This window comes from Azospirillum tabaci, assembly GCF_014596085.1.
In the GTDB taxonomy this organism is placed as follows: domain Bacteria; phylum Pseudomonadota; class Alphaproteobacteria; order Azospirillales; family Azospirillaceae; genus Azospirillum; species Azospirillum tabaci.
This window is the reverse complement of sequence record NZ_JACCJY010000007.1, coordinates 170,775-227,992: the sequence shown is the minus strand read 5'-3', so window position 1 is coordinate 227,992 and position 57,218 is coordinate 170,775. Positions and strand designations below refer to the sequence as shown.

Sequence of the window (57,218 nt, the reverse complement as noted above, 5' to 3'; positions counted from 1 at the left end):
ACGCCCAGGCCGAGCATCATGAAGTTGTAGACCCGCAGCATGTGCTTGCGCAGGCCCTCGTCGAACGCCGCGCCGTAGGCCGGCGCGGCGGTGCCGAATTGGTTGCCGTAGAAGGGTCCGCTCATTGTCTCACCATGTCCTTCGGATGCTTGTCGTTCGGATGCTTATTGTTCGGCGCGCTTGGCTTAGAACCACGCCATGCGGGCGTCGCGGGCGTGGGCCAGGATTTCCTTTTCCGGCTGCTCGCCGCACAGCGCGTAGACCGTCGTCCCGACCTGCCAGTAGGCGACCGAGACGTTGCCGATCCGCTCCGCCTGGGGTTCGGTGACGGCGAAGCGGTCGACCTCGCTGGCGAACAGCGTGATCAGCTCCGACCCGCCGTGGCGGTAGGCCGCCTGCACCGCGACTCCGCCGTCCCAGGCCACCGTGCGCAGCCCGTCCGGCGCCTGTCCGATGTCGAGCTGCGGGATCGGCACCGCGACCTCCGGATTGGCGGAGGCGAGCCGGTTCACCAGCGAATGAGCGGCGTCGGCGAAGGGTTTGAAGTCGATCCCGCTGTGCAGCGCCTGCTGGTGGGTCTGGGCCGCGATGGTGATGTAGTGGGTGGCCGCGTGGGCCGTGGCGACGGGGTTGACCGAGAGCGACGAGACCGCGCTGTGCGCCGTCCAGCCGAGCCCGACGAGGCACAGCGCCGCCACGGCGCGCCGTCCGCGGCCCGACCCCTTGGCGGCGCGCGCCCGCGCCCGGTTCATCAGTTCCGCCGCCGGGCGGCGCCACAGGGCGCCCCACTGCTTGCGCCGCGGCAGCGGCGCGCTGGCGCTGACCGCCGGCTGCATCGGCGCCGTGACCGGTTCGGACGCGGCCATCTCCGGCTCCGCCTTCTCCACGGCCGGGCCAGCCATGAACAGCCGGATCTCGTCGCGCACCCGCATGTCGTGCATGACGCGGGCGGCCTCCTCCGGATTGGCCTCCAGGTAGGCTTCCACCTCGATGCGGCGCTGCGCGTCGAGTTCGCCGTCCACATAGGCGTTCAGGTCGATGTCGCTGATCGGTTCGTTCATCGTCATTTCACCACGCGCAACGGGGGGCGCTGGACCGGGTCTGATGGGGTGCGGTCGGATTGGTCTGACGCCGGCTGGCGCCCGCCGCCCGTCTTGGCCCGCAGCGCGTCGCGCGCACGGCCCAGGCGGGACATCAGGGTGCCCACGGGGATGCCCAGGCATTCGGCGGCGTCCCGGTAGGACATGCCGTCGAGAGCCACAAGCACCAAGGCCTCCCGCTGTTCGACCGGCAGGGTCATCAGGGCCGCGATGGTCTGGCCCAGATGGACGTGGCTCAACTGCGCGGGCGGGGAGCCTTCCTCCGCCATCGAGATGAGTTCCCCGGTCGCCTGGCGTTCGGCCTGCTGGCGCCGCCAGCGGTCCACGAAGGTGTTGTGGACGATGGCGAGCAGCCACTTGCGCAGGTCGCGTCCGTCCGTGAAGGACGACGCCCCTTCGATGGCCTTGACGAGCGCCTCCTGGACAAGGTCCTCCGCCTGATCGGGGTCGCGCATCAGGACCAGGGCATAGCGCCTCAGAACGTCCAAATGCTGTCCCAACTCGTCCTTCATCACCGTCCCGGATTGCTTTTTCACACTCGGCATACGGATCATGCCTCAGCTTAATCCGCGCCGGAGGAAAAAATCGCCACGGGATTGGCTTGCGCGCAGACGCGGGGCGGAGTAGGTCAGAAGCGCCTAGAGCCCCGGAAGATGCTGGGGTTCCGCCATGAACAAGGGGAGTAGGGAATGACGAAGGCCGATCTCATCGACGCGATCGCCGGCAAGCTGGGCGGCACCAAGGCCGACGCCGGCAAGGCGCTGGATGCGGTTCTGGAAAGCCTGCAGGACGCGCTGGTCAAGGGGGAGACGGTCAAGCTGCCGGGCTTCGGCCAGTTCGAGATCGCCGAGCGCGGCGAGCGCACGGGCCGCAACCCGCAGACCGGTGCGGAGATCAAGATCGCCGCCTCCAAGGCGCCGAAGTTCTCCGCCGGCAAGGCTCTCAAGGACGCCGTCAACGGCAAGGCCGAATAAGCCTTCCGCAAGGATAGTCCTTGTATTGGATGGAGGGGCGGCGGCAACGCCGCCCCTTTCGTCTTTCCAAATTTCTTGGTGACGTCATGAGCAGCAACAGCGTTTACCGCTGGATCAAGGTCGAAGGACGGTGGGAGCCGGCGCAGCAACTGGCCGATGGCTCCTACATGCCGATCGGAGACATCGTTCCGTTGTCCGCCCGCAGCGTGAAGGTCGGCCCGGTGATCGAGCCGCCGCCCCGCAACGCCGCCCCCAAGGACGACGAGTAAACCCCGACTCTACTCGGAGGGCCGGGTGGGGGCGAGCATGGCGCGGACGGCGCCGATCGCCGCCTGGAAGCTGAAGGGTTTGTGCAGGACTCGCAGCCGGTCCGATTCCGGATGCCAGAGAGCGCCGCTGTCGGCGGTCATGACGATCACCGGTAGGGTGGGCCGCCGCGCCCGAGTCCGGCGAATCAGCTCGTTGCCGTCCATCACCGGCATCCGCAGGTCAGTCATCAGCAGAGACGCCGGGCCGTGCTCCAGCGCGGCGATGGCTTCCAACCCGTTGTGGGTCAGCGTGACGCGCAGCCCCTGGCCTTCCAGCGTGTCGGCAAGGGCCAGGGCTTCGAGGCGTTCATCCTCGGCGACGAGGATGTGCGGAACGGACTCCATGGTTCGGCCTGACAATGCAACGCAAAGGGAGTAAGGGGTACGTTGCGGCCGGCCGAATGGATTTCCCAAGTTTGCAGAGGGTGATCGGAACGCTCGGGATCAGGCGCAGTGGTTCAAGCGCAGTGGTTCAAGCGCAGTCGGCGAGGTCGGCCAGGGCGTCGGCGTCCAGCAGCTCGACCCGGCCGCCGTCCAGGATGCGGATCAGGCGCGAGGTCTTCAGCTTGGTGAAGCCGCGGGACACGGTCTCCGTGGTCAGGCCCAGATGGTCGGCGATGTCGCAGCGGCTCATCGGCAGGGCGATGGCCCGGCCCGCACCGGCCCGGCGGCTCAGCGCCAGCAGGAAGCTGGCCAGCTTCTCCAGCGCCGATTTGCGACCCAGCAGCAGCATCTGGTCCTGCGCCGCCACCAGCTCGGAGGTGGTGACCGACAGCAGCCGGCGGGCCAGGGCGGGCTGGGAGTCCAGCAGGGCGTCGAGCTGGCAGCGCGGGATGCGCTGGACGGTGGAGGCGGTGATCGCCTCGGCGGAGTAGAGGTAGCGGTCGGCGAAGGCCAGACCGACCATGTCGCCGGCCTGGAGGAAGCCGATGATCTGACGGCGCCCGTCCGGCAGCAGCTTGTAGAGGCGGATCATGCCATCCACCACTCGGAAGACGGCGTCGGCGGCCTCGCCCTCGGCGAAGATGGACTGCTCGCGATCGAACACCCGGAACTGGGCGATGGCGGCCAGCGGGTCGGTGTCGTTGGCGGCGAAGCCGGCGGCGGGACGGGACGGGGCGACACGCGGCATCGCCATCGCGGCGGCCTGATGGCCGGGCAGAACGCGCGTCGGCTGGGCGGCGATGGCGGTGTGAGCGTGCATGTCAGGCCCCTCGGCGTTCGTGGAAGCGGCCCGCCCCCGTGGGGCAACCGCTCGATGAGCCGAAGTTATGCGCTGCGAGGTACCCTGTGCAGTTCGGTCTTGTACCTAAGGGGCTTTGCGTACGTAAGACTACCTAGGGGGCATTGCGGACCCTGGGCAGACGCGTGGGGGCAGACGCGTGGGGGCGGAGGGGAGCAAGGACGCTCACCCTCCGTGCACCAGCCGTTCGAACAGATCCTCCGATCCCATCTGCCCGCCCTTGAGCATCAGCTCGACGCCGTCGGTGGGCGGGTGCGCGCTGTGGGTCAGGCTGACCGTCACGCCGGCGCTGAGCGCCGTCCGGTAGGACAGGCCCCACAGGCCCAGCGCCTTCACCGCCTTGCTGGAGGTGTCGCCCCCGGCGATGCCCATGCGGCGCAGCGGCACCGCGCGGGCGACCAAGGCGACGAAGTCCGCGGTGGCGTCGGCAATGGCGGCGGACTGGGCGGTGTCGGGCGCCTCGCCTTCCGCCGGGGCGGTCCACACCAGCACGTTCCGGCCTTGGCCCAGGAGGCCCGCGATTTCGCTTCGCAGCCGCTCGCGATAGGCGGGATCGTGGCATAGGGCGCCCGCGTCCGCCGGCATCCGGTGGAAGGAGGCGGCCGCGGCGATCTGCTTGCGCGTAACCGGCGACAGGCTGCCGGCCAGCACGAAGACCGGCCCCTCCGCCGGGGCCAGGGGGGCGTCGCCGACGCTGTCGTCGCGCTCCCATTGGGTGGCCAGCGCCTGGACCACGCCGCTCGGCCCGACCGCCAGAAGGGGCGAACGCCGCGCCCGCTCCCAGATCAGCCGTCCGACGGGCGCCAGATCTGCCGGCTGCGTGATGTCCAGCAGGACGGCTGACGCGCCGCCCGCCACCATCCGATCCAGCTTTTCCTCCAGCGCCCCGGCGTTCAGCCCATAATCCGGGTAGTGCAGGGCACCCATCCCCTCCAGCCCCTGCGCGCCGAGGTGGAGGCGCAGGTCGGCCTCGGTCATCGGCGTCACCGGATGGGCCTTCATCGTCGGGTGGCGGTCGATGCGGTGGACCGTCCCGCCGGTGCCCGCCGCGGCGAACAGCGTGCTGAACAGGCAATAGCGCCCGATGTTCGGCTGGCCGCCAACCACCGGCAGGAATCGGTTGGGGAAGAAGGGCCGCAGGGCCGCCGCCGCCGCCCCGATGCTGCCGACCTGCGGCGCGCTGTCGAAGGTCGAGCAGCACTTGTAATGCATCACCGGGACGCCGAGCCCGGCGAAGAAGCGTCCCACCGGCTCCAGCTCCGCCCGCAGGGCCGCCGGGTCCATGGTGCGCGACGCCCCGGCGATCCCCAGCGCGTCCAGCGGGCCGAGCCCGGCCAGCCGCTCCGCGTCGGGGATCTCCAGCAGCAGCAGCGCCCGCTGACCGGCCTTCGCCAGCGTGGCCAGCGTGTCGGTGGCCCCGGTGAAGTCGTCCCCGTACCAGCCCAGCCGGGGGCCGAGCCGGGGCGGCGGGTGCGCCACGGTCATTTGGGCGCTCCGAAGAACTCCAGGGCGCGCTTCAGCTCCGGCCGGGTCGCGGCGGCTTCGGACAGGGTGACGCCCTCGCGCACCGCGGCCCAGGCTTGACGAATGCTCGTCACGCCGGCGGCGGGGCCGTCCGGGTGGGCCATGATGCCGCCGCCGGACATGAACAGCAGGTCGTCCGTCTCCACCGCGTCCCAAGTGACGGGCACGGTCCCCGCCCACTGGCCGGAGGAGAAGGCCGGCATCACCACGTCGTCGCAGCCCTCGGCCAGCGGGGCGAGGCAGGACTTGGCGCCGTCGATGACCTCCGCGTCGGGCTGGGCGAACTTGCCCTGGAGGCCGTGGACGTGCATGTGGTCCACCCCGGCGAGACGCCACAGCGTCTGGTAGGCGTCGAATCCGATGCCCAGGCTGGGGTGGCGCGACAGGGCGCCGAAGCCGTTGCGATGCCCGTGCAGCACCAGCCCGCTGTGGCGGCGCAGCGTCTGCACGGCGGAGAAGCCGCACCAGTTCAGGCTGACCATCACGCAGCTTCCGCCCTCGCGCTCCACCAGATCGGCGTGGCGGCGCATGGCGTCCGTCTCGTCGCTGATGTTGAAGGCGACCATGACGTGCTTGCCGGTGCGGTCCTGGTGGCGGCGCACCCGGTCCATCACCGCCGGCACGCGCTGGGCGAGCGGAGCATGCACCGGATCGGCGCAGATCTCGTCGTCCTTGATGAAGTCCAGCCCGGCGGCGAGGAGCGTGCCGACCAACTCGCCGGTCTCCTCCGCCGACAGGCCGAGGTTCGGCTTGATGATGGAGCCGACCAACGCCCCGCGCTCCACCCCGGTCAGCCGCCGCGTGCCGGCCACGCCGTGCCGCGGCGCGTCGAAGCGATTGCGGTACGCGGCGGGCAGGCGGACGGAGTCGAGCCGCAGGCCGGTCACCTCGCCCAGGTCGAACAGGTTGCCGGCCACCGTGGCGGCCAGAGTCGGCAGGTTGGCGCCGACGTTGCCGGTGGGGAAGCTGATGGCGACGCGGGCGCGCCGCCACGGTCCGGGCCGCTTCTGCCGCTCCAGCCACGTGTTCGGCAGGCTGGGGGTTGCGGCGGGCTCCAGCTCCTCCACCCGCTCCACCACGGCGCGGGCGCGGGCGCGCAGGTCGTCCGTCTCGCCGTGGACGCGGGTGAAGGTGCCGCAGGACTGCTCCCCCGCCATGACCTCCGCCACCTTGGCGGGGTCCAGCGGGGTCTCGATCAGGTAGGTCGCCTCGAAGCGGTCGGAGCGCATGGCGAGACTCACAGCCGGCTGAGGTCGGGGAAGGGCCGGACCGGATCGCGGCCGTCCCAGTCGAGGGAGGCGTTGCGGATCAGGTCGAACATCTTGCCCTTCGGCCCGGCGACCTCCGACAACTCGATCACCGTGCCGGGGTGGTACTCGGTGTCGAAATAGACGAAGCGGCCCTTCTCGCCGACCTCGCCGCTCATCACCGGCTTGAATCCCTGGCCGGTCAGCCGCTCCAGGTCGGCGTCGTAGTTCTCGGTCCAGTAAGCGACGTGCTGGAGGCCGGTGCGCCCGGCCTTCAGGAAGTCGCGGTACATCGACGGCGCGTCGTTGCGGGTCTGGATCAGCTCCATCTGGAGCGGGCCGGAGTTGGCGAGCGCCACCGAGTTGTGAACCTCGTGCCGCTCCCCGCGGTAGGTGTAGTTCTTGATCGGAACCCGCTCGTTGTAGAACCACGGGCCGATGCCCAGGGTGCGGCTCCAGTAGTCCATGGCGGCCTCGATGTCGTCGACGACGTAGCCAGCCTGCCGGATCTGGCCGAAGAATCGGCTCATGAAGGAACTCCTGATTTTATCGTTATGGGGGACCGGCGGGGCTTCAATAGGGAAGGAAGCCGGTGGAAATCCACGGAATGGCGGCGACCACGATCAGGCCCACGAGAAGGGCGGCGACGTAGCCCCAGATGTGTTTCAGGCCTTCGTCCGGGCTGACCTTGCTGATGGCGCAGGCGCCGTAGTAGCCGACGCCGAAGGGCGGGGCGAACAGGCCGATGCCCATGGCGAAGATCACGACCATCGCGTAATGCACCTCGTGCACCCCGGCGTCGCGGGCGATGGGGAACAGCAGCGGGCCGAACAGGACGATGGCGGGGATGCCCTCCAGAACGCTGCCCAGGATGATGAAGGCGACGATGGAGATGGCGAGGAAGCCGTAGCCGCCGCCGGGGATGTCGGCCATCCACAGGGCCAGCGCGCGGGAGAAGCCGGACTGCGTCAGGCCCCAGGCCATGGCGGTGGCGCAGCCGACGATGAAGATGATCGCCCCGGTCAGCGACGCCGTCTCGATCAGCATCGGCTTCAGCCGCGCCCAGTCGAACTGGCGGTAGACCAGCAGGCCCATGAGGGTGGAGTAGGCGATGCCGATGGTCGACACCTCGGTCGCCGTCGCGACACCTTCCACCACCGCGGCGCGGATGACGAAGGGCAGCAGGATAGCCGGCAGGGCGGCCACGGCCAGACGGGCGATCTCGGACGCCGGTGGGCGGCGGATGTGGCTCAGATCCTCATGGCGGTAGCGCCACCAGACGACGGCGCAGAGCGCGGCACCCAGCACCACCGCCGGCAGCAGGCCGCCCGCGAACAGCGCCGCGATCGACACGCCGGTGACCGAGCCGATGGTGATGAGGACGATGGAGGGTGGGATGGTCTCGGTCTGCGCGCCGGTCGCCGACAGAAGGGCGACGAGGTCGCCCGGAGGGGCGCCGCGCTTCTTCATCTCCGGGAACAGCACCGGCGCGATGGCCGCCATGTCGGCGATCTTCGACCCGGAGATGCCCGACACCAGATACATCGCCCCGATCAGCACGTAGGAGAGGCCGCCGCGCACATGGCCGAGCAGGCTGGCGAGGAACTGGATCATGGCGCGAGCCATGCCGGTCATCTCGATCAGCAGGCCGAGGAAGACGAACAGCGGCACCGCCAGCAGGATCAGGTGCGACATGCCCTCGTCCAGCCGTCCGACCATGACGAGCAGCGGCGTCGAGGTGGTCAGCGCCAGATAGCCGAAGGTGGCCAGCGCGAAGGAGAAGGCGATGGGAACGCCGCCGAACACGCAGGCGGCGACCACGCCGACGAAGAAGATGACGAGGTTGGCCTGCCCCAGCGGCTTGAGCACCGGACCGGCCAGCCAGAAGGCCACGGTCACCGCCGCGGTCAGGGCGATCGCCGCCAGGGTGATCCGGAGGTTGCGCATCCGCATCAGCCGGATCAGCGCCACCACGGCCATCAGCCCCAGCCCGGTCGGCAGGGCCGCCGCGCGCCAGGCGTTGCTGATCTCCAGCGCCGGGGTGACGATGAACTGCTCCTCCATGGCGTAGTCCAGGGCGGGGTGCAGGATCATCGCCAGGAAGGCGATGGGTGCGGCGATCGCCAGCGTCTCGAGCAGGGCGCGCGCCGTCGGGCCGACGCGGCTGACCAGACCGGTCATCCGCATGTGCTCGCCGCGGCGCAGCGCCACCACGGCGCCCAGCATGGACAGCCACAGGAAGAGGATGGAGGCCAGCTCGTCCGACCACACCAGCGGCGCGTGGAAGACGTAGCGCGCCGTCACCCCGGCCAGCAGGATGACGATCTCGGCCAGAACGATGAGGGCGGCGGCACCCTCCACCGTCGCGGCGAGGCCGCGGTCCAGCCGATCGGTCCAGGAACCGCCGGACGCGGCCCCTGGCATGGCGCCGCCCTCGTCGAGCGCCGTCGCGTGGTGAGACAAAGCCGCACCCTCCCTTCCCGTGTTGTCCACAGCCGTTCTTCAGGCTGGCGTCAGGCGAGCTTGCCGACGGCGCCTTCGAGCAGCGCCCAGGCCTCGTCGCCGAAGCGGCCCTTCCATTCGCCGTAGAAGCCGCTGTCGCGGAGCTTGGCGCGGAAGCTGTCGGGGGAGGGCTGGTTGAAGGCCAAGCCCTTGGACTGGAGGTCGGCCTGCACCGACTGGTTCAGCGCCTTGATGTCCTCGCGCTGCTGGACGCCGGCGTCGTTGATCGCGGTGGAGACGATCTTCTGCAGGTCGGGCGGCAGGCCGCGCCACGCGCGCCCGTTGGCGATGAACCAGAAGCCGTCCCAGATGTGGTTGGACAGGGCGCAGTACTTCTGCACCTCGTACAGCTTGGCGACCTGGATGATCGGCAGCGGGTTCTCCTGCGCGTCGACGATGCGCGTCTGCAGCGAGGAGTAGACCTCCGAGAACTGGAGGCTGGCCGGGGCGGCGGACAGCGACTTGAACATGGCGATGCTGAGCGGGCTGACCGGCACGCGGATCTTCAGCCCGTCCATGTCGGCGGCGGTCTGGATCGGCTTGGCCCCGCTGGTCATCTGGCGGAAGCCGTTGTCCCACATCTTCTCGAAGGCATGCAGGCCGACCTTGGCAATGGCGCCGCGCACATGCTCGCCCAGCTTGCCGTCCATGGCGGACCAGACCTGCCCGTAGTCGGCGAAGGCGAAGCCCACGGCGTTGATGGCGGCCACCGGGACCAGCGTGGCGATGACCAGCGCCGAGGGCGTGAAGAAGGTGATGCCGCCGCTGCGCACCTGCGACAGCATGTCGGTGTCGCCGCCGAGCTGGTTGTTCGGGAAGATCTGGATGTCGACGCGGCCGTTCGTTTCGCGGCGGATGCGCTCCGCCGCCTCGTGCGAGCGGACGTTCAGCGGATGGGTCAGCGGCAGGTTGTTGCCGTACTTGAAGTCGAACTCGGCGGCGCGGGCGATGCGCGGCGCGCCGATCAGTGTGGCGGTGCCGGCCCCCGCGGCCAACCCAACCGCCGGAGTGGCGGCCAACGCCTTGAGCATAGTGCGGCGCGAGAGCGGGTTCATGCTTTCCTCCCAGGAAACGTTGATGTAGTTTGATGTTCGACGGTGATTGTTGGTTGGACGGTATGTGCGCGAATGGCTGGTGTCAAACGCGAATGATGATGTGATTTGATGGGATCGGAGGGTTTTGAGCCGTGATGCAGGATGATGCGGACGCCGTCGCCGCGCCCTTCGAGACGAGGCCCGAAAGCACCCGCGGACTGCCGCGGATCGCCGACATCGCGCGGCTGTCCGGCGTCTCCACGGCCACCGTGGACCGTGTGCTGAACCATCGCCCCGGCGTGCGCCCCGCGACCGTGCAGCGCGTGATGAAGGCCGCGGCGGAACTGGATTACATCCCGGAATCGGACCTCGGCGCGGCGCTGGGACCGAAGCCGGTGCGGCTGGCCTTCCTGCTGCCGGACGGGACGAACCGTTATCTGACGCGGCTTGGCCAGCTCATCCGCCAGTCGGAGGCGGCGCTGGCCCCGCTGGGCATCCGCGCGCAGGTGGAGTTCATCAAGAGCTTCAACCCCGACCTGCTGGCGCGCAGCCTGCTCCAGCACTGGCGCAAGGTCGACGGGGTCGCCTTCATGGCGCTGGAGCATCCGGCGGTGCGCGAGGCGGTGAACGAGCTGGCGGCGCGCAACGTGCCGACCGTGACGCTGATTTCCGACGTGCAGAACTGCCGGCGGGCCGCCTATGTCGGGCTCGACAACCGGGCGGCGGGGCGGACGGCGGGCTATCTGTTCGCGCGCTTCCTCGGTGGGCGGGCGGGGAAGGTCGCGATGATCGCCGGCAGCCTCAGCTACCGCGCGCACGAGGACCGCGAACTGGGATTCCTGAACGTTCTGAAGGAGATGGCCCCGGCCATCGAGGTGGTCGGCCTGCGCGAGGCCCACGACGACGAGGCCAAGAGCTACCGGCAGACGCGGACGCTGCTCAGCCACCACCCCGACCTCGCCGGGATCTACACCATCGGCGGCGGGGCGGAGGGCGTGGCCCGCGCGCTGAAAGAGGCGCGGCGGGAGCGCGAGGTCGTCTTCATCGGCCACGGCTTCACGCCGGAGACGCGCGCGCTGCTGATCGACGGCACGATGGAGGCGGTGATCACTCAGGACCCGCGCAGCGCCCTGATGAGCTGCGCCGCCGTTTTCGCCAACCTGCGCGCGGGCCGGGAGGCGATGCACGGCGTGGAGCCGCCGCGCATCGAGGTCATCTTCAGGGAGAACCTGCCCCCCGCGGCTCCGCCGTGACCGGCGCCGGGGTGGGCACGGGCCGCTTGTCGCGCACCATGACGACCAGCAGGACGGCGCAGAGGATCAGCGCCAGCGCGGCGTAGGTGCGCAGCGGCGGCGTCTCGCCCAGCACGACGATGGCGCCGGTCACGCCGATCACCGGCACGATCAGCGAACTGACCGAGGCCTGCGCGACGCTCAGCCGCCGCACGATGGCGAACCACAGCAGATAGCCGCCGACCATCGCCACCAGGATATGGAACACCAGCGCCACCACCACCTGCGGCTCCAGGGTCAGCGGCGGGGCAGGGTCCAGCGCCAGCGCGAAGGGCAGCACCACGGGCAGGGAGATGGCGAACTGCCAGCCGGTGATGGCGTTCGGCCCCATGGTCCAGGCCGTCCGCTTGATCAGGACGTTGCCCAGCGCCCAGCTCACCGCACCGGTCAGCATGAAGGCGGGGCCGAGCGGCAGGGCGCCGAGCCGCAGCAGATCGGGGCCGAGCAGGATGGCCAGCCCGGCCAGCCCGCAACCCAGCCCCATCCACTGGCGCGGTCCCGGACGTTCGCCCAGAATCGGAATCGCCAGCAGCATCGCCCAGGCCGGCATGGTGTAGGCGATGATGGCGGCGCCCGAGGTCGCCATGTTCATCTGCCCGAAGGCGGAGCAGATGTTGAAGCCCGCCATGTTCAGCAGGGCCACGGCGAAGAGCGGCCAGCGCTGCCCGCGCGGCACGGCCAGCGATTCCCCGCGGGACCGTGCGTAGGCGAACAGCACCGCCGCCCCGACGGCGAAGCCCAGGCTGCGCAGCGTCCAGGGCTGGATCTGGGTGAGGATGATCTTGACGGCGGGCCAGTTCAGGCCCCAGCAGACGCTGATGAGGCCTACCAGCGACAGATCCAGCGCCCGAGCGCGGCTTATCATGGCATGGGATTCCGGGTGTGGGGTGGATGCACTTCATTTCCCCTTTCCCCTCCGGGGAGAGGGAGGGGGCCCGCCGCGGCAGCGGTGGGAAGGGTGAGGGGGCCGGTGCGCCAACGGCGTGCCGCCAAGGGGCATGCTGCCTCTTGGCAATCCCCTGGCGTGGGCTCGTGGCCCACGCTGCCCCCTCACCCTAACCCTCTCCCCAGAGGGGAGAGGGGATTTCATATGTCCTAGAACGTCACCGCGTCGCCACCCTTCAACGACAGCATGGCGCGGGCCTCGTCCGGCGTGGCGACCTCCAGGGCCAGCCCCTCGATCAGCTTGCGGACCATGGCGACCTGCTCGGCGTTGGAGGTGGCGAGACGGCCCGGACCGGCCCATAGATTGTCCTCCAGCCCGACGCGCACGTTGCCGCCCAGGGCTAGCGACTGCGTGGCGATGGGCATCTGGTTGCGCCCGGCGCCCAGCACCGACCACACATACTGATCGCCGAACAGCCGGTCGGCGGTGCGCTTCATGTGCATCACGTCTTCCGGGTGCGGGCCGATGCCGCCCAGGATGCCGAACACCGACTGCACGAACAGCGGCGGCGTCACCAGCTTGCGGTCGAGGAAATGGGCCAGCGTGTAGAGGTGGGAGATGTCGTAGCACTCGAACTCGAAGCGCGTCCCGTTGCCGGAGCAGGTCTTCAGGATGTGCTCAATGTCCTTGAAGGTGTTCTTGAAGACGAGGTCGCGGCTGTTCTCCAGATAGGTGCGCTCCCAATCGTGCTGGAACTCGGTGAAGCGGTTCAGCATGGGGAACAGGCCGAAATTCATCGAGCCCATGTTGAGCGACGCGACTTCCGGCTGGAACTGCGCGGCGGGGCGCAGCCGCTCCTCCACCGTCATGGCGGCGCTGCCGCCGGTGGTGATGTTCACCACGGCCTTCGTCGCCTGCTTGATGCGCGGCAGGAAGCGCTGGAACAGATCCGGATCCTGGGTGGGACGGCCGGTCTCCGGGTCGCGGGCGTGGAGATGGACGATGGCCGCGCCGGCCTCCACCGCGGCAATGGCCTCCGCCGCGATCTGGTCCGGAGTCACCGGCAGGTGCGGCGACATGCTGGGCGTGTGGATGGAGCCGGTGACCGCGCAGGTGATGATGACTTTCCGCGCGCTCTTCTTGGGCGTTGTCATGCTGTCCTCCCGTTTTTTCTTCCTCTGCCCGATTCCCTCTCCCGTCCCGGGAGAGGGTGCCCGCGTCAGCGGGCGGGTGAGGGTCAATCCAAGTATCAGTGCCGTCTTCGTGCCGGACCCTCACCCTCCCCATGGCTGCGCCATGGGGCCCCTCCCTCTCCCGGGGCGGGAGAGGGCCTGTTCAGATCACCGCTTCGATCAGGAAAGGGCCTTTGCGGGCGAAGGCGGCCGTCAGCAGGCGGTTGAAGCTTTCCGCGTCCGTGGCCTGTCCGCCCTCCACCCCCATGCCGCGGGCGAGCGCCACCCAGTCGAGGTCCGGGCGGCCCAGCTCCGTGCAGTTGCGGGCGTTGGGCCCCATGTCCCGGAAGCCGAGGTTGCCCAGCTCCCATTGCAGGATGCCGTAGCGGCGGTTGGCGAAGATGATGGTCACCACGTCGGCCTGCTCGCGCGCCTGGCTCCACAGGGCCTGGAGCGTGTACATGCCGCTGCCGTCCGCCTGGACGGTCACCACCTTGCGGTCGGGGCAGGCGATGGCGGCACCCAGCGCCAGCGGCATGCCGATGCCGATGGCCCCGCCGGTGATGGTCAGCCAGTCGTGCGGGCGCGCCCCGGCGCAGGCCGTGTAGACCATCGGGCTGGAGGAGATTCCCTCGTCCACCACGATGGCGCCCTCCGGCAGCAGGGCCGCCAGGGACTGCCCGACGCTGTCGGCGGTGAGAGCGCCGGTCGCCGGTTCGGGCGGGGCGAGCGGCTGCGCCGGAACCGGCGTCGCGGCGGCGCCCACCGCCTCGACCAGCCAGCGCAGGGCGGCCAGGGCGTCGCTGCCCGGCGGGGCGACGGTGTGGATGCGGCAATCCTCCGGGGCCAGACGGCTGGGCTTGTCGGGGTAGCCGAAGAAGCCGACCGGCTCGCCTGAGCCGATCAGGACGACGTGCTTCGCCCCGGCCAGCGCGGCAATGCCGAGGTCGATGGGGTAGGGGAAACGCTCCACCGTCACGCGGCCCGCCCCGCGCTCGATGCGGGTGGCACCGGTGTGGGCGTAGAGTTTGGCGCCGGTCGCGGCGGCGATCCGCCCGGCCAGGGCCAGCCCCTCCGTCCGCGTGGCGCGGCCGTTGAGCAGGATGACCACCCGCTCGCCGCTCCGCAGGGCGGCGGCGGCGGTGCGCAGGGCCTCGGCGTCCGGGGCGGCGGGGGCGGGTGGCTCCACGATGATCGGGTCAGCCGCCGCCGTGTCGTCCCAGGAGGAGTCCGACGGCAGGATCAGCGTCGAGACGCCGCCCGGCGGGGTTAGGGCGGCGCGGATGGCCTCCGCCGTGTCCGCGGCGACCGAGGCCGCGTTCGGCACCGTGCGCACCCAGGCCGACATCGGCTTCGCCAACCCCTCCACGTCGGAGGTCAGCGGCGCGTCGACGCCGCGGTGCCACGTCGCGTGGTCGCCGACGATGTTGACCATCGGCACGCGGGCGCGCCGGGCATTGTGCAGGTTGGCCAGCCCGTTCGCCAATCCCGGCCCGAGATGCAGCAGCGTCGCCGCCGGACGGTCGGTCATGCGGGCGTAGCCGTCCGCCGCGCCCGTCGCCACCCCTTCGAACAGCGTCGGGACGCAGCGCGCGCCGGGCATGGAGTCGAAGGCGGCCAGCGCGTGCAGCTCCGACGTGCCGGGGTTGGCGAAGCAGGTGTCGACGCCGTTCGCCACCAGCGTCCGGACCAGAATTTCCGCGCCCGGGATTTTCGCACCAGTCATCGTGCCGCCTCCGTGAGCCCGCCCTCGAAACCGTCCAGGAAGCTGGCGAGATTCACCGCCAGCGCATCGCAATCGTAACCGCCCTCCTGCACAACCACGGTCGGCAGGCCGGCGCCGGCGATCTTGTGGCCCAGCGCGGCGAAGCCCGGCGTCGTCACCTTGAAGAAGGCCAGCGGGTCGCCGACGTAGGTGTCGAAGCCCAGCGACAGCACCAGCGCCTCCGGCCCGAAGGCGGCGATGTGGCTCAGCGCCCCGTCCACCGCGTCGAGGAAGGTGGACTCCTCGGTGCCCATGGGCAGGGGGATGTTCAGGTTGCTGCCGAGGCCGCGGCCCTTGCCGCGCTCGTGCGCGTAGCCGGCGAACCAGGGGTAGAAGTTGTTGGGATCGCCGTGGATCGACACGACCAGCACGTCGTCGCGCTCATAGAAGATCGCCTGCGTGCCGTTGCCGTGATGGACGTCCACGTCGAAGACGGCGACGCGCGGCGCGCGGCCCTGCTGGGCCAGCACCGGCAGCATCGCCTGGGCGGCGACGGCGGCGTTGTTGATGTAGCAGAAGCCCCCGGCCATGTCGCGGGACGCGTGGTGCCCCGGCGGGCGGCACAGGGCGTAGGCCGCGCGCTCCCGACCGCTCGCCACCATCAGCGCCGCGTGGACCGCCGTGTCGGCGCCGCCGCAGACGGCCTCCCAGGTTCCGGCGCCGATCGGGCAGGCGGTGTCCGCCATGTGCCAGCCCGCCTGACCGACGATGCCCGTGGGATATTCGGCCATGTCGGTGTTGCGGTGGACGTTGGGGACGATGACCTCCGACGCGTCGGGCAGGGCCGACCAGCGGGCGTGGGCGGTTTCCAGGAAGCGCAGGTAATCGGCGGAATGGACCGCCGCGCGCGGGCCGGCGCCGTAGGACGGCGGCTCCTCCACCGTCACGCCGCGCGCCCGCAGGGAGCCGACGAGCGCCTCCGCCCGTTCCGCCTTCTCCGGCGAGGGCTTCGGCTGGCCGCGCACCAGGAAGGTCGGCGGACGATGGCGCAACTGGGCCTCGGCAAAGACGTAGCGCATGGACAGGCTCCCGGAGTGAATTGATCCCCTCTCCCGCCTCGGGAGAGGGTGGTGCCGCGAGGCGCCGGGTGAGGGTCGTCCAAGGATCAAGGCGCTGATTCTCGGCGGTACCCTCACCCGCCCGCTGGCGCGGGCACCCTCTCCCGGGACGGGAGAGGGAGAGATGGATGTTACCCAGCCGCAGCCAGAACCGCGTCGGCCAGGACCGCGCAGCCGGACGCGGCGTGCTCGGGCTTGATGTTCTCCGCCTCGTTGTGGCTGAGGCCGTTCTCGCAGGGGATGAAGATCATCGCCGTCGGCACCTTGCGCGCGACGTAGACCGCGTCATGGCCCGCCCCGGACACGATGTCGCGATGGCTGAGGCCGCGCCGCTCCACCGAGCGGCGGACGTGGCCGACCAACTCCGGCGCGAAGGGCGTGGTCGGGAAGGCCCAGAAGTCGGTCAGCTCCAGCGTCAGGCCGCGCTTGTCCGCGATGGCGGCCAGCCGCTCGCGCAGCATCGCGTCCATACGGACCAGCGCGTCGGGGTCGGGGTTGCGCAGGTCGATGGTGAACCAGACGCGGCCGGGAATGACGTTGCGGGAGTCCGGGTGGACCTGGACGCGCCCGATGGTCGAGCAGGCGTCGCCGCCGACCTCCAGCGCGATGGCCTCCACCGCCTCCATCATCACCGCGGCGCCAGCCAGCGCGTCGCGGCGCAGGCGCATAGGCGTCGGCCCGGCGTGGGATTCGCGGCCGGTCACCGTCGCCTCGTACCAGCGCTGACCCTGCGCGCCGGTCACCACGCCGATCTCGACATCCTCGGCCTCCAGCACCGGACCCTGCTCGATGTGCGCCTCGAAATAGGCGCCCATGGCGTGGCCGGTGACCGGGACGTCGCCCTTGTAACCGATGCGCGCCAGCTCGTCGCCCAGGCGGACGCCGTCGGTGTCGCGGATGTCCAGCACATGGTCGAGCGTGAAGACGCCCATCGCCACGCCGGAGCCCAGCATCGGCGGGGAGAAGCGCGCGCCCTCCTCGTTGGTCCAGACGATCAGGTCGATGGGGGCGTCCGTCTCGATGCCCTGGTCGTTGAAGCTGCGGATGACCTCCAGCCCGGCCAGCACGCCGTAGATGCCGTCGAAGCGGCCGCCGGTCGGCTGGGTGTCCAAATGGCTGCCCATGCAGACCGCGGGGCGGTCCGCGTTGCGGCCCGGACGGCGGGCGAAGATGTTGCCCACCTCATCCACCGTCACGGTGCAGCCGGCCTCCTCGCACCAGCGCACGAAGAGGTCGCGCCCCTCCTTGTCGAGGTCGGTCAGCGCCAGCCGGCACAGGCCGCCCTTCGGCGTCGCGCCGATCTTTGCGAGGTCCATCAGGGTCCGCCACAGGCGGTCGCCGTCGATGCGCAGGTCAGACATGGTCCCTATCCCGATCCCAATTCCGAATTATTGTTGAGATTCAGTGCGGACCGCGGTCAGCAGTCCGGTCACCGCGGGCAGGCTCAGGCCCGCCCGTTCCGCCAGTTCCAGCGGCGCGTCCAGCACCGCCTCGATCTCCGCCCGCCGGCCCGCCGCCACGTCGGCGCGCAGCGCCGGGCGGATGCGGCCCGGGTGCTGGGCCATGGTCCACACGTCCTCGACCTTCGCCGCCGCCGGGTGGCCGAGCGCCGCCGACAGGCCCAGGAGTTCCTCCACCACCGCCGCGAAGGTCGGCTGCAGCGCGTCGTCGTGGGCGATCTCCTGCGCCGTTTTCCCGGTGGCGAGGCCGAGTAGGCCGAAGGCGAAGGGCGCCAGCAGCGCCGTCCACACCTCCGCCCGGATGTCCGGCACGGCCAGCGCGTTGAAGCCACCAGCCCCGAACAGAGCCGCCAGATCCCTGGCACCTTCGCCCCCCGCCACCGGGCCGAGAGCGAGCCGCAGCCCGCCGAGATGCCGCAGATAGCCGGGGGATCGCCGCTCCACCGCCACGCGGGCAACGGCGCCGACGATGCGGTCCGCCGGGATGGCGTCCGACAGCAGCCCCTTCGGATCGACCGCCGCCAGAGGGGCCGCTGCCAGAGGCCCACCAGTGCTTTCATCCGCCGGGTACCACCAGGGAATGCCGCCGACCACCGGCACCAGCCGCGTCTTCGGCCCCAGCAGGGGAAGAAGCAGGTCCAGCACATCGGTCAGCAGGGGGGAGGGCACCGCCAGCACGACCACGTCCTGCGGGCCGAGGGCCAGCGTGTCGTCGGTCACCTGAGGCCGCACCGTCACCGGACGGCCCGAGGGGCCTTCGACCGTCAGCCCGTCGCGCCGCAGCGTGTCGAGCGTCCGCCGCCGGGCGACCAGCGAGGCCGGCAGCCCGGCGGCGGTCAGCCGCGCGGCGATCAAGCCGCCGACCGCCCCGGCCCCGATGACGGCGACCTTCATGCCCGCCCCGTCAGGCGCTGTTGCGCAGGGCGGCCGACCGCCGCGTCACCGGAACCACGTCCTCCGGGATGGTCCAGCCCTTGCCGGGGATGGCGTCCAGGAGGGTGCGGGTGTAGGCGTGCTGCGGGTTGCCGAACACCTCCTTCGCCGGGCCGATCTCGACGATGCGGCCCTTCTGCATGACCGCGATGGTGTCGCAGATCTGGGCGGCGATTCGCAGGTCGTGGGTGATGAACAGCATCGACAGGTTCAGCCGGTGCCGCAGATCCTCCAGCAGGTCCAGAACCTGCGCCTGCACCGACACGTCGAGCGCCGACACCGGCTCGTCGGCGATCAGCAGCTTCGGCTCCAGCGCCAGGGCGCGGGCGATGGAGATGCGCTGGCGCTGCCCGCCGGAGAACTCGTGCGGGAAACGCTCCGCCGCCGAGGCGTCGAGCCCGACGAGCTTGAGCAGCGCCTTCGCCTTGTCGAGCGCCTTATGGCGGTCTTCGCCGAAGGCCACCGGCCCCTGGGTGATGATGTCGCCCACGGTGTGGCGCGGGTTCAGCGAGGCGTAGGGGTCCTGGAAGACCATCTGCACGTGCCGCCGGTAGGGCCGGAAGGCCGGGCGCGACAGCGACAGCAGATCGACGCCCTCGAACAGGATCTTGCCCGAATCCGGCTTGATCAGCCCGACGATGGAGCGGCCGAGCGTCGACTTGCCGGAGCCGGACTCGCCGACCAGCCCGACCGTCTCGCCCTGGTGGATGGTCAGCGACAGGTCGTCGCCCGCCACCACCTTGCGCCCCGGCGTGAAGAAGCCGCCGCCGAGGTGGAAGGTCTTGCACACCTTCTCCGCCGTCAGCACCGGCTGGCGCGCGCGGGTGAAGTCCTCGCGGTGCTCGATCAGGTGCGGGACGGCGGCGATGAGCTGGCGGGTGTAGGGATGCTGCGGCCGGTTCAGGACATCCTCGGCGGTGCCGATCTCGACGATCCGGCCGCGCTGCATCACCGCCACGCGGTGGGCGATCTCCGCCACCACGCCGAAGTCGTGGGTGATGAACATCACGCCCATGCGGCGCTTGGCCTGGATATCCTGGATCAGCTCCAGGATCTGCTTCTGGGTGGTGACGTCGAGCGCGGTCGTCGGCTCGTCGGCGATCAGGATGTCCGGCTCGACCGCCAGCGCCATGGCGATCATCACGCGCTGGCGTTGGCCGCCCGACAGTCGGAACGGGTAGCTGCGGCGCAGATGGTCCGGCTCCGGCAGGCCGACGGAGGCGAGAAGCTCCACCACGCGCGCCCGGCGGGCGGCGCGGTCGAGGGTGGTGTGGTAGCGCAGGACCTCGTCGATCTGGTCGCCGACCCGCATCAGCGGGTTCAGCGCCGTCATCGGCTCCTGGAAGATCATGGCGATGCGGCCGCCGCGAAGCGCGCGCTGGTCGCGCTCCGGCAGGCTGAACACGTCGGTGCCCTGGTGGCGGATTTCGCCGGAGGAGACTTTCACCGCCTTGGGCAGCAGGCCCATCACGGCGTGCGCGGTCATCGACTTGCCCGACCCGGACTCGCCGACCACGCAGAGGATTTCCCCGGGCTCCAGCGTGAAGGTCAGATCCTGGACCGCGTGCGGCCGGTCGGCGCCGCGCGGCAGGTCGATGGTCAGGTTGCGGACGTCGAGGAGAGGCGTCTCGGTCATCAGGAACGGCCCTTTCGCGCCAGCTTGGGATTCAGCGCGTCGTTCAGCCCTTCACCCACGAGATTGAGGGCAAGCACGGTCAGAAGGATCGCGATGCCGGGGAAGAAGCTCATCCACCAGGCCTGACGGATCACGGTGCGGGCGGCGCCAACCATGTAGCCCCAGCTCATCAGGTTCGGATCGCCGAGCCCGAGGAAGGAGAGGGAGCTTTCCAGCAGGATCGCCGTCGCCACCATCAGCGAGGCCGACACGATGATCGGGGACAGGCTGTTGGGCAGGATCTGGCGCCAGATGATCGTCATGTTCGACTGGCCGGTGGTCACCGCGGCGTGCACGAACTCGCGGCTCCGCAGGCTCATGAACTCGCCGCGCGCCAAGCGCGCCAGCGGCGGCCAGGAGACGATGGCGATGGCCAGAACGATGGAGGTCAGCGAGGGCGTGAAGATCGCCACCAGCACCACGGCCAGGACGAAGTTCGGGATGGTCTGGAACAGTTCGGTGAAGCGCATCACCAGATCGTCGACGCGCCCGCCGTAGAAGCCGGAGACGGCTCCCAGGAACACGCCGATCAGCACGGCGACGGCGGTCGAGGTCAGGCCGATCAGCAGCGACACCCGCGCCCCGTGGGCGATGCCCGCCGCGATGTCGCGGCCCAGCGTGTCGGAGCCGAGCAGCGCGTCCTCCGACAGCGGCGGCTGGAAGGGCATCGCGGTCATATCCCACGGGCTGGCCGGGTACAGCACATCGGCGAAGGCCGCCATCAGGATGACCAGGGTGAGGAAGGCCAGCCCGATCACCGCGCCCTTGTTGCGGGCGAAGGCGCTCCAGAAGCCGGACCCCTTGCGGGCGGGGGTGATGGCCGCGGCGGTCATGGCGCCACCTCGATGCGCGGATCGACGAGGGAATAGATCAGGTCGGTCAGCAGGTTGAACACCACCACCACCACCGAGGTCAGAAGGAAGATGCCGAGCAGGACCTGATAGTCGCGCTGCAACACGGCCTCGAAGGCGAGGCGCCCGATGCCGGGGAGCGCGAAGACGGTCTCGATCAGGATGGAACCGCCGATCAGGTGCCCCGCCTGGAACCCCGCCACCGTGATGACGGGCAGGATGGCGTTGCGCAGGATGTGCACCGACACGATGCGCCATTCCGGCAGGCCCTTGGCCCGCGCCGTCTTGACGAAGTCCATGTCGCGCACCTCCAGGATCGAGGCGCGGGTCAGCCGGGTGTAGACGGCCATGTAGAAGAGGCCGAGCGTGGTCACCGGCAGCACGAGGTGCTTCGCCCGGTCGAGGAAGGCGTCCCAGCCGGTGTAGCCGGCGCCGATGCTCTCCGTGCCGAAGGCGGGAAGCCAGCCGAGATTGACCGAGAAGAGAAGGATCAGCATTAGGCCGATCCAGAAGATCGGCGTCGCGTAGGCGGTCAGGCCGACCACGGTGATGGCGGTGTCCGACCAGGTGCCGGCGCGCATCGCCGCCAGCGTGCCGAGCGCCACGCCGCCCAGCAGGGCCAGCACGAAGGCGGTCAGCGTCAGCGACAGGGTGACGGGCAGGCGGTCCATCAGCAGGTCGAAGACCGGACGCTGCTGGCGGTAGGAGTAGCCGAGGTCGGCCTGCACCACCTTGGACATGTAGGTGCCGAGCTGCTCGTACAGGGGGCGGTCGAGGCCGAACTGCTGGCGGAGCTGTTCGACGAACTTGGCATCGGCGGCCCCGGCCTCGCCCGCCATCACCGCGGCGGGGTCGCCGGGCGCTGCGTGGACCAGGAAGAAGTTGAACACGGCGATCGCCAGAATGACGAAGACCGCCTTCACCAGCCTCTGTGAGATGAATAGGGCGATGCGGGGCATGTTGTCACTCCCGGGTGCGTGTTGCCCCCCTCCCTAACCCTCCCCCGCTTCGCAGGAGAGGGAAGGGGCCCGCGGCGCGAGCCGCGGGAAGGGTGGGGGCAACCGCTCCCTTTTCTTACTTCTTGACCATGTAGACGCTGTCGTAGCTCTCGTTCACGCCGATGGCGGTCGTGACGGCGTTCTTGAAGCGCTTGTCCACGAAGGTCGGGAACTCCATCTCCAGCAGCCAGGCCACCGGCACGTCCTCGACCAGGATCTTCTGGGCGGCGGAGTAGAGCTGCTGGCGCTCCTCGTCCTTGTTGGTCTGGGCGGCCTGGGCGAACAGCTTGTCCACCTCGGGGTTGGCATAGCCCATGGTGTTGGAGAACATCACGCCCTTGCGGATGTTTTCCGACACGTAGGTGCGCGACACGCCGAGCGCCGGGTCGCCGTACTGGTAGACGAAGTTGAAGGTCAGGTCGTAGTCCCAGTTGGACACGCGGTTGACCCAGCCGGCGGCGTCGGTGGTCTCCAGCGTCACGTCGACGCCGACGCGCTTCATCGCCTGCTTCACATATTCGCCGAGACGGGTCCAGGTCTCGCCGTAGGGCATGACGAGCAGGCGGACCTTGGCGCGCGTGCCGTCGGAACCCTTCTTGAAGCCGGCCTCCTCAAGCAGCGCCTCGGCCTTCTTCGGGTCGAAGTCGTACTTCCGGACGTTGCTCTCGTGGAAGCGGGTGACCGAGTTCACCGGGCCGGTCGCCGGACGGCCGAGGCCGAACCAGATCTTGTCGCGGATGAACTTGCGGTCGATGGCGTGCATCATCGCCTGCCGGAAGCGCTTGTCGTCCAGCGGCTTGTTGCGCGTGTTGATCTCGATCCAGGACAGCGGCGCGAAGAACTCGTAGCCCTTGGTCGTCATCTCGACGTTGGGCAGGCCCTTCAGGCGCGGGACGTCGAAGGTCTCGATGTCGTTGAACTGGGTCTGCTGGACGGTGCCCTGCTCCACGGCGACGGCGCGCGAGGCTGCGTCGGGGATCACGCGGAAATAGATGTCGTCCAGATAGGGCTTGCCGGTCTTCCAATACTCGTCGTTGCGGACGAGGTGGATGTAGGAGCCCTTGTTCCACTCCTTGAACTTGAAGGGGCCGGTGCCGATCGGGGTGGCGTTTGCCGGGTTGGCCTTGAAGTCGGTGCCTTCATAGATGTGCTTCGGCATCATCGGGGCCGACGACACCTCGAAGGCCTGAAGGAACGGGCCGAACGGCTCCTTCAGCGTGAACTGGACGGTGTAGTCGTCCAGCGCCTCGATCTTCTCGCACTTGGAGAAGGTGGCGCGGGCGCGCGGGTGGGTCTCCATCAGCAGCTTGGAGGTGGAGAAGACCACGTCGTGGGCGGTGAAGGGCTTGCCGTCGTGCCACTTGGCGTTCTTCACCAGCTTGAAGGTGTAAACCTTGCCGTCGGGCGAGACTTCCCAGCTTTCCGCCAGTTCCGGCTGCGGCTTCAGGTCGAAGCTGAAGGTCAGCAGGCCCTGGTAGATCTTGCCGGCGACCGTCTGCGTCGGACCCTGCTGGTTCAGGCCCAGCACCAGGATCGGCGGTTCCGGCTGGACGATGATGTTCATCGTGCCGCCGCGCTCCTGCGCCACGGCGACGCCGGGTACGGTCAGCGCCAGCGGCGCCGCCAGGGCGGCGGCCAGCGCCGCGGCGGTCAGGGTTTGGCGAAAATGACGCAAACGATTGCTCATGTCTGAAGCCCCCTTATTGTTGATTCTCGTTACGCGACCGTTATGGATCGATGGATTCGAGGCCGCACCAGTCGGCCATGAACAGGGCCAGCACGGCGGTCACCTTGGCCATGCTGTCGAGCGAGACGGACTCGTCGATGCCGTGGATGCGCTCCGCCTCCGGGCCGTAGCAGGTGGCCGGCGTGTCGCCGTACAGGACGAAGTTGCGGACGTCGGTGGTGCAGGTCTGGGCCAGCTTCGGCGCCGGGGTCCCGAAGATCGACCGGTGCGCGGCGTCCAGCGCCTCCAGCATCGGGTGATCGGGGTCCAGCGTGCAGCCCTCCGCCTGAAAGCCGCGGAAAATGATGCGGGCGTCGATGCCCTTGAGATCGGAGTCGCTGCGGCAGGCCTCGGCCACCGCGCGCTCGATCTCGGCGCTGACCTCGGCGGCGGCGCGGCCCGGCGGGAAGCCGAAGCGCAGTTCCATCCGGCAGCGGGTGGGGACGGAGGACGCCCATTCGCCGCCGTCGATGTGCCCGACGTTCAGGTTGTAGGGGTGGTGATGGTGCGCGTAGGCGGGATGCCGCCCATCCGGGTGGTTCCAGGCCGATTCCAGCGCCTTCAGATGCTTCAGCACGCGGAAGGCCGCCTCGATGGCGTTCAGCCCGGCGCCGGTGTCCAGAACATGGGCGGGGCGGCCCGTCACCTCCAGCTCGCAGCGGATCACACCGACCTGGGCGATCTGGAGCGTGTGGTTGAAGGGTTCCGGGATCACCGCGGCGTCGGCCTTGTAGCCGCGGGCGACGCAGGCGAGCGCGCCGTTGCCGGTGCATTCCTCCTCGACCACCGACTGGAGATAGACCGGCGCGGCGGGCTGGACGCCCAGGCTCCGCAGCGCCTTGAAGGCCATGACGTAGGCGGCGATGCCGGCCTTCATGTCGCCGGCCCCGCGCCCGTAGAGGCGCCCGTCGCGGACCACCGGCTCGAAGGGTGGGGCAGACCACAGCTCTTCCGGCCCGGTCGGCACCACATCGATGTGGCCGTTCAGAATCAGCGACTTGCCGGTCGCCCGTCGGGGCTTGTGGACGCCGACGACGTTCTCGCGGCCCTCATAGGAGATCAGCGAGGGAGACCAGCCGGGCTGGGCCTTCAGCGCCTCCTCGTCGATGGCGAAGCGGTCCACCTCCAGGCCCATGTCCCGGAAGATCCGTTCCATCAGATCCTGCGCCGGGCCTTCCTGCCCCAGCAGGCTGGGGCTTCGGACCAGATCGGACAGCAGGCGCACTCCATCCTCGCGCAGCTTCGCCACCGCGTCCAGGATCGCATCCCGGTCCACGGCTGCAATGCTCCGCCCACCCTCGTGGGATGCGGGCATGACGACTCCGTTCTTACCACTCCGCCGCGCAGTCGTCCGTGTGTGTCGGCAAATCTCCGGAAAGAAACTGTGGTGATTTCGACTTTTGGACTATGACCCTGGTTTTGCCCCGATGGGCGCCGCCGGGGATCGACCGCTAACGACTGACGTATTACAATTCAGCTTCTCATCGTCCGCCAAATCGATAATCCTCATTGCCGACATAAGCAGGATTTATGGTGATGGGATTCCCCCCGATGATGGCGCGCGATCTGGAACGGCTCGGCCACCAGCTGGACTGGAACCTGCTGCGCACCTTCATGGTGATCGTGCAGGAGCAGGGGCTGACCCGCGCGGCGCAGCGGCTGGGCCTGACCCAGCCGGCGGTGTCCCAGGCCCTGAAGCGGCTGGAGGACCAGATGGGCCGCTCCCTGATCGAGCGCGGGCAGGGACGCTTCCGGGTGACCGAGGCCGGCGAGATCATCTACGCCGAGGTGTTGGAGATCTACGGCAACATCTCCCGATTCGCCGTCCTGATGCGCGACATCCGCGAGGAGATTTCCGGGCACATCCGAATCCTGCTGGCCAGCCGAATCCAGTCGCTGCTGTTCGATGCCCTGCTGGAGCGCTTCCACGCCACCCATCCCCAGGTGACCTTCCGGCTGGACGTGATGGCGAGCGCCGACGTCCACATGGCGATCCAGCAGAAGACGGGCTCGCTCGGCCTCTGCCTGATGCGGGAGCCGCCGCCGCTGGTCGAGCACGCGTTGTTCGCCCGCCAGATCTACCGCCTGTACTGCGGGCCGCGGCACCATCTGTTCGGCCGCACCGGCCTGACATTGAGCGACCTGCGCAGCGAAGGCTTCGTCTCCTTCACCTCCGACCAGATCGGCGGGGTGTTGTCGCCGCTGGCCGTCTTCCGCGCGCAGGAGGGGATCGAGAGCCGGATCGTCGGCGCCTCGGTCAATCTGGATGAGGTGCGGCGGATGATCTCCGTCGGGCTGGGCATCGGGCCGCTGCCCCGGCATGTGGCGGAGCGCGACGTGCGCGACGGTCTGTTGTGGCCCCTGCCGCCGGAGGAGGGGGTGGCGCCGGTGGACATCCATCTGCTGTGGAATCCCGCCTCCAAGATGAACCGGGCGGAGCGCGCCTTCATCGAGCATTGCCGCGCCGCCATCGCCGCCATCCCGCTTGATCTCCGTTTCGATCAGGCGACCGTGAACGCGTGGATCGACCGGCAGTTCGGCGACGACTGATCGTTCCACGTTTTCCATTCCTCCTCGGGGCGGTGCCGTCGTCCATCGGATTACGCGTCCCGGCGCAGCCGTTTCGCGGACAGTCGGCTGACCTGCTCCCTCAGGCCGTGTGAGCTTCACCCGCGGCGCGTGGCGTTTGCGCGCCTGAAAATACCGAAAGCAAAAATTCCCATTGCTTGGCCCGCTCTTTGATAAGTGGAAGATTTCCTTTTGAAAAACAGGAGCTTCCCGGAGTCTTCGCAAAAGATGCCGGGAATCTCACAAAAATGCCCCGCCAGGAACATTCCTCGAATTGGTAATAGACGCATATGCCAAAGGGCGAAAACGCCGAAGAACTCATACCAGTAGATAACATCTCAAGAGAGCATTGACATATGGCTAACCTGTACGGACCGAAGACGCTGACGGCCCCCGCTGGTGCGATCGTCATCGCACCCGGCGCCAACATCCAGTCCATCGTCAATGGTGCTCCCGCTGGCGCGACCTTCTGGTTGCAGCCGGGCGAGTACCGTCTCCAGTCGATCACGCCCAAGGACAACCAGACCTTCATCGGGGCCGAGGGCGCCGTGCTGAACGGGTCGAAGCTGCTGAGCGGCTTCAGCCAGGACAGCGCCGGTCGCTGGGTGGTCGGCGGCCAGACCCAGCAGGGCGAGCGCCGCGAAACGGACAAGGCCAGCCCCGATGCGATGCGCGGCGGCTATCCGGACACCGTCTACATCGACGACAAGCCGCTGACCCCGGTGGACGCGCTGTCGAAGCTGAAGCCGGGCACCTTCTACTTCGACTACGACGCCGACAAGATCTATCTGGGGGACAACCCGGCGGGGCGCAAGGTGGAAGCCGGGGCGACCGCCCACGCCTTCAGCGGCACCGCCGACGGCGTGACGATCAAGAACCTCGTCATCGAGAAGTACGCTCCGCCGGTGCAGCACGGCGCCATTCAGGGCGACGTCAACTGGACCATCCAGGACAACGAGCTGCGCCTGAACTACGCGGTCGGCGCCACGGCGCAGGACGGCAGCAAGTTCATCGGCAACTACGTCCACGACAACGGCGAGATGGGCCTGGGCGGCGCCGGTGCCAAGATCCTCGTTGAAGGGAACGAGGTCGCGCGCAACGGCGCCTGGTCGGGCATCGACGTCTTCTGGGAAGGCGGCGGCACCAAGTTCGCCTACACCACCGACCTGGTGGTCCGGGGCAACTATTCCCACGACAACACCGGCTTCGGCCTGTGGAGCGACATCGACAACGTCGGCACGCTGTATGAGAACAACGTTCTTGTGAACAACAGCGGCGGCGGCATCACCCACGAAATCAGCTACGACGCCATCATCCGCAACAACGTGATGGTCGGGAACGGCTCCAAGCCGCAGGCCGAGGGCTGGCTGTGGGGCGGGTCCATCCAGATCCAGAACTCGCAGAATGTCGAAGCCTATGGCAACAAGATCGACATCACCGGGGTCAAGGGCGCCAACAGCATCGTGATGATCCAGCAGGATCGCGGCGCCGGGGAATTCGGCACCTACACCACGACCAACAACAAGATCCACGACAACGTCGTCGTCTCCAAGGACGGCAACGGCCAGTCGGGCGGCGTGGCCGACTACAACGAAGCCGGCATGCTGAACGGCGGCAACGTGTGGAACAACAACACCTACTACATGCCGGACGGCGACCGCTGGCGCTGGGGCGACTTCCCGGATGGCGACAACTGGTCCGCCTACATGAACGCGACCACGCAGGACGAGAACTCCACCCTGTCCCAGGCTTATCCGTCCACCGCCGGCTGGACGACGCTCACCCCCACCAGCCCGACCAACCCGCCGGCCCCCACGCCGACCGACACCACCGCGCCCACGGTCAAGGTGACCGTCGCCGACACCAGCGTGACCAAGGGCGAGGCGCCGCTCATCACCTTCGCCTTCAGCGAGGCGGTGAAGGATTTCGCGCTGGCCGACACCACGGTGAAGGGCGGCACGCTGAGCGGCTTCAAGACGGTGGACGCCTCCACCTACACCGCCGTCTTCACGCCGTCGTCCAGCACGAAGATCACCGACGCCAACGTGGCGGTGAAGGCCGGCAGCTACACCGACCTCGCCGGCAACGCGGGCAAGGCAGGCTCCTCCGCCGGCTTCGCGGTGGACACCACGACGACCACGCCCACCGTCCCGACGACGCCCACGGCCAGCGTCACGACGATCAAGGTCAACGCCTCCGGCTCCGCCGCGGGTGGGGAAAACGCGCATTTCAAGGTGCTGGTGGACGGCAAGGCCATCGGCGACGCCACGGTCGGAACGGCGGCGAAGGACTACAGCTTCACCACCTCGCTGACCGCTGGGCAGCCGCACAAGGTGCAGATCCAGTACGACAACGACGGCTTCGTGAACGGGCAGGACCGCAACCTGTTCGTCAACAAGGTCACCATCAACGGCACCGCCCACAACCCGACCGACAGCATCGTCACCTACGACAAGGGGGCGCTGGACGGCAACGACGTGGTCAAGGGCCAGTCCTCCATGTGGTGGGGCGGCACGCTGGTGGTGAACGCGCCTGCCGCGGAGTTCCCCGCGGGCGGCACGCTGCCGCAGAACGGCCCCAGCGCGACGACGATCACCGTGAACGCCTCCGGCACGGCGGCGGGCGGGGCGAACGCCCACTTCAACCTGCTGGTGGACGGCCAGAAGGTCGGGGAGGGTGTGGCCGGCACCACGGCCAAGGACTACAGCTTCACCACGAACCTGTCCGCCGATCAGGCGCACAAGGTGCAGATCCAGTACGACAACGACGCCGTTGTGAACGGCCAGGACCGCACCCTGATGGTCAACAAGGTGACGATCAACGGCAAGTCTGTCCTGCCCACGGACGGGATCGTCACCTATGACAGGGGCGCGCTCGACGGCAATGACGTCATGAAGGGCCAGTCCGCCCTGTGGTGGAACGGCACGCTGGTGGTCAGCGCCGACAAGAGCTACTTCCCCGCGGCCACCGTCGCCGGGGAGGCAACGGCCCTGGCGCTGGACGCCGGAACGGACAGCGTGTGGAGCCATGTCGCCGCGCAGCAGGCGGAGGCCGCTCCGGCGGCCCTGGCCGGTGTGACGGGCACGGCCAGCCACTACAGCAATGCGCTGATCGACGCCGGCTACGACCCGCTGTTCGATCATGTCGATCCGTCGTTGCTGAGCCATGCGGCGTAAGGTGCTGCCCTAAGGGCGCTGCAGAAAAGGGGCGGGAGCCGCAGGCTCCCGCCCTTTCCATGTCGACGGGGGCCATGCTACCGCTTGGCGGGCCTCCACCGGGAACGGCCGGCCATCCGGACCTATCGGAGTGGCGGGAGCTGGCGGTTCCGGTCCTCGATCTCCGACCGGTGGATCAGGCCGGCGGCGATGCCCGTCCCGAACAGGACCCAGAACCAGATGCCCAGCATCGGGCCTTCCAGCGCCACGTCGAACGAGGCGTTGATGACGATGGACAGCCAGTAGCCGAGCAGGAAGACGAACAGCCGCGCCCAGGCGCGGTCACCGTGCCGGCGGGCCAGCAGGAAGGAGCGGACCATGAAGGCCACCCAGCTTCCCAGCAGAGCCACCCACAGCAGAAAACCGGGAACACCCGCCCTGGCAAGGATCGTCATGTGCGCGTTGTGGGGGCTGCGCAGCACCTGCGCCTCCTCCTCGTCGATGACCTGGAAGCCGTCGTCGTCGGCCAGATTGATGCCGAACCCCTTGCCGTTCCAGAAGTAATCGCCGTGTACGGTGTAGTTGACGATCTTGTCCCACCACATGATGCGCCATTGCTTGGTGCCGTCCAGGCTGGCGGTCTCGGCGGAGCCCGCGATGCTCATCAGGTTCGTGGCGATCTGGTCGACCGACAGCTTCCGCGACGACACTTCGATTTCCACGTTCAGCAGAGCCGCGATGGCCACGATGGACACGGCGATCATCAGCAGCGGGGCGAGCTGGCGGCTGCGCGGCACCATGGCCAGCGCCATGCACAGCGGCACGACGATGGCGAGCGTCCCGCCGCGGCTGTGCGCGGCGACCATCGCCATGCCGACCACCAGCAACGCAAGCTGCAGCAGGCTGAGGCGGCGGAACCCGAGCAAGACGAACAGCGCGATCCCGGCGAAATGCACGCCGATCTCGCCGGGGCGCAGGCTGATCATGGGGACGTTGTAGCGCGGCCACACCGGAAGGTAGGACTGGAGCAGCTGGTAGCCGGGATAGATGATCGGCATGACCGTCACGAACAGCACCGCGAAGCTGCCGTAGGCCAGCACGAGCCGGCGTAGCCGCGTGGGATCATCGTACAGCACGACGACGATGATGAAGGCGAACAGGCCATACATGACGATCACGCTGTCGCGCAAGGCGTCGAAGCTGTGGAGACCGAAGAAGGGTATCGTTCGGGCCAGGACCCAGACGATGAGGATCGCCAGCAACGTTCCCGGCAGGCTCGACAGCGTCGCGACGATACCGCCGGTCCGCAGCGCGACCAGAAGGCCGGAGAGCAGAAGAATCTCCCCAATGAAGAGGGGTGGAAACCCGATGTAGGCGAAGCCGCGCCCGGCAAGGGTGTAACCAAGCAGGACCACCATCAGGAAGCCCAGATAGAGGTCTGCCGCCCGCGTCCGGCTGCGCTTGGGGGTGGAGAGGACCGCGCTCATGACGGACGTCCATAGGCCGCGGCGCGCAGCCGAGCGGCGATCCGCCCCCAGTCGCCGATCCCCACCACCATGTGGTGCGCGTTGGCCGCCATCTCCCGCCAGCGGCCGGGGCCGGTCCGCTCGGCCAGTGCCAGCGCGTCGGCCACCGCCTCCGCCGTCAGGGCGGCCACGCCGAAGCCGGCGCCGTTCTCCTCCACATAGGGGACGAGGCCGGTCTCCCGCGTCACGATCAGCGGCAGGCCGGACAGGGCGGCCTCCAGACAGCCGGTCGGCATCACGTCGAACCGGGAGGTCAGGGCGAAGTAATGCCAGCCCGCCATCATCGCCGCCTTGTCCGCCCCGAAGACCGGACCGTGCACGCGGATGTGGGGGCCGAGGCCATGGGCCTCCGCGCGCCGTTCAATGTCTGCGCGGGCGGGGCCGGATCCCGCCAGTTCCAGCACCCCGCGCCCCCCGGCCCGGCGGTAGGCGGCGAATCCGTCGATCAGCAGATCAACCCCCTTGTGTTCGATCTCGTAGCGCGCGCAATAGCCGAAGGTCGGCCGGTCCCCGTCCGGCGCGGCCCGTGGGGCGGGAGCGGGAAGGCCGCCGCGGCGGGCCGACCAGGCCGTGTTGGGCAGCAGGCGGACGGCGGCGGTGGGGGCCACCCTGCGGACGATGGCGGCCTCGTCTTCTGTGATGGCATGGACGAAGCGGGCGCGGGCGAAGGCCGGACCATCGACGAAGCGCATCCAGGCGGCGGGCAGGCGGCGGCGAACCCGGCCCGCCATGTCGTAGATGTGGGAACACTGGCCGTGCAGCGTCACGCCATAGGGAACGCCACGCCGGTGAAGCCCGCGGGCGAGCGCGGCGAACAATGGCTTCACCGCTCCGTGGATGTGCACCACCGTGTCCGGACCGGCGCCTTCCAGCAGGCGGTCCAGGGTCGCGTCCGCGATGGTCAGCGACCGTCCGGACAGCCGCGGCCCGCCGAGGGGGAAGCGCTGAGCCGGGCAGTCTGCCGGGATGCCGGTCAAGGCGTCCGGATCGTCGGAGAACAGGCACAGCCGAGCGTCGTCGCCCATGGCGCGCTGCTCCGCGATGAGGCAGCGCACCACATTGTGCAATCCGTTCGCGGAGGAGGGATGGGCGATGGCCGGCTGGATCACGACGTGCCGGAGGTCGAGCGGGCGCAGCCCGGCCTTGTCCACGGCGAATGCGGCGCTGCCGTCAGCGGGCGACATGGGCGGTCCTCGTCTTGGAAAGGTAATAGTGGGCGGCGCCGACGCGCAGCACGCTGGAGAACAGCAGCGCCATGCACACTCCGGCGACGCCGTACATCGCCGCCAGCGGGCCGACGGCCGCGAACACCGCAAGCGTGCCGACGATGTTCACCATGAGCGCAAACTGGCTGCGCTGCACGCCGTAGAAGTAGGAACAGACCATCTCCGCCAGATAGCCGGTCAGCGCCCCGATGGAGAGCAGGCGCAGCGGCAGCTCCTGGTGGGCGTAGGGTGACATGGTGCCATAGACGATGTGCAGCACTTGGTCCGGAATCAGCAGCGCAAGACTGTAATAGACCAGCAGCGGTGCCGCCCCGATGACGACGTAGCCGCGGATCGCCAGCCACGCCTGCTCGTCCGGATGAAGCGCGCCGTCCCCCGTGGGCGGGGTGCTGCGCCCGCGCGCGGCGATCTGGGGAACGAGGTTGCCCATGCCGATGATGATCGGGTTGGCGATGTTCACCAGATTGACCACCGCCTGAAACGCCGCGGTGGAGGCCATGCCGTCCATCGCCGCCATCAGCCAGACGAGGCTCTGCACCCGCAGCATCAGGAACAGGTTGTTGGCGAGCGCCCAATGCCCGATGGACCAGAAGCGGCGGTAGACCTCGGGAAGCTCCGACAGGCCGGCAAAACGGGGACGCAGTATGGTGAAGTGGACGATTGCCCCGGCCAGTGCCGGACCGGTCATGGCTATGAACACCCGTTCCAGCGTCAGATGGCCGCCGAGCGCCATCAGGTTCAGCACCACGATCTGGCCCAGATAGGTGACGCTGTCGCCCCACAGCGCCTTGTCATGCTTCAGCCCGGACATCAGACCGCGCCGCCCGATTTCCTGCACCTGCCAGACGATGAAGTAGAGCACGGCGGGGCCGACCAGTTCCGGCATGCCCAACCCATAGCCGACCAGCGCCAGGATGCCGGACAGCGGCAGAATCGATCCGGCGGTCATGATGACCGCGCGGCCCGCCAGGGTCCGGCGTTCGGCGGGGGCCAGCACCGCGCCTTCCACCGACAGCGGATACTGGATCAGGCTGACATTGACGACCTGAAGCGCCAGCAGGATCGACAGGATGAAGACGAAGGTCCCGTATTCCTCCGACGGAAAGGTCCGGGCGAGTTGGATGTTGATGACGAACATGCCCAAGCTGACCACGCCCTGGTCGGCGAGGGTCCAGAAGCTGCGGACGAAGGACGCCGGGATCATGCTCATGCGTTGCCGACCCGTGTCGTCTCGGTGGCGGCGGGCAGGGGAGCGGGTTGCAGGTCTTCGTTGGCGGGCCGCGCGGCGGCGGGGGCGGTGCGCGGCACGTCCCGGTAGGCCCAGCGCAGATACTCCGCGGTCAGCGCCATGCCGTCCTCGAAGGTGAAGCGCGGCTCATAGCCCAGCAGGCGCCGCGCCTTGCCCAGGTCGATGACCGCCTTGGCCTGATAGAGCGCCAGCTTCTGCGCGTCGGGCAGCCAGAGCTGGTTGCGGCTGGCCTTCTTCTTCAGGAAGTAATGGACCATCACGAGATGGCGCAGCCGCGGCGGCAGGCTGTCGAACCCGCCCTGGAGAAGCCGGCGGGCCGGGCGCCAGCGCACGATGATCTGAATGATCTTCTTGGGGTCCTGAAGCACCATGGCGATGTCGCGCCGCAGGCTCTTCATCTCCTTGCGGATGGCCTCGGCGGGCTGGAAGCGCAGGCTGTCCACGCCCAGCGCCTCCTGGAAGCGCCCGAAGACGGCGGCCCAGGGCGGGGCGTCGGGGCCGGAGATCACGAAACGCTCCCCGATGGCCTGCGGGCTGCGGGTCGCCGCGATCATCGCATCCACCAGATCGTCGATGTAGACGGCGTTGCACAGCCCGCCTTCCTGCGGCAGCACCACCGTGCCGCTCAGCAGCATTTCGGCAGGGGCGTTCGTCCAGGGCTTGCAGAAGGGGCCATAGACGATGGAGGGCTGCAGGACCACCCCCGGCAGGCCGCGCTTGTGGGCCGCGTCGAGCACCATCTTTTCCAGGTCGAGCTTGTTCTGGACGTAGCTCCAGGCCCGGTCGCCGTCGCGCGTCTCCTCCGACAGCGGACCGTCCGGCAGCGGTTCGTAGACCGAGAAGGTGCTGAGATGGACGAAGCTCTCCACCCCGTTGGCGAGGCTGGCGTCGATCAGCGCGTTCATTCCATCGATGTTCTGGCGGCGCGACCGGACGTCGTAGGCGCAGTGGAAGACCCAGTCGGCGCCGGCCACCGCCTTGCCGATGGCCTCGCGGTCCAGCAGATCGGCGCGGATGATCTCCACCGGGAAGCGGGCCAGACGCACCGCCTGCGCGATGTCGCGGACGATGCAGCGGACCTTGGCGCCGTGCTCCAGGCACAGCCGCTCGACCAGCCGCCCGCCGATGAAGCCGGCGGCGCCGGTCACCACCACGGTCGGCCCATTCGTCCTGGGATCGTCTGTACGAGGACCGGCGGCCGGCGCCGGACCGTCCACCCAGGGCAGGGCCAGCGGCTTGCGGCTGGCGTAGCAGCGCTCGATCAGCGCGGTGGAGGGCAGGGCGTCGCGCCCGCCGACGGCGGCCGGGCGGCCCTCGCGGATGGCCCCGGCGAAATCCTTCAGCTCCGCCTGGAACAGGTCGCCGAAGATTTGCGGCGGGATGTGGTTGGCGGAGAAGCCGTCATGGACGAAATCGAGGATCTGCGGCACGTCCGACGCGATCTGGTTCTCGTAAAGATGGACCTCGACGCTGCCCTTGGTGCCGTAGACGCGGATGGTGTTGCGCAGGGCGCGGGTGCGGCTCAGCTCCAGCGTTCCAGTGGCACCGGACGCCATGGTCAGGGACAGCCGGCAATCGGACTCCAGCCCGCCGTAGCTGTCGTCGCTGTAGTCGACCTCCGCCGCCTCCCCGAACCACCACAGCAGCAGGTCCAGCGTGTGCGAGCCGGTGTCGAGCAGCACGCCACCGCCCGCCCCGTCCCGGCGCAGCATCGACGGGGAGCTGATGCCCCAGTTGTAGACGAAACCCTCCCGCGCCTCGAAGCGCAGGATGCGGCCGAGCTGGCCGGAGTCCACCAGCGCCTTCAGCCAGCGGACGCCGTTGACGTAGCGGCGCATCAGCCCGACCGCGAGCACCCGTTGGCGCTCGTCGGCGGTTTGCACCATGCGCTCGGCGTCGGCCAGCGTGACGGCCAGCGGCTTTTCCATGAAGACGTGCTTCCCGGCTTCCAGCAGGCTCTGGCCGACCGGTGCGTGGAACATCGGCGGGGCGGCCACCAGCGCCGCGTCGAACCGGTCGGCCGCCTCCCGCCAGTCGGCCACGGCGGCGGGGGCGCGGTTGCGGCCCAGCATGGCCTGCACCGCCTCCAGCCGCTCCGGCGAGGGATCGACGAGGACGCTTGGCCGCCAGCCCAGGCGGAGCAGCGCCGGCAACAGGTGATGGCTCACGATGCTGCCGCAGCCGATGATGGCAAGCCGCGGGAACTCGGCGTTGGTCATGGAATCCTCGCTTTTGGCTGTTCCCTCTCCCCCTGGGGAGAGGGCTAAGGGTGAGGGGGGTGCTGGTGTGCCGGACGTATCGCCCCGGCAGGACCCCCTCACCGGCCCTTCGGGCCCCCCTCTCCCCGGAGGGGAGAGGGTTGGTTAGCGCAACCGCCTTGCTGTTCAGTGGCGCGCGGGCGCGTGCAGGGCGTAGTAGTAGGCGTCGTCCTTGTGGCCGTATTTGACGTGCTTGGACGCGACGACCCGCGACAGCACGACGCCGCCCACGGCGGTGTCGACCGATTTCAGCTTGTTGAAGCCGGCCATCACGGTGTCCAGCGGGGTGTGCTGCCAGCGGACGACGTAGATCACGCTGTCGGCCAGGAAGGACAGGGCCAGCGCGTCGGAGAACAGCATCACCGGGGCGCTGTCGATCACCACCACGTCGTAATTGTGGCGCGCCCATCCGATCAGGTCGCTCATCGCCTGGGAGCTGATGCGGTCATGCGCGTTGGGGGTGCCGACGGCGTTGCCCAGGACGCCGAGGTTGGTGGTCTCCTGGTGGATCAGGTCGTCGATGCCGACGCGACCGTCCAGCAGGTCGGTCACGCTGCCCTGCGGCTGGTAGCCCAGCAGCTTCGCGATGGAGGGCCGGCGGAAGTCCGCGTCGATCAGCAGCGTGTTGAGTCCCAGCCCGGCCAGCGACCGCGCCAGATTGGCGGCCAGCACCGATTTTCCCTCCTTGGGGATGGAGGAGGTGACGAGCAGCACCTTGGGCGGCGTCCCCCGCTTGCGTGGCATGCAGGCCATGGTCCGCACCGTCTGGATCGCCTCGCGAAAAGCCCCGATCTCGCGGGCGCGGCGGCTGTCGGGATGCAGCGGCAGGTTCCAGGCCGCCTCGTTGCGGGGGAGCGACGGGACCATGCCGAGGCAGGGCACGCCGGTCGCCCGCTCCACCTGTGTGGGCGTGCGCAGGCCGGAGCTGAGCCGCTCCAGCAGCAGCACCAGCGCCACCGCCAGCGCCGTGGACCCGATGAGCCCGACACCCAGCGACATGCGCAGCTGCGGGAAGGCTGGGCGGATCGGCGGCAGGGCCGGGGCGCTGAGATGCGCGTCCAGCGCACCGGTGTTCTTCAGCGCCATCGTCTGTTCGTAGCGTTCGGCGAGGCTGCGGTAGAGGGTGCGGTGGGCGTCGGCGGCGCGTTCCAGATCACGGAGCCGGATGCCGGTCGCCTCAATCCCCTTCTGTTGTTCCTGAAGATCGGCGATGCTCTTCAGCAGGGAGGCCTCGCGGATGCGCGCGACCTCCAGATCGGCGTCCAGGCCTTTCTGGATCTTGCCGACCTCGTCGCGGATGCGGGCCTTCAATTCGCCGATGCCGCGGCGGAGATTCACGATGTCCTGATGCTTGTCGCCGTAGACCTGCTGGAGTTCGGCCAGCCGGCGCTCCAGCATCGCCTCCGCCTCGCGCAGCTTCTGGATCAGCGGGGAGGCCAGCACCTCCGGGATCGCCGCGGCGTTGTTGGCGGCGGTCTGCTCGCGGGCCTGGCGCACGCGCGCCTCCGCCGCCGCCTTCTGCGCCTGCGCGGCGGTCAGCTGGGTGGCGAGTTCGTTCATCTGCTGCTGGACCATGTTGCGCCCGTCCGGCGGCAGTTCCAGCAGACTGTTCTCTTTGCGGAAGCTGCGGATGGCCTCCTCCGCACTGCGCACCGCCTCGCGCGCCTCGATGAGACGTCCGCCGAGCCATTGGTTGACCCGCTCGGTCAGGTCGCGGTTCATCTCCGTCCGGTAGTCCAGATAGGCTTGGCCGAAGGCGTTGGCGATGGCGGCGGCCTTGGCGGGATCGACCGACGACGCCTCGATGATGATGGTGTAGGACCGGTCGTCGTTGCGCGCCTCGATCCGGCGCAGCAGCGTGTCGATGGTCAGCAGGCGGGCTTGGTTCGGGTCGCGGGCAAGCGACCCGTCGTCGGCGCGGAACAGGGCGGTCGCCTGTTGCACGATTTGGCGCAGAACGTCGTTGCCTTCCGGCGGCAGCGCGCCGACACCGGCTTTGGTGACCCGCTTCAGCCAATGATCGTCCGTGCCGTCCGGCGCCTTGAGCGTCGGGTTGAATTCGGGATCGTTCTGCAGGCCCAGCTTTTCCACCACCCGCTCCGCCAGAGCGCGCGAGCCGACGATGGACACCTCGCTGCGCACCGCCGGTGCCTCGGGCGTCAGGTTGGACACCACCGACTTGAACTCCGCCAGCTCGACCCGCCGGGAATCGAGCTGCACCATCGCGGTGGCGCGGTACATCGGCTTCAGCGACTGCATGACATAGGTGATGGTCGCCGTCCCCAGCAGGATGATGGCGAGCAGCAGCAACTTGCGCCGCCACAGCACGGCCAGCGTGGCGAAGACCGTCGCCTCCTGGCGGCCGCGGACATCGGAGGAATCCCCGGCGCCCGACTGCAGGAGACTGTCCGGAAGGACGCTGGCGTGCGCTTCGTGGCCTGGAAGCGTTCCGCCTTTGCCGATCGAAGAATTCACGTCGTCGCCCCTTTCGTCTTGCTGGCTGGCGGTCCGGCCCAGAATGGGTGTGGCGGATGGGAGAAAAGGACGCGCTGCGGCCTTTTTATTTTCTTTGTAGATAACCGAGAATTCGGATGCCTTTTAAAGAACAGGCCCGAATGGACGGGGATGTTCCGCTGCTGCAACCGTTGCCGGACAGACTTCGAGTACCGTGAATGGCGGCGCGCAACAATTGAAAAAAAGAAGGCCCATCCGTCGCTGTGCTTACGACGGCGACCGTCATAAATAATCATATCCGTTACCCCGTCCGCGTGTTTGACGGTCAACACCGCGCCGGTCACAGTTTGCCGGGTGCAGCGGGGCCGGTTCAGGCTTGAAAACGCCGCACGATTCCAGACATGGCCGTGCATTCCTGCGTAAAGGGCTGAGTGATGGTCCGTATCGCATGGCGGAGTGCAGCGTCTCGTCGCTGGATTTTAAAATAATCGTGGAAGCGGTTTGGCGTGATGTCTCCGCAGACTGCCGCGGCCCGGTCGAATTCCCCGGTCAACTCCATGGAGAGGCTCAATGACGTCCACGACTGAGCGCGTTCTTGTGACAGGCGGCGCCGGGTTCATCGGATCGCACCTGTGCGAGCGTCTTCTGGCCGCCGGGAAAGAGGTCCTGTGCGTCGACAACTATTTTACGGGCGCGCGTTCGAATATTGCGCATCTGCTGGACAACCCGAAATTCGAGGCGGTGCGCCACGACATCACCTTCCCCCTCTATGTGGAGGTTGACGAGATCTACAACCTCGCCTGCCCGGCCTCGCCGGTGCATTACCAGTTCGACCCGGTGCAGACGACCAAGACCAGCGTGCACGGCGCCATCAACATGCTGGGGCTGGCCAAGCGGGTGAAGGCGACAATCCTCCAGGCATCGACCAGCGAGGTCTACGGCGATCCCTTCGTCCATCCGCAACGCGAGGACTATTGGGGCAATGTGAATCCCATCGGCCCGCGCGCCTGCTACGACGAGGGCAAGCGCTGCGCCGAGACGCTGTTCTTCGACTACAACCGGCAGCACAAGGTCCCGATCAAGGTCGCGCGGATCTTCAACACCTACGGCCCGCGCATGAATCCGAACGACGGGCGCGTGGTGTCGAACTTCATCGTCCAGGCGCTGAAGGGCGACCCGATCACGATCTACGGCGACGGCTCGCAGACGCGGTCCTTCTGCTACGTCGACGACCTGGTCGAGGGGCTGCACCGGCTGATGGAAACGGACGGAACGGTGACCGGCCCGGTCAACCTCGGCAACCCCGGCGAATTCACCATTCTGGAACTGGCCGAGACCGTCATCCGGATGACCGGATCGCGCTCCCGGATCGAGCGGCATCCGCTGCCCCAGGATGACCCGCGGCAGCGCAAGCCGGACATCACCAAGGCCAACGCCTACCTGAAATGGATGCCCCACGTGCCGCTCGAAGAGGGGCTGGAGCGCACCATCGCCTATTTCGCCAAGACCTACTTCTGAGCGCGGCGACGCAACTGGCAGCGCCGCCGCATCGCTGGGATGCGGCGGCAGGGAATGGGCCAACAGGGAACGGCGGATGTTCGAACTCCCTTCACGAAACAGCTCGGCGAAGCCGGACTACGGCGCGCGCGTGGGGATGGCCTTCCAAGGCCCACGCCCGGTGTCCGCGTCGCCGGTCGCCGCGGCGGCCTCCGCCCCCGCCCTGCTGTGCGGGCTGGTGGCCGCGGACGCGCTGATGGTCGTCGGGACGGGGCTGGCGGCGGAGGGCATCGCCGCCCGTTTGCTCCGGGCCGCCCCGGCCGATCCGGCACCGTTCGCAGACGCCGTTCATGCTTTCGCGGGCGTCTTCAACGCCGCGGTCGGTCCGCTGGCGGTGCTGTCGCTGATGTGCTTCTACACCGCGGGCTGCTACCGCAACCTTCTCCCCAAGGCGGTGCGGCGGACCATCGGTTCGCACGCCGGGCCGCTGTTCGGGGCGTGGACGGCGGCCTTTCTGGTGCTCGTCCTCATGCTCGGCGTGACGGGGGACCTGCGGCGGCTGGACACGGCGGCGGTGGGGACGTTGTGGCTGTGGTACGGACTCGGCCTGTTCGGGCTGACCGCTCTGCGCAGCCTGTTCCTTCGTTTGGCGCGCGACTGGAATCTCGTCGGCGGCCTGCGGCAGCGGACGCTGCTGGTCGGCACCAACGATCTGGCCTTCGAATGGCTGGACCGGCTCCAGCGGACGGAGGGGGCGGGCTATCAGGTGATCGGCGCGGTGTCCACCGCGGCGGACCGGCCCGCGACCGTGAACGCCCCGCCCCTGACCACCGCCCGGCTGGCCGGGGTGCCGGTGCTGGGAGGCGTGACCGGGCTGGTCGAGCAGGTGCGCAAGAACCGCATCGACCTCGTGGTGGTGGCCCTTCCTTGGAGCGCCGAGGCCGAGATCACCGACATCCTGGAACGTCTGCGCGTCCTCGCGGTGGACGTCCGCCTGCTGCCGCACCGGCTGATCGCCCGCACCGCGGGCCTATCGGTCGACACGACGGCGGGCATCCCGCTGCTGGGGGTCATCCATCACCCGCTGGCCGGCTGGCGCGGCGTGCTGAAACGGTCGGAGGACCTGCTGATCGGCGGCGCGGCGCTGGCCGCGCTGGCGCCGGTCCTGCTGCTCGCCGCGGTGGCCATCAAACTGGAAAGCCCCGGCCCGGTGCTGTTCCGCCAGAAGCGCTTCGGCTTCAACAACGAAGAATTCGAAATCTGGAAATTCCGCACAATGCACACCGACCGCGGTGACCAGTCGGGCGCGCAGCGGACCGTGCGCAACGATCCGCGGGTGACGCGCGTCGGCCGCTTCCTGCGCCGCACGAGCATCGACGAGCTTCCGCAACTCTTCAACGTCCTGCGCGGCGACATGTCCATCGTCGGGCCACGGCCCCATCCCGTCGCCATGAAGGCCGGGGACGTGCTGTACCACGAAGCGGTGGAGAACTACGCCTGCCGCCACCGCGTCCGTCCCGGGATCACCGGCTGGGCGCAGGTGAACGGGCTGCGCGGTGAGATCGACAATCTCCACACCGCCGCCCGCCGCGTCGAACACGACCTCTACTACGTCGACAACTGGTCCCTGGGGTTGGACGCCGAAATCATGGTGCGCACCGCCCTTCTCCTTTTCTGGGACCGCAACGCCTATTGACCGGCGAAGACCCCGAAAGAGCAACGAACAACAGTGAAGGAGTTAGACGTCATGTCCGTCGCCCTTGTCACCGGTTCCTGCGGATTGATCGGGTCGGAGAGTTGCCTGCATTTCGGTGCGCTGGGAATGGATGTCGTCGGCATCGACAACGACATGCGGCGGACCTTCTTCGGCGACGAGGCCTCGACCGCGTGGCAGCGCCAGACCCTGGAGCAGACGCTGCGCCAGCGCTACCGCCACCACGCCATCGACATCCGCGACGCCGCGGCCATCGACGCGCTGTTCGAGCGGCACGGGGCCGCCATCTCCCTGATCATCCACACGGCGGCGCAGCCATCGCACGATTGGGCGGCGCGCGACCCGCAGATGGATTTCTCGGTGAACGCCAACGGCACGCTGAACCTGCTGGAGGCGGCGCGGCGCCACTGCCCGGACGCAGTGTTCATCTTCACCTCGACCAACAAGGTCTACGGCGACACGCCGAACCGCCTGCCGCTGATCGAGACCGAGACGCGCTACGAGATCGACCCGGCGCACCGCTACGCCGGGGGCATCGCCGAGGACATGTCGATCGACGCCACCCTGCACAGCCTGTTCGGCGCCTCCAAGGTGGCCGCCGACGTGCTGGTTCAGGAGTACGGCCGCTATTTCGGCATGAAGACGGTGTGCTTCCGCGGCGGCTGCCTGACCGGGCCGAATCATTCGCCGACGCAGCTTCACGGCTTCCTGGCCTACCTAATGCGTTGCGCCGTCACCGGCACCCGCTACGACGTGATCGGCTACAAGGGCAAGCAGGTCCGCGACAACATCCACAGCAACGACCTGATCGCCGCCTTCCACGCCGTCTACGACGCGCCGCGCAGCGCCGAGGTCTACAACATCGGCGGCGGACGGGCGAGCAACTGCTCCATCCTGGAGGCGGTGGCGCTGTGCGAGGAGATCACCGGGCGCCCGATGGATCTGGCCTTCAAGGAGGCCAACCGCATCGGCGACCACATCTGGTGGGTCAGCTCGCTCGACCGGTTCCGGTCCCACTACCCGTCCTGGGACATCCGGCACGACGTTCGCAACATCCTCACCGACATTCACGACAGCAATCGGCGCCGCTGGGGCGTGGAGGCCGTGGCATGATCGACCATGGGAAAAAGGAAGTGCTCGGCGTCTACGTCAACGCCGTCGATTACGAGGCCGGCGTGCGCGCCATCATCGACGCGGCGGAGCAGCAAAAACCCTTCGCGGTCAGCGCGCTTGCCGTGCATGGGGTGATGACCGGAGCGCTCGACCCCGAGCACCGCTACCGCCTGAACGCCATCGACCTCGTGACGCCGGACGGCCAGCCGGTGCGCTGGGCGCTGAATCGGCTGCACGGTGCCGCCCTGCCGGACCGCGTCTACGGCCCGAACCTGATGCTGCGCACCTGCGCGGCGGCGGCGGAGAAGGGGCTTCCCATCTACCTCTACGGCGCCACGGCGGGGCTGCTCGGCACGCTGATCACGGCGCTGACGGAGCGCTTCCCCGGCCTGATCATCGCCGGCGCCCGCCCCTCCGCCTTCCGCACCCTGAGCGCCGAGGAACGCGAGGCGGTGGACCGCGAGATCATGGACTCCGGCGCCCGCATCGTCTTCGTCGGGCTGGGTTGCCCGCGCCAGGAAACCTGGGTCTACGAGCACAAGGCGGCGCTGTCGATGCCGCTGATCGCGGTCGGCGCCGCCTTCGACTTCATCGCCGGCAAACAACCGCAGGCGCCGATGTGGATGCAGAATTCCGGCCTGGAATGGCTGTTCCGGCTGTCCACGGAGCCGCGCCGGCTGTGGCGGCGCTACGTCATGCTGAATCCGGCCTTCCTGTTCTTGCTGGCCTGTCAGGCGGTGCAGATGCCGCTGGTCCGCAGCGGTCAGGCACGGCGTCCGAAAGGAGAGCTTCGATTTGGCTAGACGGTGATCGTTGTTTAGCGGTTGCCAAATAAAAACACCGTTATTACAAATGAAAGTCCTTCCGATGCTGTAATCGTGTGTGCCGTTTTTGGAATGAAACGGTATGGCATTGGCGGATTCTCCTGAATGACCTCGGAACAGCGCCGCGAGACGCGACCCATGCGGCCTGCGCTTCCATGATAGTCGAGGATTCCTGCGATGAGCCTGAAGATCCTGTCGGCGATCGTTGTGCCGCCGCATCTGGCGGTCAGCGGCGCCAGCAAGGCAGCGGAGAAACTGAGCGTCGCGTTGCAGGCGCATGACCGCATCGACATCGCGAACATGGGCATGGCGAGCCGGGTCCCGATGGACCCGGGCAAGCCGGGCGAACGGATCGCGGTGCGGACCTCCAGCCCCTTCGTCGGGCTCGACTCCGTGCTGCCCAACCGCGCGAAGACCCTGTTCTACCAGTCGAGCATCCCGGCGCTGATCCGCCACGGCTCCTACGATCTGGTGCACATCCACAACCCGATCCCGGCGCTGGAGATGATGCGGGTGGCCCGTGCCTGCGTGGCGAAGGGCGTGCCCTACGTGGTGTCCACCCATGGTTTCGTGGAGATCGGCAACCCGGCGGCCTTCCGGCGCATGGACGCGGCGCGGCGGCTGGCCTGGGACCTGCTGATCGACCGTCCGGTCCGCTACGTCGTCCGCAACGCCGCGGCGATTTGCGCGATCTCGCCGGTCGATCTGCCCATCGTCCGCGGCTTCGGCTTCAAGGGGGACGACATCGCCGTCATTCCCTACGGCGTGGACCGCCCGAACGACTGGGGCGCGCCGACCGCGGCCGACCGTGACATCCACCGCAGGTTCGGCATCCCGGAGCGGGGGGAGGACGGCGGCCCCGTCACCGCCTTCTTCCTGGCCAACCACACGGCCAACAAGGGGCTGGGCGTGCTGCTCGACGCCTTCGTGGGCCTGTCGATGCCGTTCCGCCTGATCGTCGGCGGCGAGAAGCGGGACTTCGTCGATTACGAGGCGTACCAGCGCCGCTGCGGGCCGGGCCAGACCATCCACCTCACCGGCAATCTGGCCGAGGCGGAGGTCGCCGCCATGTTCCGCCGCTCCGACCTGTTCGTCTTCCCGACCCTGGCCGACACCTTCCCCAACGTGATCCTGGAGGCCATGGCCTTCGGCGTCCCGGTGGTGGCGAGCCGGGTCGGCGGCATCCCGCATCAGGTCGACGACGGTTGTGCGGTGATCGTGGAGCCGGGCGACCCGCTGGCCCTGCGCGCCGCCGTCGAGCAGCTGGCCGCGGACCCCGAGCGGCGGTTGCGGATGGGCCGCCATGGCCGCCTGCGCGCCGCCCAGCGCTTCGACTGGGCCGCCGCCGCCGCCGACACCCACCGGCTCTATGAAGCGGTGATCCGCCGCCCGGCGGGCGCCGCCGTCCTCAAGGCCGCCTGAACCCCTGCCCAACCGGTAAAAGCCGCAGCAATGGAGAAGAAACCTATGGAAGGCAAGACGCTCGTGACCGGCGGGGCCGGCTTCGTCGGCTGCAATCTGGTCAAGAACCTTCTGGAGGACGGGCGCGACGTCGTCGTCCTGGACGCCCTGCTGCGCCCGGGCAGCGAGCGGAACGCGGCGTGGCTGCAAAGCCTGAACGCCGGCTCCCGCCTGACCTTCATGAAGGCCGACGTGCGCGACTTCACCGCCGTCAAATCCTGCATGGCCGGGGCGGAGGAGGTCTATCATCTCGCCGGGCAGGTGGCGGTGACCTCGTCGCTGGACGATCCGCGCACCGACTTCGACATCAACGCGCTCGGCACCTTCAACGTGCTGGAGGCGGCGCGCCGGATGAAGAACCCGCCGAAGGTGGTCTTCACCTCGACCAACAAGGTCTATGGCGGGCTGGAGCATGTGGCGGTGGAGCAGACCGACAGCCGCTACCGCTTCGTGGACCGTCCGCTCGGCGTCTCGGAGGCGGAGCCGCTGGACTTCCACTCGCCCTATGGCTGCTCCAAAGGGGCGGCGGACCAGTATGTGCGCGACTACGCCCGCATCTACGACCTGCCGACCGTCGTCTTCCGGATGAGCTGCATCTACGGCCCGCGCCAGTTCGGCAACGAGGACCAGGGCTGGGTCGCGCATTTCATCATCTCGGCGCTGGCCGGGCGGCCCATCCACATCTACGGCGACGGCATGCAGGTGCGCGACGTGCTGTTCGTCGAGGATCTCGTGCGCGCCTTCCGCCTCGCCACCGAGAAGATCGAGGTCAGCCGCGGGCAGGTCTTCAACATCGGCGGCGGGCCGGAGAACACCATTTCGGTCTGGCGCGAGTTCGGCGAACTGCTGTCCACCCTGCGCGGCGAGCCGGTCGAAGCCGACTTCTCCGACTGGCGGCCCGGCGACCAGCCCTGCTACGTCAGCGACATCCGCAAGGCGGAGCAGGTTCTCGGCTGGCGCCCGCAGGTGGACCGCGACACCGGCATCCGCCGCCTGTGGGATTGGGCGGAAAGCTACCTCGCCCAGAACAGCCTGCCCACGGACCAGGGCAAGCTGGAACCGGGCCGCATCGCCCTCAGCGCGTAATCCCATTCCTGTGCGGTGGAGGAACCAATGGACGTGCTTGTAACGGGCGGGGCCGGATTCATCGGCTCCCACATCACGCACCGCCTCGTGTCGCTCGGCCACCGGGTGACGGTGATCGACAACGAGTCCACCGGGCTGCGCGCCAACGTGCCGGCGGAGGTGCGCTACATCCGCGGCGACGTGACCAACCCCTCGGACCTCGACAAGGCGTTCGAGCAGTTGCCCGACGCGGTGATCCACATCGCCGGGCAGGTGTCGATCATCCGCGCCTTCAGCAACCCGGTCGGCGACCTGCGCACCAACGTGGAAGGGACGGTGAACGTCCTCCAGCAGTGCGTGGAGCGCGGGGTGAAGCGCCTCCTCTACGCCAGTTCGATGAGCGCCTATGGCAACGCCGAGGTGGTCCCGACGCCGGAGGACACGCCCTGCTCCCCGGTGTCCTACTACGGGGTGACGAAATACGCGGGCGAGCGCTACATCCATCTGACGGCGGCGCGGCCCGACCTTCCGGGCGGTCTCGCCGTCACCTCCTTCCGCATGTACAACGTCTACGGGCCGCGGCAGGCGGTGGACAACCCCTATCAGGGGGTGCTGGGCATCTTCCTGGGCAACATCATCCGCGGCGAGCCGATCAACATCTACGGCGACGGCAAGCAGACCCGCGACTTCGTCTTCATCGACGACGTGGTGGATGCCTGGGTCGGCGCGCTGGACAACCCGGCCAGCCACGGGAAGATCTTCAACCTCGGCAGCGGACGGCAGACCAGCATCAGCGAACTGGCCGACCTGGCGCTGGGGGCTCTGGGTCGGACGCGGGCGGACCATCCCGTGCTCCACCACCCCGAACGTCCGGGCGAGCAGCGCAGCGTGCAGGCGGACGTGACCTATGCCGGGTCGGTGCTTGGCTGGACGCCGCGCACGCGGCTGGAGCAGGGACTGGCGGAAACCGTGCGCTGGGCATTGCGCGAGAATGGGCAAGCGAACGGCATGGCGGAGCGCGCCGTGGCCTGACGGCCACCTTTCGAGCCGGCCAGGGCTGGCTTCGGCCCGGAGCTGGCTTCGGCAACGCCAATAAGGAACAGGAGCGGAATAATGCGGATCGCGGTTGTGGGGACCGGCTATGTCGGCCTCGTGTCCGGCGCCTGCTTTGCCGAATTCGGCATCGACGTGTGCTGTGTGGACAAGGACGAAACGAAAATCCGGCGCCTGAGGGGTGGCGAGATCCCCATCTACGAACCCGGCCTCGACGTCCTTGTGGCGCGCAACATGGCGGCGGATCGTCTGTCCTTCACCTCCGACCTCGCGGTCGCCATGGAGGGGGCGGATGTTGTGCTGATCGCGGTCGGCACCCCCTCCCGTCCCGGCGACGGTGGGGCGGACCTGACCTACGTCCATGCCGCGGCGGCGGAGATCGCGCGGACCATGTCCCGCTACACCGTCATCGTGACCAAATCGACCGTTCCGGTCGGCACCGGGCGCCAGATCGCCGCGCTGGTCCGCGACATCAACCCGCGCGCCGAGTTCGACGTGGTGTCCAACCCGGAGTTCCTGCGTGAAGGTTCGGCCATCGGCGATTTCATGCAGCCCGACCGGGTCGTGATCGGCGCCGAGTCCGACCGGGCGCGTGCGGTGATGGATGCCCTCTACCAGCCGCTGATCCGCGCCGGGACGCCCTTCGTGCGCACCGGCATCGAGACGGCGGAGCTGACCAAATACTCGGCCAACGCCTTCCTGGCCTTCAAGATCACCTTCATCAACGAGGTGGCCGACCTGTGCGAACGGGTGGGGGCGGATGTGCAGGACGTGGCGGCGGGCATGGGGCTCGACGGGCGCATCGGACGCCCGTTCCTGAACGCCGGGCCGGGGTTCGGCGGCTCCTGCTTCCCGAAGGACACGGAGGCGCTGGTGCGCACCGGGCGGCAGCACGGTTCGCCGGTCCGGCTGATCGAAACGGTCGTGGACGTGAACCGGGCGCGCAAGCGGCAGATGGCCGAGCGGATTCTCCAGGCCTGCGGACCGGACATGGCGGGCAAGCGGATCGCCGTGCTCGGCATCACCTTCAAGCCCGACACCAACGACATGCGTGAGGCGGCGAGCCTGGAGATCATCCCGTTGCTTCAGGAGGCCGGGGCGACGGTCCATGTCTACGATCCCGCCGGCATGGAGGAGGGGCGGCACCTGCTGCCCGGCGTGGTCTGGCATGACGATGCCTACGCCCCGCTGGCGGAAGCCGATTGCGTCGCCATCCTGACGGAATGGAACGAGTTCCGCGCGCTGGATCTGGGCCGCGTCCGCAGCCTGATGCGCCGCCCGGTGATGGTCGATCTGCGCAACGTCTACGCTCCGGCGGCCATGGCGGCGGCGGGATTCCACTATTGCTCCGTCGGGCGGCGCGATGCGCGGCCCGACGCGGCGAAGCGGCGCAAGGCGGCGGAGGCCATGCTCCTCAGCAACAGCTTTGCGGGCGATGCCCGTGTCCTGCCCTTCTCCGGACAGCTTGCTGCGGCCGCCTCCGATCTGGCGGATTGACGCGGGCGCTCCGCCCGCCGACTCCGGTCACGCACCGGTGCCCTGAACGGACCGTCCCCGCGGCAGCGGCGGTCCGTCACGGACGCCGGCTGGGATCTCCCGATTCCGAAAGACACAGCCATGGTTGGCTTGGACGCGCTGGCCGGTATCCGTCGAGAGTTCATGCCCCGTGCGCCCTCCGGCGCGCGGGGCGCCGCCATTCCTCCGCACCCGAACGGGCGGACCGGGGGGCGGGCACCGATCGCCGTTCTGCTGATCGACGACCGCTCGCTGTTCGGCGAAAGCCTCGCCGCCGCCATCAACGCCTTCGCGCCGGACGTGGCCGTCAGCCATCGCCGCAGCGCCGCGGCGCTGGCCGATCTTCCGGCCGCCCTGCGCGGCACCGACGTGGTTCTCGTGAGCATCGGGCGCGCCGACCCGGCGAAAGGCAGCGTCGGCCAGCTTCTGGACGCGCTGTCGGGCGGCGGCCCTCATCCTCCCATCGCGGTCCTGGCCGACCGGCCCGGCGCGGCGGTGACCGCCGCCTCGGTGCGCCTCGGCCTGCGGGGGGTGCTGAGTGGCCGGATGCCGCTGGCCGAGGTGATTGCCGCCCTGCGGCTGATCCATGGCGGCGGTACGGTCAGTCCCGATTCCGGTTCAGATCCCGGCTGACCGACTCCTGAGCGGCCGGTTCGGCCGATTGCCAGGCCTTGCGCACCGCCTCGGCGCGGTTGGAGGCCCCCAGCGCCCGCAAGATGCCGCGGACATGAACCTTCGCCGTGTTCTCGCTGATCCCCAGTTCCTGCGCGATGACGCGGTTCGATTTCCCCTCGCGAAGCCGTTGCAGCACGCCGCGCTGACGCGCCGTCAGCGCCGCTGCGCCGGATGGCGCGGGCGGGTCGTCTTCGGTGGCCTCGCGACGCTGCAGCAGGCGGTGGAGGAAGGGGGAGGGGAAGAAGGTGCCGCCGCTCGCGACCAGACGCAGCGCTTCCTGGGCCACGGCGAGGCCGACGTTGGTCGGCAGACACCCCCGTACGCCCAGCCGACTGGCTTCCAAGGGCAGGTCCTCCTCCTCCCCATCGGACAGAACGACCAGCGGCGTGCCACCGAAGGCACCGGCAACGTCGCGCAATGTCGCCAGGACGTTGCCGTTCGGCGGGGTCAGGCTGACGACGTTGCACAGCACGACGGCGGGGGGCGTTCCGGCGGCGAGCATCGCCTTCGCCTCGCCCAGTGACGCCGCGGTCCGCAACTTCAGAGATGGGTCGCGCAGGCTGAGGCCGGCGGACAGGCTTTCACGGGTCAACGGCGTTTCATCCAGAAGAAGGGCCGCGATGCCCCGGCCCCCGTTCACCGCTCCCGGACCGCGTGCGGCGGCACAGGGCGAGGGAACCGCCTTCCCGCTCGATGCCATGAAGCATGCCTCCCAACCCATTCTGCTGGTCTTATGCTGCGCTGCACCCAAGCTTTCGTCAATGTCAATCCCGCGCATAAATAACTACGTCGGACTTTGCCTTTACCTCCTATTTGAAGTGCTTCCATCGGGATGCCGTGTTTTCCGGAGAGGCTTCTGTGTTCACCATCCGGAAGCGCAATGTCTTGTCCTTGTGGTCTTTCCATTGGTCAGAGCGCACCGTTCTCTGATTTGTGCCGTTTGGTCCTGTTCTTTCGATCGCAAAGAAGAGGGTGGCGGACGATGGTCTCCCTCGGTCCGGCAGTGGGGTAAGGTGGAATAAATACCCCACGCCGCTCCCATCCTCACAAAGGCGTACGCGTCCCGGGAAGCACGGTTTCATGGGCGCCGGAATGGGTACGGAATAAAACGCCGACCCGCCGCGACCCTGCATCGAAGTGCGTATTTACCGGGCCGAATGTTCTGGTAACGTTGAATGCATCAAATGCAAACCGCGCAAGCATTCCTGATGATCTTCCAACAGAAACAATCCGTGTGGTCGGCAGGGAAAGGCGCTGAAAATGAAAAAAATGAAATCTTTCCGAGTATCCGCGGGCGGACGCGCTCACCCGAAAATTGAAGCCTCTTTTGCCGGTTGTGGTGGGCAAAGGCCAGCAACCCTGGTTTGACGAGGTGAGGAGAATTGTCGTTTTACGGAAAGGGGAGCGGATGACGACGGAAATCAAGCAGCAACCGGGGATCGCCCTAGGGATCGTGCCAGGGATCGCCCCAGGGATCGCCGTGGTCCTGGTGGACCCGAACAGCCTGACCAGGGATTGCTTCTCGCTCGGCCTTGGCACGCTGTGCCAGGACATGACCGTGCGATCGGTGGCCTCGCTGAAGGACGCCGCCGGTGTGCTGGCACGGGACGGGCGGACCGAGGTCGTGTTGTGCAACATCGGTGCGCAAATGGGACTGAATGACGTCCTGTGCGCGGCCATCCGCGACGCCGTGTCGGCTTGCCTGCCGGTGCCGCTGGTCATCATCTCGGACCGCGACGACGGCGGGATGATTCTGGAAAGCCTGCGCCTCGGCGTGCGCGGCTACATCGTGCCCAGCCTCGGCTTGGGGGTCATGCTGGAGGCGATCCGGCTGGTGGCCGCCGGGGGAACCTTCGTGCCCGCCACGTCCCTGCAATCGCTGATCGCGCCGGTGCCGGGCGGCATCGCCGTTCCGCAGACCCCGCCGCCGGGCGTCTCCGTGCCGGTGACGGACCGGATCGGCGGGCTGACGCCGCGGGAAATGGCCGTGCTGACCTGCATGCGCGAGGGCAAGTCGAACAAGCTCATCGCCTACATGCTGGGCATGTGCGAGAACACCGCCAAGGCCCATGTGCGCAACGTGCTCAAGAAGCTGGGCGCCACCAACCGGACGGAGGCCGCTTTCATGGCGCACGCCCATTTGTCGCGTGGCGCGGCCCTGGAATCGAATCAGCCCTGATTGGGTGGCCCTGATTGGATGGCGCTGCGGAGAAGCGGTGCGGGACCTTTCCCCGCGCCGTTTCTTCTGGCCTGGCTCACTCTTCCTCGCGCATGACCCGGCACACCGCTTCCGTCCGGTTGGTGGCACCGAGCCGCCGCAGGATGTTCCGCACATGCACTTTGACGGTGCTTTCCCGCATCCCCAGCTCGTGGGCGATGACCTTGTTCGGCTTGCCTTCCTGAAGGCATTCCAGGACGGCGAGCTGGCGCGGGGTCAGTTGCGTCAGATGGGGCTTGCCGTTGACCGCGGGTGGCGGGACGGATAAGGCGGCCTGAAGCACCGGGTCCGGCACCCCGGCCTGGTCGGTGATCAACCGGTGCAGGATGGGTGCCGGAACGAAGATGCCGCCCGCCGCGACCAGACGGATCGCCTCCAGCGCCATGGTCAGGCCCACGGTGGTGGAGATATAGCCGTGCGCGCCCTGGCGGATGGCCTCCAGCGCGGTCGCCGTCTCATCGGAATCCGACAGCATGATCAATGGTATGCCGTCCAGCACCTCCAGCAGCTCGGCCAGCCTTGAGCGGAATTCGGGATCGGAGGTGAGCCGCCCGCTGAAATTGGCCAGCGCCACGTCTGGTGCCCCGTCCTGCCGCACCGCGCTTTCCAGATCGGCCAGGGACGCCGCCGTCAGCACCCGCACCCCCCGTCCGCACAGGTTCAGGCTGGTGGACAGGCTTTCCCGCGTCAGCGGCGTTTCGTCGTGCAGGATGGCCGTGACGATCTGATCCTCCCCCAGCGGCCGCGCCCCCCCGGACATCCGGTAATAGGACCCGAACGAGCCGGGGTCGTTCATGGGGGCGGCGGTCAAGGGATTGGCGGCCAGGAGGTGGTTGGAGGCGTAGGATGTGACCGATGGAGCGCGGCGGAAGGCGTTGGGCAGGCGCGTTCCGTCTTTGCACGGCAACATACATAATCTCCCTCAGCCACACGCCATGGACACGCCACTCCGTGGAACCGTCCATGATCGTCGCAAGGGTCGCCGCCGACATCACCGGAGCGATGACTTTGGCGCTGTTCGATCAAATGAACCGGATCAAGCGGGAAGGCGATGCTGCAAGAGGTCTGTGCGACCGCTTCGAACCTATAACATCGCAGCCCGTTTTGACCGTCAATCGCAAACAAGATCATAATACTGTGCGCGGATATCCGCAAAGTACCCCCAAATTAGTAACTTTTTCAAATCTGTAACAGTGGCGCTGAAACCTTTACTTGTCGGGATGCGTGAACTTCGCTCCCAAGGAAAGAATGGGCCGAGGGCAAGGTCATCGACTCCTGTCCTGGTGGACCATGGAGGGGCAGGTCAGCGACGTCTTCTGTGGAATGCCGGCATGGACGACGCTTCCCGTCTCCTGCCCCTGGGCACGGATGGCGTTCCAGTCGGCCTCCGCGTCGTTCCAGAACCAGACGCGCTTCCCCAAATCCGCCAGATGGTAGCGGTTGCTGTACAGGCGGTTGCCGGCGGCGACCAAGGCGTTGTCGGCGTCCACGTCGGTGACGGCGCCAATGCGCGCGTCGGCGTTGCGGATGACGATGCGGTTTTCGAAGATCTCGTTGCCGACGGCGGGGGTGTAGGGCGCGCGGTCCTGGGACACCACCATCACCGCGTTGCCGTAGCCGCCCGGTACGTCGATGTCGTTGCCGTAGACCTTCACGCCCTGCGCGCTGGAGATCAGGATCTGGGCGCCCCAGAACCAGCCCTGGCCGCGCTGCCCGTTGTCGGCGACCCGGTTGTTGCGGATCACCCCGTCGTAGCTGATCTCGTAGGTGATGCCGTTGTCGGCGTTGCCGAAGACCAGATTGTCCTCGATCACCAGCCGGTGCACGTCGATGTCGGCCCAGATCCCGGCGCCCACATTGTCGTGGACGCAGTTGCCGCGGATGAGTCCGCCGCCGCCGGACTCGGTGATCTTGCCGCCGCCCCCCTCCCAATAGAAGTCGACGCCGGCATAGCCGTTGCGGGCGATCTCGTTGCCGGCGATCAGGAAATCCGTCCCCGACCCGGAAAAGCCGGCGTGGCCGTTGTCGATGATGCGGTTGCCGAGGATGCGGCTGCCGCTGCCGGCGTTGACGCCGACGCCATGGTTCAAGCGCAGGACGGTGTTGCGGACGGTCCAGCCGGGGCCGAACTCCGCGTCCACGGCGGCGGCCTGGATCGGGGCTGCGTATTTCTCGATGGTCAGCGTCTGGATAACGACGCCCGACGCCCTGCCACCGAAGGCACGGGGGATGACGCTGGTCTCCACGGTCCGCCCGGTGGGATCGTCGCCGATCAGGATCTCGTCGGCGTCGTAGTCGAAGAACCAGCGCCCCGGTCCGACGGCGGACCGGTTGCCGACATGCAGCATCGGCGTGTCATCGATGAACAGGTCCTCCGGACGGGCGCAGCGGGGAAAGCCGGAGCGGCAGAACTCCGCCGCGTTGACCCAGCCCTCCTGTGTCTGCCCTCGGGCCACCCAGACGGAGCCGCGGCGGACGAAGGCGGTCAGCTTTCGCGCTCCGCTCAGCACGGCACCGGGGGCGCCCTCGAACCGGTTGCGGTCCTTCGGCACGATGGACTGCAGGCGGTGGATACCGGCCTCCAGCCGGAAGCGCGTGCCGGGGGGATGGCGGTCCACCGCCGCCTGGATGTCGTTTCCCGGCCGCAGGGAGATGGTGGGGGGCTCCGCTCCCGCCGCCGTCATCGGAAGGCCGGCAAGAAGGAGAGCCGCCGCCACGAGGTGGACGGGGCGGGGGGAATGCCGCCGGGGCGTGGCGCGTCCGGTTTTCATGGTGGCCTCGTTGCGTCGTCCTGCGGCGATGGGGGCGGCGGACGAAAACGCTACCACGTGGGCCGGACGGCCAGAATCGTCAAACCGGACGATCGACCTTCGTCGGCTCAGGGTCTTAACCGGAGGGAACCGGAGCGGTCGCAGGCCGTTGCCCAAGGGCCTCCCCAATCGTTCGAGAGCGTGCCATGGCCTCCCGCATCGAGGACTACGCCCTTCTGGGAGACTGCGAGACCGCAGCCCTTTTGTCCCTCGAAGGCTCCATCGACTGGCTGTGCTGGCCGCGCTTCGATTCCGACGCCTGCTTCGCCGCGCTGCTGGGCACGCCGGAGAACGGGCGCTGGCTGCTGCGTCCGAGCGATCCCGACGCCCGCACGACCCGGCGCTACCGCGGCGACAGCCTGATCCTGGAAACGGAGTTCGAGACGGCGGAGGGCGCGGTCACGATGATCGACTTCATGCCCCCGCGCGGCGCGGCGTCGGACGTCGTGCGCATCCTGCGCGGGCGGCGCGGGCGCGTCGCCATGCGGATGGACCTGACGCTGCGCTTCGGCTACGGGCACGTCGTGCCGTGGGTGACGCGGATCGGCCCACACACCCTGCGCGCCATCGCCGGGCCGGACATGGTCGTTCTGCACACCAGCGCCCCGATCCATGGCGAGGATCTGAGCACCGTCGCCGACTTCACCGTGGCGGAGGGTGAGAGCATCAGCTTCGTGATGACCTATTCCCCCTCGCACCTGCCATTGCCGCAGCCGGTCGATGCCGAGCAGGCCCTGACCGAGAGCGAGCGTTTCTGGGAGGAGTGGAGCGGGCGCTGCGCGTACAGCGGCCCCTGGCGGGACGCGGTGGTGCGCTCGCTGGTCACGCTGAAGGCGCTGACCTACCGCCCGACCGGAGGCATCGTCGCGGCGCCGACCACCTCCCTTCCCGAACAGCTCGGCGGGGTGCGGAACTGGGACTACCGCTACTGCTGGCTGCGTGACGCCACTTTGACCCTGCTGGCGCTGATGAACGCCGGCTATCTGCAGGAGGCGCGGGACTGGCGCGACTGGGGCATGCGCACCATCGCCGGCAGTCCCCAACAAATCCAGATCATGTACGGCATCGCCGGGGAGCGGCGTTTGCTGGAATGGGAGGTGCCCTGGCTGCCGGGCTACGAGGGCGCGAGTCCGGTCCGCGTCGGCAACGCCGCGGCTCCCCAGCTCCAGCTCGACGTCTATGGCGAGATGATGGACGCGGCGCATCAGGCGCGGATGCGCGGCATCGAGATCAGGCCGGAAGCCTGGCGCGTGCAGTGCGCCTTGCTCGACCACATGGAATCGGTGTGGGACCAGCCCGACGAGGGCATTTGGGAGGTGCGCGGCGGCGCGCGGCATTTCACCCATTCCAAGGTGATGGCCTGGGTCGCCGTTGACCGCATGGTGAAGAGCGCGGAGAAGTTCGGCCTGGACGCGCCGCTGGATCGCTGGAAGGCGCTGCGGCTGGCCATTTTCGAGGATGTCTGCGCCAAAGGCTATTCGAGGGAGCGGAACAGCTTCGTCCAGTATTACGGCGCCAGCCACGTCGACGCGGCGCTGCTGATGCTGCCGATGCTCGGTTTCCTGCCGGTGGACGATCCCCGCATCCGGGGCACCGTCGCCGCCATCGAGCAGGAGTTGCTCCGGGGCGGGTTGGTCATGCGCTACCGGACGGAAAGGACCGACGACGGGCTTCCCGACGGGGAGGGGGTGTTCCTCGCCTGCTCCTTCTGGCTGGCCGACGTCTATGTGCTGCAAGGGCGTCAGGCGGAGGCCGAGGCGCTCTTCAACAGTCTGCTCGCCCTGCGCAACGATTTGGGGCTGTTGTCGGAGGAGTACGACACGACGGCGAAGCGGCTGGTCGGCAACTTCCCGCAGGCCTTCTCGCACATCGCCCTGATCAACACCGCCTTCAATCTGACCCGCGCCGAGAAGCCGGCGGAGCAGCGCCAGGACGGGGACTGACGGCGGACAGGAAAAGCCCCTCCCGCCGGCGAAGGCGGGAGGGGCGCGCCGGGCACGGTCAGCGGATGTTGCTGCCCGTGGTGCTGCTGGACGTGCTGGTGCGGCTGGTGCTGTCCGCGGTTCCGGAGGTTCCGCTCATGCCGGTGCCGCTGGTGCCGGACATGCCGGTCCCGGACGTGCTGGAGGTTCCGGACGTGCCGGACGTGCCCGTTGTGGACCCGCTCATCCCGGTGCTGCCCATCCCGGTGTTGGAAGACCCGGTGGTGCCGAGCCCGGCCATGGCCGACGCTCCGGCGGTGGTGCCGGTGCCGCCGAAGGTCTGCTCGCGGACGCGCAGGTTGTTCTGCACGTGGCGGACGCCGGAGATGGTCTCGGCCATGTCCTCGGCGCGGCGCTTGGTGCGGCGGTTGTCCACGGTGCCGCTCAGCGTGACCTCGCAGTTGCTGACGGTCACGTCGATCTCCGATGCGTCGATGTAAGGATCGTCGGTCAGACGGTCGTTCACATCCTCGCGGATGCGGTCGTCGGAGCGGGTGTAGCCGCGCGGGCCGCGGCCCCGATGGTGCTGGGCGCCGGCATCGTCGTTGCGGGCATCCATGCGGCGGCGGCGTTCCGCATCCTCGTCTCCGAACCAGGAGGCCACCTCGTCGCCCGCCCGTTCGAAGAAACCGCGATCCTCGTTGCGGCCGTAACCGCTGCCGCCGCCATAACCCATCCGGCCGTAATCGCGGTTGCCGTAGTCGCGGCTGCTGTAGTCCCGGTTTCCGTAGCCGCGGGACCCGTAATCCATGCCGCCGTAGTCGCGGCTGCCATAATCGGAACGCCCGAAGCCGCCGCGGTAGCCGAAGTCCTGACCATAGTCGCTGCGGTCTTCGTAGTTTTGGCGGTCGTCGCGGGAGCGCCAGTCGCGCTGGCCCTGGCCGAAGGAACCGCGGGAGCCGTAGTCGCGGCCCCCATAATCGCGGCTCCCATAATCACGGCCCCCATAATCACGACTGTAGTCGCGACTGCCGGAGCCCTGGCCGTAGGAGCCTTGACCATAGGAGCCCTGGCCGTAATCACCCCGGCCTTCCTGCTGGCGCCAATAGTCGCGGCCATAATCGAAGCCTTCGCGGCCCTGGCCCTCATAGCCGTAGCCGGGCTGGC

Annotated in this window: 46 protein-coding genes (1 of these 46 only partly in view); 17 read left to right on the top strand and 29 right to left on the bottom strand. The window is 68.5% G+C overall.

Annotated features, from left to right (window positions below):
- Positions 1–185: 185 nt before the first annotated feature.
- Both H0B54_RS11385 and H0B54_RS11380 read right to left on the bottom strand, forming a co-directional pair.
- On the bottom strand, positions 186–1,061 hold the full coding sequence (locus H0B54_RS11385; RefSeq protein WP_188260385.1) for an anti-sigma factor: 876 nt from the start codon (positions 1,059–1,061) through the stop codon (positions 186–188).
- Positions 1,062–1,063: 2 nt separating this feature from the next.
- Complete coding sequence (locus H0B54_RS11380) at positions 1,064–1,645, bottom strand: sigma-70 family RNA polymerase sigma factor (RefSeq protein WP_246472472.1); 582 nt, start codon at positions 1,643–1,645, stop codon at positions 1,064–1,066.
- A gap of 144 nt (positions 1,646–1,789) precedes the next feature.
- Here H0B54_RS11380 and H0B54_RS11375 point away from each other — a divergent pair, with 144 nt between their 5' ends.
- Together H0B54_RS11375 and H0B54_RS11370 are read left to right on the top strand one after the other, a co-directional pair.
- Positions 1,790–2,074 (top strand): HU family DNA-binding protein, encoded by a 285-nt coding sequence (locus H0B54_RS11375; protein WP_014241890.1) that lies wholly within the window; start codon positions 1,790–1,792, stop codon positions 2,072–2,074.
- A gap of 86 nt (positions 2,075–2,160) precedes the next feature.
- Positions 2,161–2,343: a hypothetical protein gene (locus H0B54_RS11370; RefSeq protein WP_143271930.1), complete on the top strand. Its 183-nt coding sequence runs from the start codon at positions 2,161–2,163 to the stop codon at positions 2,341–2,343.
- A gap of 9 nt (positions 2,344–2,352) precedes the next feature.
- Here H0B54_RS11370 and H0B54_RS11365 read toward each other — a convergent pair whose 3' ends face one another.
- The 7 genes from H0B54_RS11365 to H0B54_RS11335 form a co-directional block, all read right to left on the bottom strand.
- Positions 2,353–2,727, bottom strand: a complete 375-nt coding sequence (locus H0B54_RS11365; RefSeq protein WP_188260384.1) for a response regulator — start codon at positions 2,725–2,727, stop codon at positions 2,353–2,355.
- A 127-nt stretch (positions 2,728–2,854) separates the two neighbouring features.
- Positions 2,855–3,586, bottom strand: a complete 732-nt coding sequence (locus H0B54_RS11360; protein WP_094304759.1) for a helix-turn-helix domain-containing protein — start codon at positions 3,584–3,586, stop codon at positions 2,855–2,857.
- A gap of 204 nt (positions 3,587–3,790) precedes the next feature.
- Positions 3,791–5,110, bottom strand: a complete 1,320-nt coding sequence (locus H0B54_RS11355; RefSeq protein WP_188260383.1) for a four-carbon acid sugar kinase family protein — start codon at positions 5,108–5,110, stop codon at positions 3,791–3,793.
- Complete coding sequence (locus H0B54_RS11350) at positions 5,107–6,378, bottom strand: ribulose-bisphosphate carboxylase large subunit family protein (RefSeq protein ID WP_188260382.1); 1,272 nt, start codon at positions 6,376–6,378, stop codon at positions 5,107–5,109. Before H0B54_RS11350 ends, H0B54_RS11355 begins: the two co-directional genes overlap by 4 nt.
- Positions 6,379–6,386: 8 nt before the next feature.
- Positions 6,387–6,926, bottom strand: a complete 540-nt coding sequence (locus H0B54_RS11345; protein ID WP_188260381.1) for a VOC family protein — start codon at positions 6,924–6,926, stop codon at positions 6,387–6,389.
- Between the two features lie 43 nt (positions 6,927–6,969).
- Positions 6,970–8,859 carry a TRAP transporter large permease gene (locus tag H0B54_RS11340; protein ID WP_246472471.1) on the bottom strand — a complete coding sequence of 630 codons (1,890 nt, stop codon included), beginning with the start codon at positions 8,857–8,859 and terminating at the stop codon, positions 6,970–6,972.
- A gap of 50 nt (positions 8,860–8,909) precedes the next feature.
- Complete coding sequence (locus H0B54_RS11335) at positions 8,910–9,953, bottom strand: TRAP transporter substrate-binding protein (protein WP_188260380.1); 1,044 nt, start codon at positions 9,951–9,953, stop codon at positions 8,910–8,912.
- A 134-nt stretch (positions 9,954–10,087) separates the two neighbouring features.
- On the opposite strand from H0B54_RS11335, the gene H0B54_RS11330 reads away from it, so the two are divergent.
- Entirely contained in the window at positions 10,088–11,185 is a 1,098-nt protein-coding gene (locus H0B54_RS11330) for a LacI family DNA-binding transcriptional regulator (RefSeq protein WP_211109327.1), read from the top strand.
- Here the strand turns inward: H0B54_RS11330 and H0B54_RS11325 are convergent.
- The 11 genes from H0B54_RS11325 to H0B54_RS11275 all read right to left on the bottom strand — a co-directional run bounded on the left by H0B54_RS11325 (position 11,151) and on the right by H0B54_RS11275 (position 25,063).
- Positions 11,151–12,089 carry a DMT family transporter gene (locus H0B54_RS11325; protein ID WP_188260379.1) on the bottom strand — a complete coding sequence of 313 codons (939 nt, stop codon included), beginning with the start codon at positions 12,087–12,089 and terminating at the stop codon, positions 11,151–11,153. The two genes, H0B54_RS11330 and H0B54_RS11325, sit on opposite strands and share 35 nt — an antisense overlap.
- A gap of 230 nt (positions 12,090–12,319) precedes the next feature.
- Positions 12,320–13,264, bottom strand: coding sequence for a 3,5-dioxohexanoate:acetyl-CoA acetone transferase (kce, locus tag H0B54_RS11320; protein WP_188260378.1), 945 nt, complete (start codon positions 13,262–13,264; stop codon positions 12,320–12,322).
- A gap of 181 nt (positions 13,265–13,445) precedes the next feature.
- Positions 13,446–15,008, bottom strand: coding sequence for an acetolactate synthase large subunit (locus H0B54_RS11315; RefSeq protein ID WP_211109314.1), 1,563 nt, complete (start codon positions 15,006–15,008; stop codon positions 13,446–13,448).
- Positions 15,005–16,066: a histone deacetylase family protein gene (locus H0B54_RS11310; RefSeq protein ID WP_188260377.1), complete on the bottom strand. Its 1,062-nt coding sequence runs from the start codon at positions 16,064–16,066 to the stop codon at positions 15,005–15,007. The genes H0B54_RS11315 and H0B54_RS11310 overlap by 4 nt, the downstream gene beginning before the upstream one ends.
- 170 nt (positions 16,067–16,236) lie before the next feature.
- Positions 16,237–17,466 (bottom strand): Zn-dependent hydrolase, encoded by a 1,230-nt coding sequence (locus H0B54_RS11305; protein ID WP_188260376.1) that lies wholly within the window; start codon positions 17,464–17,466, stop codon positions 16,237–16,239.
- A 27-nt stretch (positions 17,467–17,493) separates the two neighbouring features.
- The gene (locus H0B54_RS11300) at positions 17,494–18,459 is read right to left on the bottom strand and encodes a ketopantoate reductase family protein (protein ID WP_188260375.1); all 966 of its coding nucleotides are present in this window, start codon (positions 18,457–18,459) and stop codon (positions 17,494–17,496) included.
- Between the two features lie 10 nt (positions 18,460–18,469).
- Positions 18,470–20,134, bottom strand: a complete 1,665-nt coding sequence (locus H0B54_RS11295) for an ABC transporter ATP-binding protein (protein ID WP_188260374.1) — start codon at positions 20,132–20,134, stop codon at positions 18,470–18,472.
- Complete coding sequence (locus tag H0B54_RS11290) at positions 20,134–21,006, bottom strand: ABC transporter permease (protein ID WP_137142141.1); 873 nt, start codon at positions 21,004–21,006, stop codon at positions 20,134–20,136. The genes H0B54_RS11295 and H0B54_RS11290 overlap by 1 nt, the downstream gene beginning before the upstream one ends.
- Positions 21,003–21,983, bottom strand: a complete 981-nt coding sequence (locus H0B54_RS11285) for an ABC transporter permease (RefSeq protein ID WP_014241864.1) — start codon at positions 21,981–21,983, stop codon at positions 21,003–21,005. The genes H0B54_RS11290 and H0B54_RS11285 overlap by 4 nt, the downstream gene beginning before the upstream one ends.
- A gap of 115 nt (positions 21,984–22,098) precedes the next feature.
- On the bottom strand, positions 22,099–23,709 hold the full coding sequence (locus tag H0B54_RS11280; RefSeq protein WP_188260373.1) for an ABC transporter substrate-binding protein: 1,611 nt from the start codon (positions 23,707–23,709) through the stop codon (positions 22,099–22,101).
- Between the two features lie 40 nt (positions 23,710–23,749).
- Positions 23,750–25,063, bottom strand: coding sequence for a M20 family metallopeptidase (locus H0B54_RS11275; RefSeq protein ID WP_211109313.1), 1,314 nt, complete (start codon positions 25,061–25,063; stop codon positions 23,750–23,752).
- Positions 25,064–25,284: 221 nt separating this feature from the next.
- Here H0B54_RS11275 and H0B54_RS11270 point away from each other — a divergent pair, with 221 nt between their 5' ends.
- Both H0B54_RS11270 and H0B54_RS11265 read left to right on the top strand, forming a co-directional pair.
- Entirely contained in the window at positions 25,285–26,298 is a 1,014-nt protein-coding gene (locus tag H0B54_RS11270; RefSeq protein ID WP_246472470.1) for a LysR family transcriptional regulator, read from the top strand.
- Positions 26,299–26,672: 374 nt separating this feature from the next.
- Positions 26,673–29,492: a carbohydrate-binding domain-containing protein gene (locus tag H0B54_RS11265; protein WP_188260372.1), complete on the top strand. Its 2,820-nt coding sequence runs from the start codon at positions 26,673–26,675 to the stop codon at positions 29,490–29,492.
- 122 nt (positions 29,493–29,614) lie between these two features.
- Here the strand turns inward: H0B54_RS11265 and H0B54_RS11260 are convergent, their stop codons facing one another.
- The 5 genes from H0B54_RS11260 to H0B54_RS11240 form a co-directional block, all read right to left on the bottom strand.
- Positions 29,615–30,958: an O-antigen ligase family protein gene (locus H0B54_RS11260; protein WP_188260371.1), complete on the bottom strand. Its 1,344-nt coding sequence runs from the start codon at positions 30,956–30,958 to the stop codon at positions 29,615–29,617.
- Positions 30,955–32,181, bottom strand: coding sequence for a glycosyltransferase (locus H0B54_RS11255; RefSeq protein ID WP_188260370.1), 1,227 nt, complete (start codon positions 32,179–32,181; stop codon positions 30,955–30,957). Before H0B54_RS11255 ends, H0B54_RS11260 begins: the two co-directional genes overlap by 4 nt.
- Positions 32,168–33,433, bottom strand: a complete 1,266-nt coding sequence (locus H0B54_RS11250; protein WP_188260369.1) for an MATE family efflux transporter — start codon at positions 33,431–33,433, stop codon at positions 32,168–32,170. Before H0B54_RS11250 ends, H0B54_RS11255 begins: the two co-directional genes overlap by 14 nt.
- Positions 33,430–35,691: an NAD-dependent epimerase/dehydratase family protein gene (locus H0B54_RS11245; RefSeq protein ID WP_188260368.1), complete on the bottom strand. Its 2,262-nt coding sequence runs from the start codon at positions 35,689–35,691 to the stop codon at positions 33,430–33,432. The genes H0B54_RS11250 and H0B54_RS11245 overlap by 4 nt, the downstream gene beginning before the upstream one ends.
- A 165-nt stretch (positions 35,692–35,856) precedes the next feature.
- Entirely contained in the window at positions 35,857–38,205 is a 2,349-nt protein-coding gene (locus H0B54_RS11240) for a Wzz/FepE/Etk N-terminal domain-containing protein (protein WP_188260367.1), read from the bottom strand.
- Between the two features lie 549 nt (positions 38,206–38,754).
- On the opposite strand from H0B54_RS11240, the gene H0B54_RS11235 reads away from it, so the two are divergent.
- The 9 genes from H0B54_RS11235 (at position 38,755) to H0B54_RS11195 (ending at position 49,059) form a co-directional block, all read left to right on the top strand.
- Positions 38,755–39,702 (top strand): UDP-glucuronic acid decarboxylase family protein, encoded by a 948-nt coding sequence (locus H0B54_RS11235; RefSeq protein ID WP_094304737.1) that lies wholly within the window; start codon positions 38,755–38,757, stop codon positions 39,700–39,702.
- A gap of 76 nt (positions 39,703–39,778) precedes the next feature.
- Positions 39,779–41,377, top strand: coding sequence for an undecaprenyl-phosphate glucose phosphotransferase (locus H0B54_RS11230; RefSeq protein ID WP_188260366.1), 1,599 nt, complete (start codon positions 39,779–39,781; stop codon positions 41,375–41,377).
- Positions 41,378–41,428: 51 nt separating this feature from the next.
- On the top strand, positions 41,429–42,508 hold the full coding sequence (locus H0B54_RS11225; RefSeq protein ID WP_188260365.1) for an NAD-dependent epimerase/dehydratase family protein: 1,080 nt from the start codon (positions 41,429–41,431) through the stop codon (positions 42,506–42,508).
- On the top strand, positions 42,505–43,311 hold the full coding sequence (locus H0B54_RS11220; RefSeq protein WP_188260364.1) for a WecB/TagA/CpsF family glycosyltransferase: 807 nt from the start codon (positions 42,505–42,507) through the stop codon (positions 43,309–43,311). The genes H0B54_RS11225 and H0B54_RS11220 overlap by 4 nt, the downstream gene beginning before the upstream one ends.
- 198 nt (positions 43,312–43,509) lie before the next feature.
- Positions 43,510–44,754 carry a glycosyltransferase family 4 protein gene (locus H0B54_RS11215; RefSeq protein WP_188260363.1) on the top strand — a complete coding sequence of 415 codons (1,245 nt, stop codon included), beginning with the start codon at positions 43,510–43,512 and terminating at the stop codon, positions 44,752–44,754.
- A 45-nt stretch (positions 44,755–44,799) separates the two neighbouring features.
- Positions 44,800–45,879 (top strand): GDP-mannose 4,6-dehydratase, encoded by a 1,080-nt coding sequence (locus tag H0B54_RS11210; RefSeq protein WP_188260362.1) that lies wholly within the window; start codon positions 44,800–44,802, stop codon positions 45,877–45,879.
- 27 nt (positions 45,880–45,906) lie between these two features.
- Positions 45,907–46,890, top strand: a complete 984-nt coding sequence (locus tag H0B54_RS11205; RefSeq protein ID WP_188260361.1) for an SDR family NAD(P)-dependent oxidoreductase — start codon at positions 45,907–45,909, stop codon at positions 46,888–46,890.
- A gap of 81 nt (positions 46,891–46,971) precedes the next feature.
- Complete coding sequence (locus H0B54_RS11200) at positions 46,972–48,408, top strand: UDP-glucose dehydrogenase family protein (RefSeq protein WP_188260360.1); 1,437 nt, start codon at positions 46,972–46,974, stop codon at positions 48,406–48,408.
- A gap of 120 nt (positions 48,409–48,528) precedes the next feature.
- Positions 48,529–49,059: a response regulator transcription factor gene (locus H0B54_RS11195; protein ID WP_188260359.1), complete on the top strand. Its 531-nt coding sequence runs from the start codon at positions 48,529–48,531 to the stop codon at positions 49,057–49,059.
- Here H0B54_RS11195 and H0B54_RS11190 read toward each other — a convergent pair.
- Positions 49,028–49,693 carry a response regulator transcription factor gene (locus tag H0B54_RS11190; protein ID WP_246472469.1) on the bottom strand — a complete coding sequence of 222 codons (666 nt, stop codon included), beginning with the start codon at positions 49,691–49,693 and terminating at the stop codon, positions 49,028–49,030. The two genes, H0B54_RS11195 and H0B54_RS11190, sit on opposite strands and share 32 nt — an antisense overlap.
- A gap of 816 nt (positions 49,694–50,509) precedes the next feature.
- Between H0B54_RS11190 and H0B54_RS11185 the strand changes: the two genes are divergently transcribed.
- Positions 50,510–51,280, top strand: coding sequence for a response regulator transcription factor (locus H0B54_RS11185; protein ID WP_188260357.1), 771 nt, complete (start codon positions 50,510–50,512; stop codon positions 51,278–51,280).
- A 76-nt stretch (positions 51,281–51,356) separates the two neighbouring features.
- On the opposite strand, the gene H0B54_RS11180 is transcribed toward H0B54_RS11185, so the two are convergent.
- On the bottom strand, positions 51,357–52,229 hold the full coding sequence (locus H0B54_RS11180) for a response regulator transcription factor (protein ID WP_188260356.1): 873 nt from the start codon (positions 52,227–52,229) through the stop codon (positions 51,357–51,359).
- A gap of 53 nt (positions 52,230–52,282) precedes the next feature.
- Between H0B54_RS11180 and H0B54_RS11175 the strand changes: the two genes are divergently transcribed.
- Positions 52,283–52,510, top strand: a complete 228-nt coding sequence (locus H0B54_RS11175) for a hypothetical protein (RefSeq protein WP_188260355.1) — start codon at positions 52,283–52,285, stop codon at positions 52,508–52,510.
- Between the two features lie 74 nt (positions 52,511–52,584).
- Here H0B54_RS11175 and H0B54_RS11170 read toward each other — a convergent pair whose 3' ends face one another.
- Complete coding sequence (locus tag H0B54_RS11170) at positions 52,585–54,090, bottom strand: right-handed parallel beta-helix repeat-containing protein (RefSeq protein WP_246472468.1); 1,506 nt, start codon at positions 54,088–54,090, stop codon at positions 52,585–52,587.
- 185 nt (positions 54,091–54,275) lie between these two features.
- Here H0B54_RS11170 and H0B54_RS11165 point away from each other — a divergent pair, with 185 nt between their 5' ends.
- Positions 54,276–56,072, top strand: a complete 1,797-nt coding sequence (locus tag H0B54_RS11165) for a glycoside hydrolase family 15 protein (protein ID WP_188260354.1) — start codon at positions 54,276–54,278, stop codon at positions 56,070–56,072.
- A gap of 58 nt (positions 56,073–56,130) precedes the next feature.
- Here the strand turns inward: H0B54_RS11165 and H0B54_RS11160 are convergent, their stop codons facing one another.
- On the bottom strand, positions 56,131–57,218 hold the 3' portion of the coding sequence (locus H0B54_RS11160) for a BON domain-containing protein (RefSeq protein ID WP_188260353.1). It continues 208 nt past the right edge of the window; 1,088 of the gene's 1,296 nt are visible here — the last part of the coding sequence; its start codon lies off the right edge, out of view; the stop codon is at positions 56,131–56,133.

Bases quoted from the DNA above. Each gene is read 5' to 3' on its own strand.
- H0B54_RS11385 (WP_188260385.1), bottom strand. From the start codon at position 1,061: ATGAACGAACCGATCAGCGACATCGACCTGAACGCCTATGTGGACGGC.
- H0B54_RS11380 (WP_246472472.1), bottom strand. From the start codon at position 1,645: ATGCCGAGTGTGAAAAAGCAATCCGGGACGGTGATGAAGGACGAGTTG.
- H0B54_RS11375 (WP_014241890.1), top strand. From the start codon at position 1,790: ATGACGAAGGCCGATCTCATCGACGCGATCGCCGGCAAGCTGGGCGGC.
- H0B54_RS11370 (WP_143271930.1), top strand. From the start codon at position 2,161: ATGAGCAGCAACAGCGTTTACCGCTGGATCAAGGTCGAAGGACGGTGG.
- H0B54_RS11365 (WP_188260384.1), bottom strand. From the start codon at position 2,727: ATGGAGTCCGTTCCGCACATCCTCGTCGCCGAGGATGAACGCCTCGAA.
- H0B54_RS11360 (WP_094304759.1), bottom strand. From the start codon at position 3,586: ATGCACGCTCACACCGCCATCGCCGCCCAGCCGACGCGCGTTCTGCCC.
- H0B54_RS11355 (WP_188260383.1), bottom strand. From the start codon at position 5,110: ATGACCGTGGCGCACCCGCCGCCCCGGCTCGGCCCCCGGCTGGGCTGG.
- H0B54_RS11350 (WP_188260382.1), bottom strand. From the start codon at position 6,378: ATGCGCTCCGACCGCTTCGAGGCGACCTACCTGATCGAGACCCCGCTG.
- H0B54_RS11345 (WP_188260381.1), bottom strand. From the start codon at position 6,926: ATGAGCCGATTCTTCGGCCAGATCCGGCAGGCTGGCTACGTCGTCGAC.
- H0B54_RS11335 (WP_188260380.1), bottom strand. From the start codon at position 9,953: ATGAACCCGCTCTCGCGCCGCACTATGCTCAAGGCGTTGGCCGCCACT.
- H0B54_RS11330 (WP_211109327.1), top strand. From the start codon at position 10,088: ATGCAGGATGATGCGGACGCCGTCGCCGCGCCCTTCGAGACGAGGCCC.
- H0B54_RS11325 (WP_188260379.1), bottom strand. From the start codon at position 12,089: ATGATAAGCCGCGCTCGGGCGCTGGATCTGTCGCTGGTAGGCCTCATC.
- kce (WP_188260378.1), bottom strand. From the start codon at position 13,264: ATGACAACGCCCAAGAAGAGCGCGCGGAAAGTCATCATCACCTGCGCG.
- H0B54_RS11315 (WP_211109314.1), bottom strand. From the start codon at position 15,008: ATGACTGGTGCGAAAATCCCGGGCGCGGAAATTCTGGTCCGGACGCTG.
- H0B54_RS11310 (WP_188260377.1), bottom strand. From the start codon at position 16,066: ATGCGCTACGTCTTTGCCGAGGCCCAGTTGCGCCATCGTCCGCCGACC.
- H0B54_RS11305 (WP_188260376.1), bottom strand. From the start codon at position 17,466: ATGTCTGACCTGCGCATCGACGGCGACCGCCTGTGGCGGACCCTGATG.
- H0B54_RS11300 (WP_188260375.1), bottom strand. From the start codon at position 18,459: ATGAAGGTCGCCGTCATCGGGGCCGGGGCGGTCGGCGGCTTGATCGCC.
- H0B54_RS11295 (WP_188260374.1), bottom strand. From the start codon at position 20,134: ATGACCGAGACGCCTCTCCTCGACGTCCGCAACCTGACCATCGACCTG.
- H0B54_RS11290 (WP_137142141.1), bottom strand. From the start codon at position 21,006: ATGACCGCCGCGGCCATCACCCCCGCCCGCAAGGGGTCCGGCTTCTGG.
- H0B54_RS11285 (WP_014241864.1), bottom strand. From the start codon at position 21,983: ATGCCCCGCATCGCCCTATTCATCTCACAGAGGCTGGTGAAGGCGGTC.
- H0B54_RS11280 (WP_188260373.1), bottom strand. From the start codon at position 23,709: ATGAGCAATCGTTTGCGTCATTTTCGCCAAACCCTGACCGCCGCGGCG.
- H0B54_RS11275 (WP_211109313.1), bottom strand. From the start codon at position 25,063: ATGCCCGCATCCCACGAGGGTGGGCGGAGCATTGCAGCCGTGGACCGG.
- H0B54_RS11270 (WP_246472470.1), top strand. From the start codon at position 25,285: ATGGGATTCCCCCCGATGATGGCGCGCGATCTGGAACGGCTCGGCCAC.
- H0B54_RS11265 (WP_188260372.1), top strand. From the start codon at position 26,673: ATGGCTAACCTGTACGGACCGAAGACGCTGACGGCCCCCGCTGGTGCG.
- H0B54_RS11260 (WP_188260371.1), bottom strand. From the start codon at position 30,958: ATGAGCGCGGTCCTCTCCACCCCCAAGCGCAGCCGGACGCGGGCGGCA.
- H0B54_RS11255 (WP_188260370.1), bottom strand. From the start codon at position 32,181: ATGTCGCCCGCTGACGGCAGCGCCGCATTCGCCGTGGACAAGGCCGGG.
- H0B54_RS11250 (WP_188260369.1), bottom strand. From the start codon at position 33,433: ATGAGCATGATCCCGGCGTCCTTCGTCCGCAGCTTCTGGACCCTCGCC.
- H0B54_RS11245 (WP_188260368.1), bottom strand. From the start codon at position 35,691: ATGACCAACGCCGAGTTCCCGCGGCTTGCCATCATCGGCTGCGGCAGC.
- H0B54_RS11235 (WP_094304737.1), top strand. From the start codon at position 38,755: ATGACGTCCACGACTGAGCGCGTTCTTGTGACAGGCGGCGCCGGGTTC.
- H0B54_RS11230 (WP_188260366.1), top strand. From the start codon at position 39,779: ATGTTCGAACTCCCTTCACGAAACAGCTCGGCGAAGCCGGACTACGGC.
- H0B54_RS11225 (WP_188260365.1), top strand. From the start codon at position 41,429: ATGTCCGTCGCCCTTGTCACCGGTTCCTGCGGATTGATCGGGTCGGAG.
- H0B54_RS11220 (WP_188260364.1), top strand. From the start codon at position 42,505: ATGATCGACCATGGGAAAAAGGAAGTGCTCGGCGTCTACGTCAACGCC.
- H0B54_RS11215 (WP_188260363.1), top strand. From the start codon at position 43,510: ATGAGCCTGAAGATCCTGTCGGCGATCGTTGTGCCGCCGCATCTGGCG.
- H0B54_RS11210 (WP_188260362.1), top strand. From the start codon at position 44,800: ATGGAAGGCAAGACGCTCGTGACCGGCGGGGCCGGCTTCGTCGGCTGC.
- H0B54_RS11205 (WP_188260361.1), top strand. From the start codon at position 45,907: ATGGACGTGCTTGTAACGGGCGGGGCCGGATTCATCGGCTCCCACATC.
- H0B54_RS11200 (WP_188260360.1), top strand. From the start codon at position 46,972: ATGCGGATCGCGGTTGTGGGGACCGGCTATGTCGGCCTCGTGTCCGGC.
- H0B54_RS11195 (WP_188260359.1), top strand. From the start codon at position 48,529: ATGGTTGGCTTGGACGCGCTGGCCGGTATCCGTCGAGAGTTCATGCCC.
- H0B54_RS11185 (WP_188260357.1), top strand. From the start codon at position 50,510: ATGACGACGGAAATCAAGCAGCAACCGGGGATCGCCCTAGGGATCGTG.
- H0B54_RS11180 (WP_188260356.1), bottom strand. From the start codon at position 52,229: ATGTTGCCGTGCAAAGACGGAACGCGCCTGCCCAACGCCTTCCGCCGC.
- H0B54_RS11175 (WP_188260355.1), top strand. From the start codon at position 52,283: ATGATCGTCGCAAGGGTCGCCGCCGACATCACCGGAGCGATGACTTTG.
- H0B54_RS11170 (WP_246472468.1), bottom strand. From the start codon at position 54,090: ATGAAAACCGGACGCGCCACGCCCCGGCGGCATTCCCCCCGCCCCGTC.
- H0B54_RS11165 (WP_188260354.1), top strand. From the start codon at position 54,276: ATGGCCTCCCGCATCGAGGACTACGCCCTTCTGGGAGACTGCGAGACC.